60 protein-coding genes (2 of these 60 only partly in view) are annotated in these 54,427 nt (G+C 64.5%); 21 read left to right on the top strand and 39 right to left on the bottom strand.

Annotation, left to right across the window (positions count from 1 at the left end):
* From ABIB73_RS34115 to ABIB73_RS34070, 10 genes are all read right to left on the bottom strand, one after another.
* Positions 1-1,848 carry the 5' portion of an OmpA family protein gene (locus ABIB73_RS34115; protein ID WP_354231440.1) on the bottom strand. 273 nt of this gene lie to the left of the window's left edge, so the window shows 1,848 of its 2,121 coding nt (coding positions 1-1,848); its start codon is at positions 1,846-1,848; the stop codon falls past the left edge of the window.
* Positions 1,849-2,033: 185 nt separating this feature from the next.
* Positions 2,034-2,276: a hypothetical protein gene (locus tag ABIB73_RS34110; protein WP_354231473.1), complete on the bottom strand. Its 243-nt coding sequence runs from the start codon at positions 2,274-2,276 to the stop codon at positions 2,034-2,036.
* A 72-nt stretch (positions 2,277-2,348) separates the two neighbouring features.
* Positions 2,349-2,735, bottom strand: coding sequence for a VOC family protein (locus ABIB73_RS34105; RefSeq protein WP_354231438.1), 387 nt, complete (start codon positions 2,733-2,735; stop codon positions 2,349-2,351).
* Positions 2,736-2,759: 24 nt separating this feature from the next.
* Positions 2,760-3,584, bottom strand: a complete 825-nt coding sequence (locus ABIB73_RS34100) for an FkbM family methyltransferase (protein ID WP_354231436.1) — start codon at positions 3,582-3,584, stop codon at positions 2,760-2,762.
* A 118-nt stretch (positions 3,585-3,702) separates the two neighbouring features.
* Positions 3,703-5,856 (bottom strand): hybrid sensor histidine kinase/response regulator family protein, encoded by a 2,154-nt coding sequence (locus ABIB73_RS34095; RefSeq protein WP_354231434.1) that lies wholly within the window; start codon positions 5,854-5,856, stop codon positions 3,703-3,705.
* A 190-nt stretch (positions 5,857-6,046) separates the two neighbouring features.
* Complete coding sequence (locus ABIB73_RS34090; protein WP_354231432.1) at positions 6,047-6,829, bottom strand: succinate dehydrogenase iron-sulfur subunit; 783 nt, start codon at positions 6,827-6,829, stop codon at positions 6,047-6,049.
* A 25-nt stretch (positions 6,830-6,854) separates the two neighbouring features.
* Positions 6,855-8,690: a succinate dehydrogenase flavoprotein subunit gene (gene sdhA / locus ABIB73_RS34085; protein ID WP_354231430.1), complete on the bottom strand. Its 1,836-nt coding sequence runs from the start codon at positions 8,688-8,690 to the stop codon at positions 6,855-6,857.
* A 3-nt stretch (positions 8,691-8,693) separates the two neighbouring features.
* Positions 8,694-9,098 (bottom strand): succinate dehydrogenase, hydrophobic membrane anchor protein, encoded by a 405-nt coding sequence (gene sdhD / locus ABIB73_RS34080; protein WP_354231428.1) that lies wholly within the window; start codon positions 9,096-9,098, stop codon positions 8,694-8,696.
* A complete protein-coding gene (gene sdhC, locus ABIB73_RS34075) occupies positions 9,095-9,493 on the bottom strand; it encodes a succinate dehydrogenase, cytochrome b556 subunit (protein WP_354231426.1) in 399 nt (132 codons plus the stop codon). Before sdhC ends, sdhD begins: the two co-directional genes overlap by 4 nt.
* A gap of 415 nt (positions 9,494-9,908) precedes the next feature.
* Positions 9,909-10,814, bottom strand: a complete 906-nt coding sequence (locus ABIB73_RS34070; RefSeq protein WP_354231424.1) for a LysR family transcriptional regulator — start codon at positions 10,812-10,814, stop codon at positions 9,909-9,911.
* Positions 10,815-10,920: 106 nt separating this feature from the next.
* Here ABIB73_RS34070 and ABIB73_RS34065 point away from each other — a divergent pair, with 106 nt between their 5' ends.
* Entirely contained in the window at positions 10,921-11,781 is an 861-nt protein-coding gene (locus ABIB73_RS34065) for a sulfite exporter TauE/SafE family protein (protein ID WP_354231471.1), read from the top strand.
* Here ABIB73_RS34065 and ABIB73_RS34060 read toward each other — a convergent pair.
* Together ABIB73_RS34060 and ABIB73_RS34055 are read right to left on the bottom strand one after the other, a co-directional pair.
* Positions 11,778-12,287 (bottom strand): hypothetical protein, encoded by a 510-nt coding sequence (locus ABIB73_RS34060; RefSeq protein WP_354231422.1) that lies wholly within the window; start codon positions 12,285-12,287, stop codon positions 11,778-11,780. The genes ABIB73_RS34065 and ABIB73_RS34060 overlap by 4 nt on opposite strands.
* A gap of 32 nt (positions 12,288-12,319) precedes the next feature.
* On the bottom strand, positions 12,320-13,846 hold the full coding sequence (locus tag ABIB73_RS34055; protein ID WP_354231420.1) for a malonate--CoA ligase: 1,527 nt from the start codon (positions 13,844-13,846) through the stop codon (positions 12,320-12,322).
* A 100-nt stretch (positions 13,847-13,946) separates the two neighbouring features.
* Between ABIB73_RS34055 and ABIB73_RS34050 the strand changes: the two genes are divergently transcribed.
* The 4 genes from ABIB73_RS34050 (at position 13,947) to ABIB73_RS34035 (ending at position 17,156) form a co-directional block, all read left to right on the top strand.
* Positions 13,947-14,708 carry an SDR family oxidoreductase gene (locus ABIB73_RS34050; RefSeq protein WP_354231418.1) on the top strand — a complete coding sequence of 254 codons (762 nt, stop codon included), beginning with the start codon at positions 13,947-13,949 and terminating at the stop codon, positions 14,706-14,708.
* Positions 14,709-14,991: 283 nt separating this feature from the next.
* Entirely contained in the window at positions 14,992-15,546 is a 555-nt protein-coding gene (locus ABIB73_RS34045; protein ID WP_354231417.1) for a fasciclin domain-containing protein, read from the top strand.
* Between the two features lie 183 nt (positions 15,547-15,729).
* Positions 15,730-16,359: a cytochrome b/b6 domain-containing protein gene (locus ABIB73_RS34040; RefSeq protein ID WP_354231415.1), complete on the top strand. Its 630-nt coding sequence runs from the start codon at positions 15,730-15,732 to the stop codon at positions 16,357-16,359.
* A gap of 14 nt (positions 16,360-16,373) precedes the next feature.
* A complete protein-coding gene (locus tag ABIB73_RS34035; protein WP_354231413.1) occupies positions 16,374-17,156 on the top strand; it encodes a molybdopterin-binding protein in 783 nt (260 codons plus the stop codon).
* 135 nt (positions 17,157-17,291) lie between these two features.
* Here the strand turns inward: ABIB73_RS34035 and ABIB73_RS34030 are convergent, their stop codons facing one another.
* Positions 17,292-18,482 carry a YbfB/YjiJ family MFS transporter gene (locus ABIB73_RS34030; RefSeq protein WP_354231411.1) on the bottom strand — a complete coding sequence of 397 codons (1,191 nt, stop codon included), beginning with the start codon at positions 18,480-18,482 and terminating at the stop codon, positions 17,292-17,294.
* Between the two features lie 266 nt (positions 18,483-18,748).
* Between ABIB73_RS34030 and leuB the strand changes: the two genes are divergently transcribed.
* Together leuB and ABIB73_RS34020 are read left to right on the top strand one after the other, a co-directional pair.
* A complete protein-coding gene (gene leuB / locus ABIB73_RS34025; protein ID WP_354231409.1) occupies positions 18,749-19,861 on the top strand; it encodes a 3-isopropylmalate dehydrogenase in 1,113 nt (370 codons plus the stop codon).
* Positions 19,862-19,979: 118 nt separating this feature from the next.
* Positions 19,980-20,624 carry a DapH/DapD/GlmU-related protein gene (locus ABIB73_RS34020; protein ID WP_354231407.1) on the top strand — a complete coding sequence of 215 codons (645 nt, stop codon included), beginning with the start codon at positions 19,980-19,982 and terminating at the stop codon, positions 20,622-20,624.
* 72 nt (positions 20,625-20,696) lie between these two features.
* On the opposite strand, the gene ABIB73_RS34015 is transcribed toward ABIB73_RS34020, so the two are convergent.
* Positions 20,697-21,110, bottom strand: coding sequence for a hypothetical protein (locus tag ABIB73_RS34015; RefSeq protein ID WP_354231405.1), 414 nt, complete (start codon positions 21,108-21,110; stop codon positions 20,697-20,699).
* A 157-nt stretch (positions 21,111-21,267) separates the two neighbouring features.
* Positions 21,268-22,068: a hypothetical protein gene (locus ABIB73_RS34010; RefSeq protein ID WP_354231404.1), complete on the bottom strand. Its 801-nt coding sequence runs from the start codon at positions 22,066-22,068 to the stop codon at positions 21,268-21,270.
* A gap of 116 nt (positions 22,069-22,184) precedes the next feature.
* Here ABIB73_RS34010 and ABIB73_RS34005 point away from each other — a divergent pair, with 116 nt between their 5' ends.
* On the top strand, positions 22,185-23,219 hold the full coding sequence (locus ABIB73_RS34005; protein ID WP_354231402.1) for an aspartate-semialdehyde dehydrogenase: 1,035 nt from the start codon (positions 22,185-22,187) through the stop codon (positions 23,217-23,219).
* Between the two features lie 215 nt (positions 23,220-23,434).
* Here ABIB73_RS34005 and ABIB73_RS34000 read toward each other — a convergent pair whose 3' ends face one another.
* The gene (locus tag ABIB73_RS34000) at positions 23,435-24,079 is read right to left on the bottom strand and encodes a carbonic anhydrase (protein WP_354231400.1); all 645 of its coding nucleotides are present in this window, start codon (positions 24,077-24,079) and stop codon (positions 23,435-23,437) included.
* Positions 24,080-24,190: 111 nt separating this feature from the next.
* Between ABIB73_RS34000 and ABIB73_RS33995 the strand changes: the two genes are divergently transcribed.
* Positions 24,191-25,069, top strand: coding sequence for an HpcH/HpaI aldolase/citrate lyase family protein (locus ABIB73_RS33995; protein ID WP_354231398.1), 879 nt, complete (start codon positions 24,191-24,193; stop codon positions 25,067-25,069).
* 173 nt (positions 25,070-25,242) lie between these two features.
* On the opposite strand, the gene ABIB73_RS33990 is transcribed toward ABIB73_RS33995, so the two are convergent.
* The 3 genes from ABIB73_RS33990 to ABIB73_RS33980 form a co-directional block, all read right to left on the bottom strand.
* On the bottom strand, positions 25,243-26,028 hold the full coding sequence (locus ABIB73_RS33990; protein WP_354231396.1) for a glycosyltransferase family 32 protein: 786 nt from the start codon (positions 26,026-26,028) through the stop codon (positions 25,243-25,245).
* An 81-nt stretch (positions 26,029-26,109) separates the two neighbouring features.
* The gene (gene leuD, locus ABIB73_RS33985) at positions 26,110-26,715 is read right to left on the bottom strand and encodes a 3-isopropylmalate dehydratase small subunit (RefSeq protein WP_354231394.1); all 606 of its coding nucleotides are present in this window, start codon (positions 26,713-26,715) and stop codon (positions 26,110-26,112) included.
* Between the two features lie 89 nt (positions 26,716-26,804).
* Complete coding sequence (locus ABIB73_RS33980) at positions 26,805-27,206, bottom strand: metallopeptidase family protein (protein WP_354231392.1); 402 nt, start codon at positions 27,204-27,206, stop codon at positions 26,805-26,807.
* 157 nt (positions 27,207-27,363) lie between these two features.
* Between ABIB73_RS33980 and ABIB73_RS33975 the strand changes: the two genes are divergently transcribed.
* A complete protein-coding gene (locus ABIB73_RS33975; protein ID WP_354231390.1) occupies positions 27,364-27,654 on the top strand; it encodes a hypothetical protein in 291 nt (96 codons plus the stop codon).
* Positions 27,655-27,662: 8 nt separating this feature from the next.
* On the opposite strand, the gene ABIB73_RS33970 is transcribed toward ABIB73_RS33975, so the two are convergent.
* On the bottom strand, positions 27,663-27,884 hold the full coding sequence (locus tag ABIB73_RS33970; protein WP_354231388.1) for a hypothetical protein: 222 nt from the start codon (positions 27,882-27,884) through the stop codon (positions 27,663-27,665).
* Between the two features lie 231 nt (positions 27,885-28,115).
* On the opposite strand from ABIB73_RS33970, the gene ABIB73_RS33965 reads away from it, so the two are divergent.
* Both ABIB73_RS33965 and ABIB73_RS33960 read left to right on the top strand, forming a co-directional pair.
* Positions 28,116-28,355 carry a hypothetical protein gene (locus ABIB73_RS33965; RefSeq protein ID WP_354231386.1) on the top strand — a complete coding sequence of 80 codons (240 nt, stop codon included), beginning with the start codon at positions 28,116-28,118 and terminating at the stop codon, positions 28,353-28,355.
* A gap of 93 nt (positions 28,356-28,448) precedes the next feature.
* A complete protein-coding gene (locus tag ABIB73_RS33960; protein WP_354231384.1) occupies positions 28,449-28,709 on the top strand; it encodes a hypothetical protein in 261 nt (86 codons plus the stop codon).
* A gap of 10 nt (positions 28,710-28,719) precedes the next feature.
* On the opposite strand, the gene ABIB73_RS33955 is transcribed toward ABIB73_RS33960, so the two are convergent.
* Complete coding sequence (locus ABIB73_RS33955; protein ID WP_354231469.1) at positions 28,720-28,914, bottom strand: DUF1330 domain-containing protein; 195 nt, start codon at positions 28,912-28,914, stop codon at positions 28,720-28,722.
* Positions 28,915-29,094: 180 nt separating this feature from the next.
* Between ABIB73_RS33955 and ABIB73_RS33950 the strand changes: the two genes are divergently transcribed.
* On the top strand, positions 29,095-29,610 hold the full coding sequence (locus ABIB73_RS33950; RefSeq protein WP_354231382.1) for a hypothetical protein: 516 nt from the start codon (positions 29,095-29,097) through the stop codon (positions 29,608-29,610).
* A 115-nt stretch (positions 29,611-29,725) separates the two neighbouring features.
* Here ABIB73_RS33950 and ABIB73_RS33945 read toward each other — a convergent pair whose 3' ends face one another.
* From ABIB73_RS33945 to ffh, 7 genes are all read right to left on the bottom strand, one after another.
* The gene (locus ABIB73_RS33945) at positions 29,726-29,935 is read right to left on the bottom strand and encodes a hypothetical protein (RefSeq protein ID WP_354231380.1); all 210 of its coding nucleotides are present in this window, start codon (positions 29,933-29,935) and stop codon (positions 29,726-29,728) included.
* Between the two features lie 94 nt (positions 29,936-30,029).
* Positions 30,030-31,436 (bottom strand): 3-isopropylmalate dehydratase large subunit, encoded by a 1,407-nt coding sequence (leuC, locus tag ABIB73_RS33940; RefSeq protein ID WP_354231378.1) that lies wholly within the window; start codon positions 31,434-31,436, stop codon positions 30,030-30,032.
* Positions 31,437-31,763: 327 nt separating this feature from the next.
* On the bottom strand, positions 31,764-32,144 hold the full coding sequence (rplS, locus tag ABIB73_RS33935; protein WP_354231376.1) for a 50S ribosomal protein L19: 381 nt from the start codon (positions 32,142-32,144) through the stop codon (positions 31,764-31,766).
* A gap of 108 nt (positions 32,145-32,252) precedes the next feature.
* Positions 32,253-33,008, bottom strand: coding sequence for a tRNA (guanosine(37)-N1)-methyltransferase TrmD (gene trmD, locus ABIB73_RS33930; protein ID WP_354231374.1), 756 nt, complete (start codon positions 33,006-33,008; stop codon positions 32,253-32,255).
* 127 nt (positions 33,009-33,135) lie between these two features.
* Positions 33,136-33,693, bottom strand: a complete 558-nt coding sequence (gene rimM / locus ABIB73_RS33925; protein WP_354231372.1) for a ribosome maturation factor RimM — start codon at positions 33,691-33,693, stop codon at positions 33,136-33,138.
* A 9-nt stretch (positions 33,694-33,702) separates the two neighbouring features.
* Positions 33,703-34,035: a 30S ribosomal protein S16 gene (gene rpsP / locus ABIB73_RS33920; RefSeq protein ID WP_354231370.1), complete on the bottom strand. Its 333-nt coding sequence runs from the start codon at positions 34,033-34,035 to the stop codon at positions 33,703-33,705.
* An 85-nt stretch (positions 34,036-34,120) separates the two neighbouring features.
* Entirely contained in the window at positions 34,121-35,668 is a 1,548-nt protein-coding gene (gene ffh, locus ABIB73_RS33915) for a signal recognition particle protein (protein ID WP_354231368.1), read from the bottom strand.
* Between the two features lie 333 nt (positions 35,669-36,001).
* Between ffh and ABIB73_RS33910 the strand changes: the two genes are divergently transcribed.
* Positions 36,002-37,066: an MBL fold metallo-hydrolase gene (locus ABIB73_RS33910; protein ID WP_354231366.1), complete on the top strand. Its 1,065-nt coding sequence runs from the start codon at positions 36,002-36,004 to the stop codon at positions 37,064-37,066.
* A gap of 144 nt (positions 37,067-37,210) precedes the next feature.
* Here the strand turns inward: ABIB73_RS33910 and ABIB73_RS33905 are convergent, their stop codons facing one another.
* Positions 37,211-37,927 (bottom strand): SIMPL domain-containing protein, encoded by a 717-nt coding sequence (locus tag ABIB73_RS33905; protein ID WP_354231365.1) that lies wholly within the window; start codon positions 37,925-37,927, stop codon positions 37,211-37,213.
* A 5-nt stretch (positions 37,928-37,932) separates the two neighbouring features.
* The gene (locus tag ABIB73_RS33900) at positions 37,933-38,664 is read right to left on the bottom strand and encodes a GyrI-like domain-containing protein (RefSeq protein ID WP_354231363.1); all 732 of its coding nucleotides are present in this window, start codon (positions 38,662-38,664) and stop codon (positions 37,933-37,935) included.
* A 232-nt stretch (positions 38,665-38,896) separates the two neighbouring features.
* Between ABIB73_RS33900 and dapF the strand changes: the two genes are divergently transcribed.
* Positions 38,897-39,772, top strand: coding sequence for a diaminopimelate epimerase (gene dapF, locus ABIB73_RS33895; protein ID WP_354231361.1), 876 nt, complete (start codon positions 38,897-38,899; stop codon positions 39,770-39,772).
* Positions 39,772-41,025 (top strand): tRNA (N(6)-L-threonylcarbamoyladenosine(37)-C(2))-methylthiotransferase MtaB, encoded by a 1,254-nt coding sequence (gene mtaB / locus ABIB73_RS33890; RefSeq protein ID WP_354231359.1) that lies wholly within the window; start codon positions 39,772-39,774, stop codon positions 41,023-41,025. The genes dapF and mtaB overlap by 1 nt, the downstream gene beginning before the upstream one ends.
* A 204-nt stretch (positions 41,026-41,229) precedes the next feature.
* On the opposite strand, the gene ABIB73_RS33885 is transcribed toward mtaB, so the two are convergent.
* Positions 41,230-42,339, bottom strand: a complete 1,110-nt coding sequence (locus ABIB73_RS33885; protein ID WP_354231357.1) for a DUF2336 domain-containing protein — start codon at positions 42,337-42,339, stop codon at positions 41,230-41,232.
* 105 nt (positions 42,340-42,444) lie between these two features.
* On the bottom strand, positions 42,445-43,146 hold the full coding sequence (locus tag ABIB73_RS33880) for an RluA family pseudouridine synthase (protein ID WP_354231467.1): 702 nt from the start codon (positions 43,144-43,146) through the stop codon (positions 42,445-42,447).
* A 44-nt stretch (positions 43,147-43,190) separates the two neighbouring features.
* On the opposite strand from ABIB73_RS33880, the gene ftsY reads away from it, so the two are divergent.
* Together ftsY and ABIB73_RS33870 are read left to right on the top strand one after the other, a co-directional pair.
* Positions 43,191-44,138 (top strand): signal recognition particle-docking protein FtsY, encoded by a 948-nt coding sequence (gene ftsY, locus ABIB73_RS33875; protein ID WP_354231355.1) that lies wholly within the window; start codon positions 43,191-43,193, stop codon positions 44,136-44,138.
* A gap of 3 nt (positions 44,139-44,141) precedes the next feature.
* Positions 44,142-44,744 (top strand): septation protein A, encoded by a 603-nt coding sequence (locus ABIB73_RS33870; RefSeq protein ID WP_354231353.1) that lies wholly within the window; start codon positions 44,142-44,144, stop codon positions 44,742-44,744.
* A 131-nt stretch (positions 44,745-44,875) separates the two neighbouring features.
* On the opposite strand, the gene ABIB73_RS33865 is transcribed toward ABIB73_RS33870, so the two are convergent.
* The 5 genes from ABIB73_RS33865 to ccmA all read right to left on the bottom strand — a co-directional run bounded on the left by ABIB73_RS33865 (position 44,876) and on the right by ccmA (position 47,902).
* Positions 44,876-45,472 (bottom strand): DsbE family thiol:disulfide interchange protein, encoded by a 597-nt coding sequence (locus ABIB73_RS33865; RefSeq protein ID WP_354231351.1) that lies wholly within the window; start codon positions 45,470-45,472, stop codon positions 44,876-44,878.
* Positions 45,469-45,654, bottom strand: coding sequence for a heme exporter protein CcmD (ccmD, locus tag ABIB73_RS33860; protein WP_354231349.1), 186 nt, complete (start codon positions 45,652-45,654; stop codon positions 45,469-45,471). Before ccmD ends, ABIB73_RS33865 begins: the two co-directional genes overlap by 4 nt.
* Entirely contained in the window at positions 45,651-46,382 is a 732-nt protein-coding gene (locus ABIB73_RS33855; protein WP_354231347.1) for a heme ABC transporter permease, read from the bottom strand. Before ABIB73_RS33855 ends, ccmD begins: the two co-directional genes overlap by 4 nt.
* A 76-nt stretch (positions 46,383-46,458) precedes the next feature.
* Complete coding sequence (gene ccmB / locus ABIB73_RS33850; RefSeq protein WP_354231345.1) at positions 46,459-47,127, bottom strand: heme exporter protein CcmB; 669 nt, start codon at positions 47,125-47,127, stop codon at positions 46,459-46,461.
* 172 nt (positions 47,128-47,299) lie between these two features.
* Positions 47,300-47,902 (bottom strand): heme ABC exporter ATP-binding protein CcmA, encoded by a 603-nt coding sequence (gene ccmA, locus ABIB73_RS33845; RefSeq protein WP_354231465.1) that lies wholly within the window; start codon positions 47,900-47,902, stop codon positions 47,300-47,302.
* A gap of 267 nt (positions 47,903-48,169) precedes the next feature.
* Between ccmA and acnA the strand changes: the two genes are divergently transcribed.
* From acnA to ABIB73_RS33830, 3 genes are all read left to right on the top strand, one after another.
* Entirely contained in the window at positions 48,170-50,890 is a 2,721-nt protein-coding gene (gene acnA / locus ABIB73_RS33840) for an aconitate hydratase AcnA (RefSeq protein ID WP_354231344.1), read from the top strand.
* Positions 50,891-51,108: 218 nt separating this feature from the next.
* Positions 51,109-51,888, top strand: a complete 780-nt coding sequence (locus ABIB73_RS33835) for a DUF1223 domain-containing protein (RefSeq protein ID WP_354231342.1) — start codon at positions 51,109-51,111, stop codon at positions 51,886-51,888.
* A 590-nt stretch (positions 51,889-52,478) separates the two neighbouring features.
* Positions 52,479-52,850, top strand: coding sequence for a DUF2794 domain-containing protein (locus tag ABIB73_RS33830; protein ID WP_354231340.1), 372 nt, complete (start codon positions 52,479-52,481; stop codon positions 52,848-52,850).
* A 130-nt stretch (positions 52,851-52,980) separates the two neighbouring features.
* On the opposite strand, the gene ABIB73_RS33825 is transcribed toward ABIB73_RS33830, so the two are convergent.
* Together ABIB73_RS33825 and ABIB73_RS33820 are read right to left on the bottom strand one after the other, a co-directional pair.
* Positions 52,981-53,511 carry a GNAT family N-acetyltransferase gene (locus ABIB73_RS33825; protein WP_354231338.1) on the bottom strand — a complete coding sequence of 177 codons (531 nt, stop codon included), beginning with the start codon at positions 53,509-53,511 and terminating at the stop codon, positions 52,981-52,983.
* Positions 53,512-53,718: 207 nt separating this feature from the next.
* Positions 53,719-54,427, bottom strand: the 3' portion of a protein-coding gene (locus ABIB73_RS33820; protein ID WP_354231336.1) for a Bax inhibitor-1/YccA family protein. 83 nt of this gene lie beyond the right edge of the window; 709 of the gene's 792 nt are visible here — the last part of the coding sequence; the start codon falls outside the window, past its right edge; it ends in the stop codon at positions 53,719-53,721.

The following is a 54,427-nucleotide window of genomic DNA, read 5'->3' as shown; positions in this document are numbered from 1 at the left end:
GATCAGGAACACCTCGCGCGGGTTGCGCTGGATCGCCCGGTTGAGACCGTCAGCAATCCCTTGCAGCCGAGCCGCCTGGTCCGGTGGGATGGTCCACGATCCCGTCTCGAAATTGATCGTGTTGACGTCGATGCTCGGCATCTGCATCCGAACATTGGGGCTGTAGCGGATCTCGTCGAGCGAGTAGCGGCGTTCGATCCGTTGGACCGGCGGTGCCTCCATGGTCTCGTAGATCACGTCCGGCGTCGCATCCGCGGAGTCGACGATGTAGCGATCGTAGGGAATGTTGACGACCGGCGGCGGTACGTCGACATAGAAGCCGCCGACCGCCCGCGGATCGCGGTAGCTATTGTCGATGATGACGAGCTCGCGGCCGCCAGGGTCTCTGCGGACTCGCCGTAGCAACTGACCGTCCGCACCGACCACGGTGATCACCTCGCTGCCGTCGGGACGGATCACGACGGTGCGGGTTTCGCCGCCGACGGTCTCGGTGCGGATGTCGCGGGCGCCGTAGCGGAAGCGATAGAGATCGTTGCCGCGGACGTATTCCTGCCCACCCGGGTCGCGGATGATGATGCGGTCCGGCTCGGTGTAGACGGTGCGGCCGCCTTCGACGACCTCCTGCCGCTGGTTGCGGTAGTCGGCGATGGTCGCACCGATCACCGCACCGGCCACCACGCCGGCGCCGATCGCGAGCGGCGTCAGGTCACGCTGCGGCGGGCGCGGCGGTGGCGGCAGGGGCGTAGTGGTCGTAGGCGCGGCGCGGAAGGCCGGAGTGACCGTCGGCGGCGCGTATTGCGCCCTGTTGGGCGGTGGCGTGGCCGCAGCCGAACCAGGGACGACAGATGGCGCCACAGCGCCAACGGGAGGCGTCGGCCGGGCCGGGCCGCCGGCTTGCGGTGACGCTGGCGGCGTTCCGGCAGCAGGCGCGCCCGCAGGCGGCGTTCCACCCTGACGTCCGGGAGGCGGGGTTATCGCGCCGCCGGGAGCCGGCGTTGCCGTCGGAGCAGGGGCTGCACCTGGAGCCGGTTTTCCGGCAGCCGGGGGAGCGCCTGGACGTCCGGGTGGCGTGGTGCCCGGAGCCGGCGTTGCCGTCGGAGCAGGGGTTGCACCCGGAGCCGGTGTTCCTGCAGCCGGGGGAGCGCCGGGACGTCCGGGTGGCGTGCTGCCCGGAGCCGGCGTTGCGGACGGCGCGGGTGTGGTTGTCGGGGCCGGAGGCGTCGCCGGGCGAGCCGCCGGTGCGGCAGGTGTCGGAGCGGGCGTCGCCGTCGGCGCAGGCCGTGCCGCAGGGGCCGCTGACGGCGGCGTTGCTGCCGCAGGCGGAGGTGTCGGCGGGGCAGCCGGACGCGCCGGTGCTGCCGCGGGCGGCGTCGGCGGCGGTGTCGGTGCATGCTGCTGTGGGGCCGCAGCCGGAGGCGGTGGTGTCGGTGCGTGCTGCTGCGGAGCCGCAGCCGGCGGCGGCGTCGGAGCCTTGGGCGCAGCAGGTGCTGGTGGAGGCGGCGGAGGTGTCTGATGGGTTGCGGGTGGCGGCGGCGGTGGCGTCGGACGTGACGGCGCAGCAGCCGGCGGCGGCGCGGCGGGAGGATGCGGCGGTGCTGCCGCCGGCGGCGGTGCGGTCGGGCGTGCCGGCGCGGCAGGCGGAGGCGGCGCTGTCGGGTGCGCGGCGGGCGGCGGTCCCTTCGGCTGCTCCTTTGGAGGCTGCTTCGGTTTTCCGTCAGGGCCCGTCTCTTCTTTCTGGGCCTGCGCGACCACAAGGGGCGGCGCGCTTTGCGCATGCGATGCGGTGCTTGCGAATTGTATCGCGGTCATAGCCGTCGTGGCGAGCAGCACGAAACGAAGGTTGGTCATGGTGGTGAACTTCCCCGGAAGGTTCTTGACGAAGTTTTTGGATGAACAGCTACGCATTGGGCCGCATTGTGGCGGGCGAAGAGGTCGCAGCCCGATTTATTTCCAGATGCAAATCACGTCACGATAGCGACGTTCATTGCGCATTCAGATGCAGGTTGCAATCGCCTCACATGTGATCGTTCGCCTCATGTGTGATCCCGCAGCGGACTTGCATCCGTCGCAGGATTTGGCGCGAGCGACCCGTTCGGTCCGCGCGATGGAATCTCTTCAGGCATACGGCCCGGCAATTCGTCCGGCCGCGGTGGCGCGCCTGGCTCGCGTACCGGCGGCGTAATTTCAGGCTGCGGATTGCCCGGCGGAATTCCCGGCGGCGGTTCGGTCGGAGTCCCCGGTGTTGCCGGCGGAATCTCGGGCGGTTCGATCGGCATCGGCATCATCGAGATCAGTTGTCGAGAGAACGACAACGATGATGTCGCGCCGATGTTCCGCGTCACGTCGTCCTATTCGGGCGCGTGGCAGACGGCCTCGATGTTGTGGCCATCGGGATCGCGCACGAAGGCGCCATAATAGTTCGAGTGATAATGCGCGCGGATGCCGGGCGGCCCGTTGTCGCGGCCGCCTGCGGCCATCGCCGCTTTGTAGAAGGCATCGACCGTGGCGCGATCCTTCGCCAGGATTGCGACATGCACGGGCTTGTTCATCGCGCCTTCGCCGCCGATCCAGAAATCCGGCTTGCCATCGGCGCCGAAGCCTGCAGCGGGATCGTGGCCGGTCTGCTCGGCCGCGACCTCCATGATCAGGCTGTAGCCGAGCGGCGCCAGCGCCTTGCTGTAGAACGTTTTCGCGCGCTCATAGTCGGAGACGGAGAAGCCCATATGATCGATCATCATAACCTCCGTTGTTCGTACTTGTCAGCGTGACAGGAACGTATTGCTCCGTGTCTTGCGGGCGATCGCGAAGCCGCGCGCAACCATGTCAGCAATACAATCGTCCCGCCATTCGTTTTGTGACAGATGCTCGATGACGACTGCACGCGGCCACAGCGATTGCTGCGCATCGCGGAAGAAGCCGATCAGCACGCGGTCTTCAAAGCCCTCGACGTCAATCTTGAGCGCATCGACTTGCGTGACGCCGGCCTCGTCGAGAATGCGCGTCAGCAGCAACGACGGCACCTTGATCGCATCGGCGCTGGCCGTGCCGGTGACGACGTGAGTAGCACCGAGATTGCCGCCGCCGCTCTCGATCATCAGCTCGCCGTCGCTGTCGCCAGCCGCGGCCTGCACCAGGCGCACCTGCGTCGCTTTCGATGCGGCGTGATTGAAGGAGAGCCGTCCAAAGGTCGTCGGATGCGGCTCGATCGCGACCACCTTGCCCGCGGGCCCGACCTGTCGCGCCATCACCAGCGCAAAAGTGCCGACATTGGCGCCGACGTCAACGAACACGCCGCCCGCGGGCGTGTGCTGGCGCAGGAAGTCGAGCTCGTCGAGATTGTAGTCGGGGTTGAACAGCGCGCCGCGCTCGGTCGCGCTGCCCTGGTGATAAAAGCGGAACGAGGCGCCCTGATATTGCACGTCGACCGGACCGCCGCGCAGCAGATTGACCAGCCGCGACAGCCAGGGACGGAACGCGCCACGCTTCAGCCCCGAGCGTTGCGCGAGGCGAATGATCGTGGCCTGTGCCGCGTTCGGCGTAAACGCGCCGAACGGCACGGATGAAGGGGCGTTGTCGGGCGTCAAACCAAAAGTCCTCGTTGCAAGCGGCGCATGCATAGCCGGTTTTGGTGAGGACTCCAACGTCAGGGCGTTAGAATGTCGCCCGGGTTGCGTTGCGCCCCATCCGGGCTACACCACTGCGCTATTCCGCCGCGCCGTCGCGCACCCGGCGCAGCGGTGCGGCCCGATGGAGCACGCGCGAAATCTCTTCGATCGAATAGGGCTTTTGCACGAGATCGAAGCCGGCGACGCCGTCCTGCGACAGCGCCTCGCTATAGCCGGTCGTCAGCACAACCGGCACGCCGATGCTGCGATCGCGGATCGCGTGTGCGAGATCGAGCCCGGTCATCCCCGGCATCACCACGTCCGAGAACACGACGTCGAAGCGATCCGCGTCCACGACTAGCTCGGCGAGCGCGTCAGTGGCGTTGTCGACCAGCGTGATGCTGTAGCCGAGCTCGGTCAGCCCGTCGGCAGCGAAATTGCCAAGCTCGATATTGTCTTCGACCACCAGAACCGACATGCCGTTGCCGGCGACCGCCGGTGCCGTGTTCGGCGCCTCGCTCCGGGGCAAGAGGTCCGCCGGTACGCGCGGCAGATAGAGGGAGAAGGTGCTGCCCTGGCCGACCTCGCTCGTCACCGTCACCTCGCCGCCGGATTGCCGGGCGAAGCCGAACACCTGCGACAGGCCGAGACCGGTGCCCTGGCCGACCTGCTTGGTGGTGAAGAACGGCTCGAAGATGCGTCCGATCCGGCCTGCGGGGATGCCGATGCCGGTATCGCCGACGGCGATGCTGACGAAGCCATGGTTGCTCGAGAACTGGCTGCCCACAAGATGCGCCAGCGTGTTCGGAACGGTCGTTGCCGTCTGCACGGTGAAGGTGATCCGGCCCTTGCCCTGCATCGCATCGCGCGCATTGGTCGCCATGTTGATCAGCGCCGTCTCGAACTGGCCGGCATCGGCACTGACGAGACAGGGCTCCGCCGGCAGCCGCATGATGATCTCGATCGCCGGTCCGAGCAGCGTCGCCAGCATGTCTTGCAGCGACTGCATCCGCGCGCCGACGTCGAACACCTCCGGCTTCAAGGTTTGGCGCCGCGCAAAGGCCAACAGCTGCGAGGTCAGCTTGGCCGCCCGCGCAACCGCATCCGCGATCGCGGTGATATAGCGTTGCCGCCGCTCCTCGCTCAGTTGCGGCCGGTTCAAGAGATCGACGGAGGCGCGGATCACGGTGAGGAGGTTGTTGAAGTCGTGTGCGACGCCGCCGGTGAGCTGGCCCAGCGCTTCCAGGCGCTGGCTGTGCTTGAGTGCGTCCTCGGCCTCGCGCCGCTTTGCGGCTTCGGCCTGGAGATGCTGGGTGCGCCGGAAGGCGAATGCGAGCAGCAGAAACAGCAGCGCGGTCGCGGGAATGCCGAACACCAGATGCTGGCCCATGGTGGAGAGCCAGCGCGCGCGGATCGCGGAGGTCTCGAGGCCGGCGCTGATATAGATCGGATATTCGGCGACGCGCCGGTAGCCGATGCGGCGTTCGATGCCGTCCGATGGCCAGGCGATGGTGATGAGATCGTGCTCGGGGTGGGTCGCGATCTGCTGGCCGACCGGTCCGTTCGGATCGAGCCGTAGCTCACGGTCGAGCCGCGGAAAATGCGCCAGCAGCACGCCGTCGGTGCGTCCCATCGCGAAGAAGCTGCCGGGATCGGAGCCGATCCTGGCGTAGAAGCTCTCGAAATACTCCGGCAGGACAGAAGCCTGGATCACGCCGATGAAGCTGCCGTCGTCGGAGTCGCGGCGTCGGCTCATGCCGAAGAAGCGCGCACCCTGATAGGGTGCGCGCGGCGTCAGCGAGGCGCCGATGAAGGTGCCGATGGTCTGGTCGACATGGGCATAGAAGTAATCGCGGTCCGCAAAGCTCAGCTCCGGCGGCGGTGAGGCGAGGCTGTTGACCAACGCCCTTCCCTCCGCATCGAAAATCCAGGCCGATTTGAGCTGCGGCAGCGAATCGGTCAGCTGCTTCAGGCGCCGGTACAGCACAGGCTCGCGCGAGCGAATGGCGTCGTCGGGGAGCCCGCGCACGACCTCGTTGAGCTCGGCGAGGCTGCGGTCGATGGTTTCGAACACCTTGAGCGCGTGCTCATGCGCGACATCGAGCGTGCGTTCGATCTCGCGGTCGGCGATGTCATTTGTCGAGGCGTAGGAGATCGTCGAGGCAATCGCGAACAGCGCAATCGGCAGCCCCAGGGATGCAGCCATCATCCACTGCAACAGCCTCAGCGAATTGCGTTGCGCGCCCTGCACAGTCGCTCCGGTCCCTGACCGGCGAGCTTACTTGAATTTCGCGCTGGTAAGGAAGTGGCTTATGGCTGGAACCGGAGGTTGCAATGCGCCGATTCGCGCGTCGGGCGGGACGGGGGTAAATTCTACCCGAATTCCCGCAGGCCGTAGAATACCCCGGCCGCACGGGCCGGGGACCGCAGCATGAATACGCCTAGATCTGCCGTTCGACCAACTTGAGCTTGAGCTCGGCGATGGCTTCAGCCGGGTTGAGGCCCTTCGGGCAGGCCTTGGCGCAGTTCATGATGGTGTGGCAGCGGTAGAGGCGGAACGGATCCTCGAGATTGTCGAGCCGCTCGCCGGTGGCTTCGTCGCGCGAATCAGACACCCAGCGGTTGGCCTGGAGCAGGGCCGCGGGGCCGAGATAGCGCTCGCTGTTCCACCAATAGCTCGGGCAGGAGGTCGAGCAGCAGGCGCAGAGGATGCACTCGTAGAGGCCGTCGAGCTTCTCGCGGTCTTCGTGGCTCTGGCGCCATTCCTTCTGCGGCGTCGGCGAGGTCGTCTTCAGCCACGGCTCGATCGACGCATACTGCGCGTAGAAATTGGTCAGGTCGGGGACGAGGTCCTTCACCACCGGCTGGTGCGGCAGCGGATTGATCTTCACCGCGCCGTCCTTCACGTCGTGCATCGAGCGGGTGCAGGCGAGCGTGTTCTGACCGTCGATGTTCATGGCGCAGGAGCCGCAGACGCCTTCGCGGCAGGAACGGCGGAAGGTCAGCGACGGATCGATGTGGTTCTTGATCCAGATCAGGCCGTCCAGCACCATCGGACCGCAATCATGGGTGTCGACGTAATAGGTGTCGACGCTCGGATTCTTGCCGTCGTCCGGATTCCAGCGATAGACGCGGAATTCGCGAACTTCTGTCGCGCCCGCGGGCTTCGGCCAGGTCTTGCCGCCGGTGATCCTGGAGTTCTTCGGAAGTGCGAATTCAACCATTTTCGATCAGGCCTTCGCTGTTCGCTCAGTACACCCGCGCCTTCGGCGGGATGTACTGCACGTCGTTGGTCATGGTGTAGTCGTGCACCGGACGGTACTCGATCTTGACCTTGCCGGAATCGTCCAGCCAGGCCAGCGTATGCTTCATCCAGTTCTTGTCGTCGCGCGCGGAAAAGTCTTCGCGGGCATGCGCGCCGCGGCTCTCGGTGCGGTTGGCCGCGGAGTCCATCGTCACCACCGCCTGCGAGATCAGATTGTCGAATTCGAGCGTCTCGACGAGATCGGAATTCCACACCAGCGAGCGGTCGGAGACGGCGATGTCGGAGATGCCGCTGTGGACCTTCTCGATCAAGTTCTGGCCTTCGCTCAGGATATCGCCGGTGCGGAACACCGCGCAATTGTTCTGCATCACGTGCTGCATGCCTTCGCGCAGTTTTGCGGTCGGCGTGCCGCCAGCGGCGTAGCGGTAATGATCGAGGCGGCCGAGCGCGAGCTCGGACGAGTTCGCCGGCAGCTCCGGCTGCTTGGCGTTCGGCGTGAGCTTTTCGGCGAGCCGCAGCGCGGCGGCGCGGCCGAACACCACGAGGTCGATCAGCGAGTTGGAGCCGAGACGGTTGGCGCCGTGCACGGAGACGCAGGCGGCTTCGCCGATCGCCATCAGACCGGGGATGATGGCGTTGTCGTCGCCGTCCTTCTTGGTCAGGACTTCGCCGTGATAGTTCGTGGGGATGCCGCCCATATTGTAGTGCACGGTCGGCACGATCGGGATCGGCTCGCGCGTCACGTCGACATTGGCGAAGATCTTTGCGGATTCGGAGATGCCCGGCAGCCGCTCGGCCAGCACTGCCGGATCGAGATGGTCGAGATGAAGGAAGATGTGGTCCTTCTTCTTGCCGACGCCGCGGCCTTCGCGGATCTCGATGGTCATCGCGCGCGAGACGACGTCGCGCGAGGCGAGGTCCTTGGCCGACGGCGCATAGCGCTCCATGAAGCGCTCGCCCTCGGAGTTGACGAGATAGCCGCCCTCGCCGCGCGCGCCTTCGGTGACGAGACAACCCGAGCCGTAGATGCCGGTCGGATGGAACTGCACGAACTCCATGTCCTGCATCGGCAGGCCGGCGCGCAGCACCATGCCGCCGCCGTCGCCGGTGCAGGTGTGCGCCGAGGTGCAGGAGGCATAGGCGCGGCCATAGCCGCCGGTCGCCAAGATCGTGGTCTGGGCGCGGAAACGATGCAGCGTGCCGTCATCGAGCTTGAGCGCAATGACGCCGCGGCAGGTGCCCTGATCGTCCATGATCAGGTCGATGGCGAAGAACTCGATGAAGAACTCGGCCGCATGACGCAGCGACTGGCCGTACATCGTGTGCAGCATGGCGTGGCCGGTGCGGTCGGCGGCGGCGCAGGTGCGCTGCGCCTGGCCCTTGCCGTAGTCCAGGGTCATGCCGCCGAACGGGCGCTGGTAGATCTTGCCGTCCTCGGTGCGCGAGAACGGAACGCCCCAATGCTCGAGCTCGTAGACCGCCTCGGGCGCGTTGCGCACCATGTATTCGATCGCGTCCTGGTCGCCGAGCCAGTCCGACCCCTTCACGGTGTCGTACATGTGCCAGCGCCAGTCGTCCTTGTGCATGTTGCCGAGGGAAGCCGAGATGCCGCCCTGGGCCGCGACCGTGTGCGAGCGGGTTGGAAACACTTTTGTGATGCAGGCGGTGCGCAGGCCGGCTTCGCTGCAGCCGACCACGGCGCGCAGGCCCGCGCCGCCGGCGCCGACCACGACGACGTCATAGGTGTGGTCTTCGATCGGGTAGGCTTTTCCGTTGGTGGCGGGAGCGCCGTCGCCCTTGCCATTCGTTGTGGCAGCCATGGGTTACACTCCGGATGAAAGCTTCAGAATCGCATAGGTCGAGGCAAGTGCCACGGCGATCGCGAAGAAATTGTTGAGCATGATCGAGACGAGCTTCAGCTTCTCGTTATGGACGTAGTCCTCGATCACGACCTGCATGCCGATCTTCATGTGCCAGGCGCTGGCGACGATGAAGAGCAGCAGGAGCACCGCGATCGGCAGCGAACCGAGGATCTGCGCGGCACCGGCCTGGTTGCGGCCGAGCAGCATCATGATGATCACGATCACGGGGATCATCAGCAGCGTCATCGCCACGGCCGTGATGCGCTGGCGCAAGAAATCGGATGTGCCGGAATGCGCCGCGCCGAGATTGCGGACGCGGCCAAGCGGTGTGCGCATGCTGCGCTTCGGCGTGTCGGCTGTGCTCATCGTCCGCCTCCGATCGCGTAGGCGATGATCCAGATCAGCACCGTCAGCACGATGCCGCCGATCAGCGCCCCCCAGGTCAGCGCTTCGCGTTCATTGGCCTTGAAGCCGTAGCCGAGGTCCCACACGAAGTGCCGGATGCCGCTCAACATATGGTGCATCAGCGCCCAAGTGTAGCCGAACACGATCAGGCGCCCGATGATGCTGCCGGTGAAGGCCTGGACGTTGGCATAGGCGGCCGGGCCGGAGGCCGCCGCGACCAGCCACCAGACCAGCAGCAGGGTTCCGACATAAAGGGCGATACCGGTGGCGCGATGGACGATGGACAGAGCCATCGTCAGCGTCCAGCGGTAGACTTGCATGTGTGGTGAAAGCGGTCGTTCGATCCGTGCGGTCATGGGCTTTGATGTCTGATGGCGGCCCAGCAGGGGGCGCGCGGGGATCGCGAAAGGTCGGTTCTATTTACGGAGTCGATTCCGCCTGCGCAATCTCCAAATCGCCATAAATCGAACCGGCGTTCAGCGCTATGGCGTTGATGAACCAAGCCCAATTAGAGGCTTGGTATACCAGGGCGTTGGCGCATCGACCAAAGATTGAATATAAATTCTTTCTTTTGTGTACGCGCCCGGGACGTTGAAATTACTATTGGAACGCCTCTAAGCGATCGCGGATCGTTGGCAGTTCGAACTGGTCAGTTCATGCCGGCTCGGCGTGCTCGCTTCACCATCGAGACGTCTCGAATTGCCGTTCGCCGGTCCGGTTTTGCAGCGGGCGGCGGATATGCATCTCCTGCATCCCACCCCGCCACCAAGATCACCGGCTGAGCGGATCGCTCCCGCGCCATCGTTCGATCAGGAAGTCGATGAAAGCGCGAATCTTCGCGGACCCCAGACGCGACGGCTGATAGAGGGCGTGGAGCGGCGCCGGCGCCGGCTCGTGCTCGCGCAACAGACGCCGCAGGCGCCCCTCGGCTAGCTGTCTCTCCACCTGCCATGACGGCACGCGGACGACGCCGGCGCCCGCCTCTGCTGCCGTGACGAGCGCATCGAGGCTGTTGACCCAAAGCCGTCCCGAGAGGCGGATCCTCGATCCGTTCTTCGCGTCGCGGCCGAATCGCCAGGTCGCAACGCCGGGTGCGTCGGAGAAAACCAGGCAATCGTGCTGCGCCAGATCGGATGGGATTTTTGGCTCGCCACGGTGCGCGAGGTAGTCGGGCGAGGCGCAGTGAATCATCTGCACCTCGGCGAGTTTTCGCATCAAAAGCTGCGAGTCCGGAACGCGCCCGACCCGAAGCGCCAAATGAACGTCCTCTTCGATCAGGTCGACAGTGCGATCAACCAGCAGCAGGTCGACGGCGAGCGATGGATGGGCGCGCAGGAAATCGCCCAGCAGCGGCGCGATCAGCAAACGTCCCATCAATGTCGGCGCACTGACGCGCAGGCGCCCCGTCGGCTCCAGGCGGTTCCCCGCCAACGCCTCCTCGATCTCCCTGACCTCGTCGAGAATCGATTTTGCACGTTCGTAGAGAATGCGTCCGTCTTCCGTGAGCGCCAGCTGCCGCGTCGTACGCACGAGCAGCCGTGTGCCGAAGTGCTGCTCCAGCGCGGAAATCTGCCGGCTCACCGACGTCAGCGAACTCGGCAATGCCCGCGCCGCCGCGGAGAGGCTGCCGGCATCCACAGCCCGGACAAAGGTCGCCATCGCCGCGAGCTGGTCCATGCCACCCTTCCGTATTTCGCAAGATAGTCCGCCTAGCTTCGCCCATAGTCGCAGAATGTGAAAGGGTTTATGTAACGGCGCAAATGCGAACCGGGCGCTGGACGTACTGATGGCAGGTCTCGATATCTCCGAACTCGTGGAGCTCGCGCTGCTGCTGATCGCAGTCGGTGCACTGTCCGGATTCCTGGCCGGCGTGTTCGGCATCGGCGGCGGTGCGATCCTCGTGCCGGTGTTTTACGAATGCTTCCGCGTCGCCGGCGTGCCGCTCGAGGTGCGCATGCCGCTTTGCGTCGGCACTTCGCTTGCGGTGATCATCCCGACCTCGATCCGTTCGTTTCAGGCGCACTACAAGCGCGGCGCGGTCGACATGTCGATCTTGCGCGTCTGGTGGCTTCCGATCCTGATCGGCGTCGTCGCCGGCAGCGTGGCCGCGCGCTACGCGCCGGAGCGGCTGTTCAAGATCGTCTTCGTCTGCGTCGCCTATTCAGCGGCGGTGCGGCTGATCTTCGCGCGCGAAACCTGGAAGCTTGGCGACGATATGCCGAAGGGCCCGATGATGCGCGTCTACGGCTTCTGCGTCGGCATCTTGTCGACGCTGATGGGCATCGGCGGCGGATTGTTCTCGAACCTGCTGATGACGTTTTACGGGCGTCCAATCCATCAGGCGGTCGCGACCTCGTCGGCGCTCGCGGTGCTGATCTCGATCCCCGGCGCGCTCGGCTACATCTATGCCGGTTGGCCGGCCGCGGCGACCTTTCCCCGCGTCGCGGCGCTGCAAGTCCCGTTCGCGCTCGGTTACGTCTCGCTGATCGGCGCCGTGCTGGTGATGCCGATGAGTCTCGTCACCGCACCGCTCGGCGTGAGGGCCGCGCACGCGATGTCGAAGCGGACGCTGGAGACCGCGTTCGGCTGCTATCTCTTCATTGTCGGCAGCCGGTTTGTGATAAGCCTCGTGGGCGGACACTAGTTGATCGGCCCGTCCTTCAATCGCACTTCGCTGTGACGCCACATGCGAATATCGCCGATTCCCTCGATGCGGTCGGCGTCGGAGAGCATCTTCAATCGGGCCGCGATGATTTCGCTGGTTATAGGTAATCCAGCTTGTTTGAATTGCATCTCCGCGAGAACCGCTATCGCGGCGGTCTTTTTCCAGCGCGCCGTCAGGAGCGAGAAAATGACCTCGTCCAGCTGCTGCTCGGTCACTGACGACGGGAGCTGCACGTCGGCCCATGCGAGCTCACTATTAACTGTCGGTTCCTCCCAGCCGGCTTCGGGAGGCTCCAGATCCGGGTGCTGTTCGTAAATTGGTACGAGCAGGTTGTCATCCAGAGCGCCGACGATGGCGTCAAGCCAGTCTCCGAGCTCGATCCGCTTGGCCTTGCCAAGTGCTGCGATGGCCATTCGAGCCTGGTCGAGGGCCTCGCAAGCATCAAGAAGATGATCGTTGATCCGAATGGCCTGCTCGCGTTTCATGCGTCCCCCAGTCCGGCGCAATTGCGTCCCTACTACTTCGCGTAAATATCCTTGTACGTATCCCGCAGCACGTTCTTCTGCACCTTGCCCATGGTGTTGCGCGGCAGTTCGTTGACGACGAAGACGCGCTTGGGCATCTTGAATTTGGCCAGCCGCCCGTCGAGCGCGCTGAGCACCGAAGCCTCGCTGACATTGGCGCCCTTGTTGCAGACCAGCACCGCCGTGACGCCCTCGCCGAAATCGGCGTGCGGCACGCCGATCACGGCGGATTCGATCACGCCGGGCATGGCGTCGATCTCGCTCTCGATTTCCTTCGGATAGACGTTGAAGCCGCCGGAGATCACGAGATCCTTGCCGCGGCCGAGGATGTGGACGTAGCCCTTGCCGTCGATCTTGCCGAGATCGCCGGTGATGAAGAAACCGTCGGGCCGGAATTCGGCCTTGGTCTTCTCCGGCATGCGCCAGTAGCCCCTGAACACGTTCGGGCCCCTGACCTCGATCATGCCGATCTCCTCGCGCGGCAATTCCTTGGCCGTTTCGGGATCGGTGACGCGTACGGAGACACCAGGAAGGGGAAAGCCGACCGCGCCGGGCACACGCTCGCCGTCATAGGGGTTCGAGGTGTTCATGTTGGTCTCGGTCATCCCGTAGCGTTCGAGCACGGCGTGCCCGGTGCGCGCCGACCATTCGCGATGGGTTTCGGCGAGCAGTGGCGCCGAGCCCGAGATGAACAGCCGCATGTGTTTTGTGGTCTCGCGCGACAGCGCGGAATTTTGCAAGAGGCGCGTGTAGAACGTCGGCACGCCCATCAGCACGGTGGCGCGCGCCATCAGCTTGATGATCAGGTCCGGGTCGAGCTTCGGCAGGAAGATCATCGCGGCGCGCGCAAACAGCGTCACATTGGTCGCCACGAACAGGCCGTGGGTGTGGTAGATCGGCAGCGCGTGGATCAGCACGTCCTTGTCGGTGAAGCGCCAGTAGCCGACGAGGCTCAGCGAGTTCGACGCCAGATTGTCGTGCGTCAGCATCGCGCCCTTGGAGCGGCCGGTGGTGCCGGACGTGTAGAGGATCGCGGCAAGATCGTCGTTCGCCCGCGGAACGGTCGCGAAGTCGCTGCTCGCCTTGTCGGCGGCTTCCGTTAGCGAGCCCTTGCCATCAGGCCCGAGCGTCTCGACCCTGGCCTTCACCTTGGCGGCGATCGGGGCGAGGCCTTCCGCCTTGGACGGATCGCAGACCACCAGCGAAGGCTCTGCATCGCCGATGAAGTAATCGAGCTCGTTCAGCGTATAGGCTGTGTTGAGCGGCAGATACACTGCGCCGGCCCGTACGGTGCCGAGGTACAGCACGATATTGGCGACGGATTTTTCCACCTGCACTGCAACGCGGTCGCCCGGCTTCACGCCGCGCGCGACCAGCACGTTCGCCATCTGGCCCGCGCGCGCGATCAGGTCGCCATAGCTGATATGGGCCCCATCATGCGTCTCGATCGCGAGGCGTTTGGGATCGTCCAGGCCGTCGAACAGGCGGGAAAACAGGTTGGCGTTGGCAGCTTGGTTCATGCAAGATTTCCTCGACCGCAAGGCTTGTAAGACAAGGCCGGTCAAAACCGAGGGCTGGATTAGCAAAAACCGCCCCGAAGAAGCAACGGAGACAGTTTGCATGACCAAAAACGGGAAACGCGTGGCCTGGGTCACGGGCGGCGGCAGCGGGATCGGGGAAGCCGGCGCCGAGGCGCTTGCGGCCGACGGCTGGACGGTGGTGGTCTCCGGACGCCGCAAGGACGCCTTGGAGACCGTGGTGGCGAAGATCACAAAGGCCGGCGGAGCCGCCGAGGCCATTGCCTTCGACGTAGCCGTCGCGGCTGACGCCCAGAAGGCGGCCGATCAAATCGTTGCGAAGCACGGCCGGATCGATCTGCTCGTGAACAATGCCGGCATCAATGTCCCGAAGCGGAGCTGGAAGGACATGGAACTGGAGGGCTGGGACAAGCTGGTCCAGGTCAATCTCAACGGCGTGCTCTATTGCATGCGCGCGGTGTTGCCGACGATGCGCAAACAAAAAGACGGCTCGATCATCAACGTCTCGTCCTGGGCCGGCCGTCACGTCTCCAAGATGCCGGGGCCGGCCTACACCACCACCAAACATGCGGTGCTGGCGCTGACCCATTCCTTCAACATGGATGAATGCGTCAATGGCCTGCGCGCCTGCTGCCTGATGCCGGGCGAGGTGGCCACGCCCATCCTCAAGCTGCGTCCGGTGGTGCCGAGCGAGGAGGAGCAGGCCAAGATGCTGCAATCCGAAGATCTCGGCCACACCATCGCGTTCATCGCAAGCATGCCGCCGCGCGTCTGCATCAATGAGCTCCTGATCAGCCCGACGCATAATCGCGGGTTCATTCAGACGCCGTTGAGCAGGGATTGAGGCACGCAACGCGCCACACTCTCCGCTCGTCGTCCCGGGGCGCGACGAAGTCGCGAGCCCGGGACGACAATGGAGAGTGTGGCGCGCTCGCGCTGCCACACGAACATCCCCGCGCTTAGTTTCACGCATCACGATAAATTATTTCCCGAAACCGTTTCGCAGATCGTCCCGTAGTTCGAGCCAACGACGCGTGACTGCTTCACGTCAAACTGTCGCAGCCGCCGTTGTTGCCCCAACGCAAACGCCGGCAACCGCCGGTCACAATTCAATCGGGAGTTTCTCCATGTCGAAGCGCATTGCCTATCTCACCGCTGCGGCCTTCAGCGCGCTGGCCGTCACCGCGACCGTGGTCGCGCCCGCCCGCGCCGAGGAAAAGACCGTCATGGTCGGCGGCGCCGCGATGTTCCCCTCGAAGAACATCGTCCAGAATGCCGTCAACTCGAAGGACCACACCACGCTGGTGGCGGCGGTGAAGGCGGCCGGTCTCGTCCCGACGCTGGAAGGCAAGGGCCCGTTCACGGTGTTCGCGCCGACCAACGCCGCCTTCGGCAGGCTGCCGGCCGGCACCGTCGATACCCTGGTCAAGCCTGAGAACAAGGCGACCCTGACCAAGATCCTGACCTACCATGTCGTGGCCGGCAGGCTCGAAGCCTCCGACCTCACCGACGGCAAGAAGCTCAAGACCGTCGAGGGCGAGGAACTCACGATCAGGAAGCAGGACGGCAAGACCTGGATCGTCGACGCCAAGGGCGGCACCGCGATGGTGACGATCGCCAACGTCAACCAGTCGAACGGCGTCATCCATGTGGTCGACACGGTGCTGATGCCGGCGACGTAACACCGCGCAAGCCCTTTTCATCCCCCTGACAGGGCAGGCGAAACGGCGAGCCGGTGACACCCGGCTCGCTTTATTGTGAATAGGATGCTCCGCAGGCATCGATTCGATGGCGGGCGGGGCGTAACGAAAACGGATGTGTTGGCGTATATTTCCTGTCATGCGATCCCACAGGACGGAACCATCATGTCGAGCCTCACCGCGACCGACGAGCAGGTCAGCACCACGCCAGTCAAAGTGATCCAGCCTGCCTGGGTCAGGGCGATGCACTGGACCAATGCCGTCGCCATGATCCTGATGATGATGTCGGGCTGGCAGATCTACAACGCCTCGCCGTTGTTCGACTTCCGTTTCTCGCACGATATCACGCTGGGCGGCTGGCTCGGCGGCGCGCTGCTCTGGCATTTTGCGGCGATGTGGCTGCTGATGGTTAACGGCCTTGCCTATCTCATTACAGGCTTTGCCACCGGCCGCTTCCGCAAGAAACTGCTGCCGATCACGCCGTCGGGCGTGATCCACGACGTCAGAGCGGCGCTGACCTTCAAGCTCGGCCACGACGACCTCAGCGTCTACAATTACGTGCAGCGCGCGCTCTATGCCGGCATCATCGTGGTCGGCGTGCTTATCGTGCTGTCGGGCCTGTCGATGTGGAAGCCGGTGCAATTGCACTGGCTGGTGACGCTGTTCGGCGACTATCCGACCGCGCGCTACGTCCATTTCTTCTGCATGGCAGCGATCTGCGCGTTCCTCGTCGTCCACGTCGCGCTCGCGCTGCTGGTGCCGAAGAGCCTGCGCGCGATGATCATCGGCCGCTGAGAGGGAGGAAGATCATGGCGAAGCGTTCATTCCTGATCCCCGGCGTCGACAAGCGGCTGCTGATCAAGGACTCGCTCAAGACGATGCCTGACTTCACCCGCCGCCGCTTCATCGCGGGCGGTGCCAGCCTCGGCGCGCTGACGCTGCTCACCGGCTGCGACGTGGTCGACTCGTCGTCGGCCGACACCTTGCTGGCCAAGATTTCGAAATTCAACGATGCCGTGCAGGATTTCATTTTCAATCCCGACGCGCTGGCGCCGACCTTCCCGGAAAGCGCGATCACGAAACCGTTCCCGTTCAACGCCTATTACGATCTCGACGACGCACCCGAGGTCGATGGCGAAGCCTGGAAGCTCGAGGTCCGCGGCCTCGTCGACAACAAGAAATCGTGGACGCTTCCGGAGCTCTACAAGCTGCCGCAGGTCACCCAGATTACTCGCCACATCTGCGTCGAAGGCTGGAGCGCGATCGGAAGCTGGACCGGCACACCCTTGCGCGACTTCCTCAAGTTGATCGGCGCCGACACCCGCGCAAAATATGTCTGGTTCCAGTGTGCCGACAAGGACGGCTACAATTCGCCGCTCGACATGCGCACCGCGCTGCATCCGCAAACGCAGATGACGTTCAAATATGCGAACGAGATTCTGCCGCGTGCCTACGGCTTCCCGATGAAGATCCGCGTGCCGACCAAGCTCGGCTTCAAGAACCCGAAATACGTGGTGTCGATGGAAGTCACCAACGACTACAAGGGCGGCTATTGGGAAGACCAGGGGTATAATTCGTTCAGCGGGAGTTAGTTTTCGTCCCGGCGAAGGCCGGGACCCATACCGCGAGGTCTATCGACGCTTGTGGGGTGCCAGTCCCGAACGACCGGTCTTCGCCAAACTGTTCCCTGTGGTTATGGGTCCCGGCCTTCGCCGGGACGACACCGATTATGCCGCCGGCCCCACCTTCCGCTGGCACAGCGCCGCCACCGCCCCGAGCGCCAGCAGCGCCGCCGATACATTCAACGCATACGACAAACTCCCGAGCGCATCCGTGATCGCGCCGACCACGATCGGGCCGAGCGTCTGGCCGACGCCGAATGAGATTGTCATGGCCGCGATCGCGCGCGGCCACACTTCGGGCGGATAGTTGAAACGTACGAACGCCGTGGTCGAACCGACGACGGCGAAGAAGGCGACGCCGAACACGACCGCCGAGACGGCGAGCCACGCGGTCGAATGTCCCAGCATGGGCAGACCGGCGCCGATGGCGTTGGTGCCGAGGATGATGGCGGTGGCAAGCCCGCCGCGGTCCAGCGCCAATACGCGGCGCCAGAACCAGGGCGTGACGAACGCGCTGACGCCGATCAGGCCCCAGAACGCGGCCTGCGCCGCGGCGCCGCCGCCGCTGTCGCGCACATAGGCGATCATGAAGGTCATGTAGGCGATGTAGCCCGCGCCGAACAGGAAGTAGCTGGCGAGATAGATCAGCACGGGCGGAATCGCGAACGAGGCGTGACCCGCCTCCGTAAAGCGCGCGTTGCTCTCAATGCGAGTCAGGAACAGCGGCACGGTCATCGCGGCCGAGAGCAGCGTCAACGCCCACCATACGATCCACCACGAGCCCGGCCCAAAATGCTGGAGCGTGAATGGAGCGATCAACCCGGAGCAGAGAATGCCGACACCGGGGCCGGCATAGAACAGGCTGAGCAGGAAATTGCCGCGCTCGGGGTGCGACTGCGCGATGGTCGCGGCCAGCGCGCCGCCGGCGACGAATCCGGCCGCGGCGCCGACGCCCAGCACCAGCCGCGCCAGGCTCAGCGCGACGAAATTCCCGGTCAAAGCGCAGACCGCAAGTGCAACGAGGCAGGCCAGGGTTCCGCCGCGGATTGCCGCCGCCCAGCCGACGCGCTGGATCAGCCGGGATGCCATCAGCGCGCCCACGAGGTAGCCGACGGCGTTGATGGTGTTCATGAACCCGGCCGCCGAGTAGGACCAGCCGAGGTCCTCCCGCATGTCCGGCAGCACCAGCGCATAGGCAAAGCGGCCGATGCCGAGCCCGACCGTCGCAGCGAGGGACAGGGTCAGGATCAGCCGCGCGGGATGGGCTTCGGGCAGGGGGCGGTCAGGGGCGTGCAAGGGGTACTCCGGCGTCCCACAGTGTGGCAGGCCCCGCCCGCCTTGCACAGCCGTGCCCCGGCAATGGTGTCTTGCCAAGCGCGCAACGCCGCTCTAGCAATCCCGCCGGCCGTCATTCCGCGGCGCGCCTTTTGGCGCGAGCCCGGAATCCATTTCCCCGCTTGCGCCGTGGCCCGATGGATTCTCTGATGCGCAATTGCGCATCATAGCTCGCTCGCTCTGCTCGCGCCCCGGAATGACGACGCAGGATTGAGAAGGATCTGACCATGGCGACCCACAAACTGCTGCTGCTCCCCGGCGACGGAATCGGCCCCGAGGTGATGGGCGAGGTGAAGCGGCTGATCGACTGGCTCAATGCGGCCGGGATTGCCAAGTTCGAGACCGATACCGGGCTCGTCGGCGGTTCCGCCTATGACGCCCACAAGGTGTCGATCTCGGAAGGCGACATGACCAAGGCCAAGGACGCCGACGCGATCATTTTCGGCGCGGTCGGCGGCCCGAAATGGGATGCGGTGCCTTACGAGGTGCGCCCCGAAGCTGGCCTCCTGCGTCTGCGCAAGGATCTTGGCCTGTTCGCCAACCTGCGTCCCGCCGTGTGCTATCCGGCGCTGGCTGATGCCTCCAGCCTGAAGCGCGAGGCGGTCGAGGGTCTCGACATCGTCATCGTGCGCGAGCTCACCGGTGGCGTCTATTTCGGCGAGCCCAAGACCATCACCGATCTCGGCAACGGCCAGAAGCGCGCCATCGATACCCAGGTCTACGACACCTATGAGATCGAGCGCATCGCCCGCGTCGCCTTCGAGCTTGCCAGGAAGCGCAAGAACAAGGTGACGTCGATGGAAAAGCGCAACGTCATGAAGTCGGGCGTGCTCTGGAACGAGGTGGTGACGCAGGTTCACAAGCGCGAATATGCCGACGTGACGCTCGAGCACCAGCTCGCCGATTCCGGCGGCATGATGCTGGTGAAGGCGCCGAAGCAGTTCGACGTCATCGTCACCGACAATCTGTTCGGCGACATGCTGTCCGACATCGCGGCGATGCTGACGGGATCGCTCGGCATGCTGCCCTCGGCCTCGCTCGGCGAGGTCGACGTCAAGAGCAAGAAGCGCAAGGCGCTGTACGAGCCCGTGCACGGCTCGGCGCCTGATATCGCCGGCCAGGGCCTCGCCAATCCGATCGCGATGATCTCGTCCTTCGGTATGGCGCTGCGCTACTCCTTCGACATGGGCGCGCTCGCCGACAAGGTCGATGCCGCGATCGCCGCCGTGCTCGCCAGCGGCCTGCGCACCGCCGACATCAAGTCGGAGGGCACCACGGCCGCCTCGACCACGCAGATGGGCGAAGCGATTTTGAAGGAATTGCAGAAGCTGCACGCGTAAGGCCGCGAATACCTAGCCCGGATGGAGCGCAGCGAAATCCGGGTCCTTCTCGCTAGCGGCTGGATTTCCCGGATTGCGCTGCGCTCCATCCGGGCTGCGACTTCATCGGAGCCCCTTCATGGATGCCTCGCATCGCCCCAAGATCGCGGAAACGATCATCCATGAGACGGTTCGCCTGCGCGAGGCGCAGATCGGGCGGCGCTGCGAGATCCTCTCCAACACGCGCATCGAATATTCTTCGCTCGGCGACTACTCCTATCTCGGAGAGAATTGCGACGTCGCCGACGCCGTGATCGGCAAGTTCACGGCCATTGCCAATTCGGTACGGATCGGTGCGCCGAACCATCCGATGGGCCGCCCGTCGCAGCATCGGTTCACCTATTGCCCCGAATATTACGATGCGACGGCGACACGTGACCGCGACTTCTTTGCGGACCGGCGTAGCGACCGGGTGATCGTCGGCAATGATTGCTGGATCGGGCATGCCGCTATCCTGCTGCCGGGCGTGAGCGTCGGCGACGGCGCGGTGATCGCCGCGGGCGCAGTCGTCAGCCGCGACGTGCCGCCCTATACGATCGTTGGCGGCGTTCCCGCGCGCGCCATCCGTAAGCGCTTTGTCGATTCGGTCGCCGAAAGCCTGCGCCGCATCGCCTGGTGGGACTGGCCGGATGAGGTCATCTTTGAGCGCTTGAGCGATTTCCGCTCCGAAGCGATCGAACAATTCTGCGAGCGCTACGATCCGACGCTTGCGCCGGGCCGGTAGAGCGAGAGGCCACCATAAAACAAAAAGGCCGGGCGTCAGCCCGGCCTTTTCGATTCAGTTGGTGCGTCCGCTTCAGTACAGCGGGAAATTCTGCGGATAGCCGCCGAGATCGGCCGGCGTGGGGAGCGGCTGGCGATCGATCGGGCGGTTGAGATTTTCGCGCGCAAACGACGGATACCCCACGGCCGGCGGGAACGCGTAGTCGCTGAACTTGCGGTCGCCCGGATTGACCTCGGTGCCACCGTCGAGCCAGGAGCGCTTGCTCACATAGATGCGGGTGCGTCCCTGCTGATAGACCGCGTTGGGACCGCTCGGCCCGTAATAGGTCCGGCCGCGATCGTCATAGCGCTGCTTCTTGGTATCGGCCGAAGCCGGCGTCGCGAGGCTGATGGCAATGACGGCGCCCGCAGCAAGCCAGGTCGCCAGATTGTTCGCGGCCAATTTATTAGCGCCCAATTTGTTCGCGGCAGTGAATTTCGAGCTCATCACGTCCCCTTCAGGCGGCAAGCCGCCAGTCGATTTCACGCCCATACTAGTCCGGCCGGGGCGGCCGCAACTAGGTCTATTGGGTCACACCGGGACGGAATAATGAGGGGCGCAGGCAAAAGTTGCATGCAAACCAGCCACTTGAGCTGGATGCCGGTCAAAGCGCCCCGCGCAATTGCGCGTTCGCGGCGCCAAGCAGCCAGTCCGATGACCCCGTGGGATCGCATGCGCGGCGCTTGAGCTCGGCGTGGGCGAAAAATTCCGCGAGCTTCGGCTCGTTGCCGGAGGTCAGCAACGTGAGCCGGTTCAGCGTGCAGGCGATCGCCGCACGCTGGGCGGGCACGGTATCGCCCTGGCAGGAGAAGCCGGAGATCTGGAGCGCCGGCTCCTCGTTGCGCTTGAGATAGCCCAGGCAAGCCTGCACCCCCTTCGCCTTGTCTGCCGGCCGGAACAGGGCGACGGGGCCGAATTTCGTGTCGATCAGGCCGGCCTGCTCAAGCGTGACGGCAGCACCGAGGCCCATCTGGACCGCCAAATTGACGGCCAGGTCCGCGGTCGCCGGGCGAGCCACATCGAATTCGCCGCCTTCCCGGTAAATCTCGAGCTCGGCCACAGGCTGGTCCGCCTCGCCGGTCCAGCGCATCACGTCTTTGCGGCCACCCTCGGGGTGCCTGAGGATGGTGTAAGAGGCTGGTTTTTCTGATGAAACGAGCCGGCTTAAGGCGAAGGCCGGACGCGAGCGGGAGGCCTCGCTCCAGCCCGGTTTCTGCGCGGGCTCATCGTCGCGGAAATCCGGCAGCTGGCCGAGCGCGGCAAGGCCGAGGATGGCAAACAGCGCCAGCGCCCCCACATAGGCAAGCAGGAGCGCCAGCGTGCCGACGACTTCGTCGGCGAAATTGGTGAGCGCCAGATGGATCTGGGTGGGGGTTGCGGCCGTGCCGGCCTCTGGCGACTGCATCCACGGCCTTCGGGCATGGTCCAACGTTGTCTTGAGGCCGGTTCTCGCATAGAAGCGCTGCTCTTCCTGTTTAAGCGCGAATGCGCGGGAAGGGCTTTTTCCTCGGAGAGTGAACGATGGGTTACAAAGTCGCAGTCGTCGGCGCGACCGGCAATGTCGGACGGGAAATGCTCAACATCCTCGATGAGCGCAAATTCCCCGCGGACGAGGTCGTAGCCCTGGCGTCACGCCGCAGCATGGGCGTCGAGGTCTCCTATGGCGATCGTACCCTGAAGGTCAAAGCGCTTGAGCACTACGATTTCTCCGATGTCGACATCTGCCTGATGTCGGCGGGCGGCGAGGTGTCGAAGGAATGGTCGCCGAAGATCGGCGCCGCCGGCACGGTCGTGATCGACAATTCCTCGGCCTGGCGCATGGACCCGGACGTGCCGCTGATCGTGCCGGAAGTGAACGCCGACGCAACAGCGGGCTTCAAGAAGAAGAACATCATCGCCAACCCGAACTGCTCGACCGCCCAGCTCGTGGTCGCGCTGAAGCCCTTGCACGACAAGGCGACGATCAAGCGCGTCGTGGTCTCGACCTATCAATCGGTCTCGGGCGCGGGCAAGGACGGGATGGACGAGTTGTTCTCGCAGACCAAGGCCGTCTACACCAATGACGAGCTGGTCGCGAAGAAATTCCCCAAGCGCATCGCCTTCAACGTCATCCCCCACATCGACGTCTTCATGGAGGACGGCTACACCAAAGAAGAGTGGAAGATGATGATGGAGACCAAGAAGATTCTTGATCCCAAGATCAAGCTTTCCGCGACCTGCGTGCGCGTGCCGGTGTTCGTCGGCCACTCCGAGGCCGTCAACATCGAGTTCGAGAATCCGATCAGTGCCGATGAAGCGCGCGACATCCTGCGCACGGCGCCAGGCTGCCTCGTCATCGACAAGCAGGAGCCCGGCGGCTACGCCACGCCGTATGAGGCGGCCGGCGAGGACGCCACCTATATCAGCCGCATCCGCGAGGATGCGACGGTGGAGAACGGTCTCGTGCTGTGGTGCGTGTCGGACAATCTGCGCAAGGGCGCCGCGCTCAACGCGATCCAGATCGCGGAAGTCTTGATCAACCGCAAGCTGATCAGCGCGAAGAAGAAGGCGGCGTAGGACTTCGTTCGACTATCACAACCTTCCCGTCGTCCCGGACAAGCGCGCCAAAAGCGCGCGTAGATCCGGGACCCATAACCACAGGAAGTGGTTTGGCGAAGATTCGTGGTTGTCAGCTCGCGCGACAACACAAGCCTGGGATTATGGGTCCCGGATCTGCGCTTGCGCTTGTCCGGGACGACGATCTCGCTTGATACGACAGTTTATGAAATCGCCTACGCCGCGTCCCTGATGCTGCGAAATTCCTTCGCGGCCTTGTCCAGCACGAACAACGATCCCTCCGCGACGCCGAAATAGGCGCCGTGGGTCTGCATCTGGCCGGCATCCACCGCCTTCTGCACGAACGGGAAGGTCATCAGGTTTTCCAGGCTGCGGAACACTGCCGCCTTCTCGATGCGCTCGACGAACTGCGCCATCGTCTCGCGCTCGCGCTGCTCGACCACTTCGCCCGGCTTGATGAACATCTGCATCCATTTGCCGATGAAATCGCCGGGCGTGAGCGGCTCGATCTTGTCGACGAAGGCGCGGATGCCGCCGCATTGCGCGTGCCCGAGCACCACGATGTGCTTCACCTTCAGCACCGTCACGGCATATTCAAGCGCCGCCGAGACGCCATGCGCGTTGCCGTCGGGCTGATACACCGGCACCAGATTGGCGATGTTGCGGACGACGAACAGCTCGCCCGGGCCGACGTCGAAGATCACCTCGGGTGAGACGCGCGAATCGCAGCAGCCGATCACCATCACTTCCGGGAACTGCCCTTTCACCGATAGCTCGCGATAGCGGCTCTGTTCGGTCGGCAGCCGCTGGGTGGCGAAGGCCTTGTAGCCTTCCAGCAAGTGCTCAGGGAATGTGATCATGGCCTATGCCTAATCATATACCGCTAGCGCGAACAAGCCTTTCGAATAGGCAGGCCAGGTGCTATCGGCTCAGTTCAGAATAGACACGAGGAAACCGGAAGGAACGCTTGCATGACCCGCCCGCGCCGCAGCCATCTGTTCATGCCCGGCTCCAACCCCCGCGCGCTGGAAAAGGCCCAGAACCTGCCGGCCGACGGCCTGATCCTGGATCTGGAAGACTCCGTCGCGCCCGACGCCAAGGCGGTGGCGCGCGACCAGATCGCCGCCGCGATCGCGGCCAAGGGATTTGGCAAGCGGGAGATCTTGATCCGGACCAACGGCCTCGACACGCCTTGGTGGGCCGATGACGTCGCGATGGCCGCCAAGGCGTCGCCGGACGGCATCCTGGTTCCAAAGGTCTCCAGTATCGAGGATCTCGAGACGATCGGCGCCCGCCTCGCGGAGCTCGGCGCCGGACCGACTGTAAAAGTCTGGGCCATGATCGAAACCGCGCGCGCGGTGCTGCATGCCGAGGAGCTGGCCGCCGCCGGTCGCGATCCGAAGACGCGTCTGTCAGGTTTCGTGTTCGGTCCGAACGACATCTCGCGCGAGACGCGGATCAAGATGCTGCCGGGCCGCGCCGCGATGATTCCGATGATTACTCACTGCATCCTGGCGACGCGCGCGCACGGCCTCGAAATCCTCGACGGCCCCTACAGCGACATCAACAATCCGGACGGTTTTGCCACCGAATGCGCGCAGGGCCGCGACCTCGGCTTCGACGGAAAGACGCTGATCCATCCCTCGCAAATCGAGGCCTGCAACGCGATCTTCACGCCGCCCGAGGAGGAAGTCGCCCGCGCCCGAAAAATCATCGCGGCGTTCGAATTGCCGGAGAACGTGTCGCGCGGCGCGATCCGGCTCGACGGCGCGATGGTCGAGCGCCTGCATGCCGACATGGCGCGCCGCACGATCGAGATCGCGGACGCGATCGCGGCGATGGGGAAGTAACCGAGAGCTGTCCCTCAGCGCGGCGAGATGTCGGCGCTTTCGTGTCCCGGACGCGCAGCAGTGCGAAACGCTGCTGCGCAGAGCCGGGATCCATATCGCCGCATCACCGGGCCCCCGCCCGGCAGTGCACCGCTCAAGAAGCGCTGTGCTGCGTCCGGGGCACGAGAGTTAGGTTAGCCAAACCGCTCCGCCGCCCACGCATACAGGCTGCCTGGAATCGGCTTCTCGCCGCCGCGGCCCTTGGGCGAGATGTGCAGGCCGATGATCTCGGGGTCAGTGACGAGGCCGAGATAGCTCGAGGGATCGAAGAACAATTTTGGTTCGGCATGCACGGCGTAGAACGACTGCTTCGGCAGCGCGCAGCTCAACTCGCCGGTGCGGCGGGCGAGCGCGGTCAGCGCCGCCGGCCCAAAAATCGCGACGCGAATGTCCGAGAGACGATTCGAACCGCCGCGCAGGCGGCGCATCGCAAAGGTGATGCGATGGCGCAGCGACAGCCAGTCCGGCGTCAGCTCCTCCTGCTCTATCAGCTCCTCGAAGGCACCAACGATGCCGTGCTCGGGCGGCAGATAGATTACGGAGTTGCCGAGCTGGCGCGGACGCTCCCAGGCGAAGTAGGGCTTTGCCTGATCGATCTCGACCGGCTTCAGCAGCAGCACGTCGGCGTCGAGCCAGAGGCCGAGGCTTCTGGCCATCAGCTTCATGCGGAAGAAGTCGCTGAATTGAAGCGTGGTCCAGTCGCGCCAGCTTCCATCGGGCTGCGGTGGTCGCAGTCGTTCGGCGAAAGCGTGCGGCAGAATCGCCTCGGCGTCCGCGTTCTCGACGCCCGCGGGCAGGCCGGGAATGGTGTCGAAACTGTAGACCGTGACCTTATGGCCGGCCGCAAGCTGCGAGCGCAGACAGGTCTGGCGCAGTGCGTCCATTGGGCCATGCCAGAAGGTGACAACGTCAGGCAACATGCGCGGAAGCTATAAGGGATATCGAGGGCAAAGAAAAAGCCCCGGCGCCGATGGCACCGGGGCTTATATGAAAAGTCGAGATCAAGCCCAGGCGCGTTCGGTCTTGAGCTTCTCCTCATAGGTGTCGATCGAGGCCTTCTTCTCCATCGTCAGACCAATGTCGTCGAGGCCGTTGATCAGGCAATGCTTGCGAAACGGATCGATCTCGAACTTGACCTTGCCGCCGTCGGGGCCGCGGATCTCCTGGTTCGGCAGGTCGATCGTCAGCGTCGCATTGGCGCCGCGCTCGGCGTCGTCGAACAGCTTGTCGAGGTCTTCCTGGGACACGCGGATCGGCAGAATGCCGTTCTTGAAGCAATTGTTGTAGAAGATGTCGCCGAACGAGGTCGAGATCACGCAGCGGATGCCGAAATCGAGCAGCGCCCAGGGCGCGTGCTCGCGGCTCGAGCCGCAGCCGAAATTGTCGCCGGCGACCAGCACCTTCGTCTTGCGATAGGCCGGCTGGTTCAGCACGAAATCCGGGTTCTCGCTGCCGTCGTCCTTGTAGCGCTGCTCGGAGAAGAGCCCCTTGCCAAGGCCGGTGCGCTTGATGGTCTTGAGGTACTGCTTCGGAATGATCATGTCGGTATCGACATTGATGATCTTCAGCGGCGCCGCGACGCCTTCCAGCGTGGTGAACTTGTCCATGGTTGCGCTTTCCCGGGTGGTTCAGGGGAAGGGGTATTTATCGCGATCGGGGCCCGAATCCTAGGCCGAATTCGGCAGATCTCGTCTGCTTAGCTCGGTTCTTGGGCCTCAATCGCCGCCATATCGTCGTCCGAGAGGCCGAAATGGTGGCCGATCTCGTGGATCAGGACGTGGCGGACGATATGGCCGAGGCTTTCCTCGTGCTCGGCCCAATAGTCCAGGATCGGCCGGCGGTAGAGCCAGACCATGTTGGGCAGCCGCGCCACGTCGCCAAAGCTCTGCTGGGGCAGTCCGACCCCCTGGAACAGGCCGAGCAGGTCGAACTCGCTCTCGCATTCCATCTCGTCCAGGACCTCCTCAGTGGGGAAGTCGTCGACGCGGATGATTACGCCCTCGCAGAGCTTACGAAATTCCGCCGGCAGGCGCTCGAAGATGTCGTGTGCCATCGCTTCCATCTCGGCCAGCGAGGGCGCCTTCAGGTCGGTCCACATGGGCTTCTCTTAGCGCGGGTTCCCCGCTGATGCATCTGGCTTTATAAGCGTGGGCCGAGGTTGACGGGCGCCGCCAAAACGGGGAGCGTACGGCACCTCGATGGGGACGTTTCAGGTGGGTGCTACGATGCGGGCCGGAACAGCGGTTCTACTTTGCATGGGGTTGTTTTCGACTTTTTTTGTCGGCGCCCAAGCTCAGGCTCAGGCCCAGACGGCTGCTCCCGGAATTCGGCTGGCCCAGGCTGCCTCGCCCGACGCCCCGCCGCCGCGCAAGCGACCCCAGACCCGGCTGCGCGTCACGCCCTATTACAGCCCGGACGGTGTCTATCCGCGCTACAACCCGGGCCCCGATGCGGTCCGTGAATGCAACGCGACCTATGTGCAGGAGTATCGGCCGAGCGGCACGGTGATCGTGCCGCATATGAGCTGCTACTGGCGCCGGGGCTGACGCCTTCTTCAATGCCTGCGCAGCGCGCCGATCAATCCGGCGCCGACGATGAGCGCGGACGCGCCATAGACCAGGATCGCCATCACCAGCTGCGTCAGAGGGCTTGCAGAGCCGGCTTCGACGCCCGGCCCTTGCGCGGCAAGCGCCGAGTTCGCGCCGAGGGCAATGCTCGCCGCGATCGCGAGGCTGGATATTCGCAGTCTGTGAAACTGTGCCAGGAATTTTGCCATGACCATCTCCCGTAGTCGCTCGACCAGAAGATACGTGCGTCCTTGACGGCTGGTTTTGACGGCGCGTGAAATGTTGCGCGGGCGTTCCGGAACTTGCCGCGTGTCTTCGCATTCATGCTGCGGCGCGTTCTTTCTTACGCGATCCAGGCCCGGGACTCTAGCGTCGTCCTCGTGCCGCAACGTCTGATCAGTGCGTGCACCGCAAGAACGATGTCAGGAGATCCAACGAAAATGCAGTCTTTGAAAATCATGGGCCCTAAGAGCTTGGGCCTTAAGAGCTTGGGCCTCGCGGCCGCCGGAGCGTTGTTCGTCCTTGCCGCGCCGGTCGAGCGCGCACAGGCCGTATCGCTGATCAATCCGGGTGCCGCGCAGTCGGTGCAGGATGAGGCCAAGCCGATCACGGAGGTACGTTGGAATCGCTGGCACCGTCATCATTGGCACCGCCGCCATTGGCATCGCCGCCACTGGTGAGGCGATCGTCGCAGACAGGACAGGCCCGGTAACGGGCCTGTTTTAACTTGCAGACAGTCTCATCAAGCCCGCATGCTGCGGCCGGAGGTCGTCATGGCGAAATGGATTGAGTTGGCCGTTGTCGTCGCGCTTGCCGCCGGCTTGCCTTGCGCTTCCGCTGCGCAGAGGCTGGCGAAGCCGGATGCCTCGGCGGGGGTCGCGGTTTTCGATGCGCGACGACACGTGCGACACGATGACCTGGCGCGGCCCGATACGTCCCATGATCCGCACTATTACGCGCGGCCCGTCTACTACCGGCCTTATCCCTATGCCGTGCCTGCATCCTTCGTGCTTGGCTATGGGCCGTGGTGGTAAGGTCGCTACGCTAATCGGCGGGCACAAATCCCTTGACCAGCAGCACGATCGCTTGCGCGCCTGCTTTTCGATCTCGCGAGATCTCGACATAGTCGGGTGAGTTCGAGAAGGCGAGAAACGCGGTCTCGTCGGGAAACGATATCATGACAAGCTTGTCATGCGGCCACACGCAGCACACACGACGTTCGTCGGCATAGACAGTCATCGCGAAGATTCCTCCTGTCGCGGCACTGCGTCGCAGCGCGATGCCGGGAACGTCATTCATTCATTGGGCGTTCACGTCGCTGTCCCTAATTCAATCTTGGGAGCGACCGCAACTGAACAGGGATGACGCGTGCCGGGAACGAGCGTCGCAACTCCGCTGTCCAGATTCAGGGAGGATTCGATGCTGAGGATTTTGAGTCTCGGGACAGGCCCGATGCGCTTGCTCGGGCTTGCGGCCGCTGCCACGCTGATGCTGTCGGCTGGAACTGCGCAGCGCGCCGAAGCCATGACTCCAATCAATCCGACGGCGTTGCCGGCGGCAAAGTCGGCGGCCGATGACATGATTACACAGGTTCGCCACGGCGGCGGTGGCGGCGGAGGACATGGTGGAGGCTTCCATGGCGGTGGCGGCTTTCACGGTGGTGGCGGACATTTCGGCGGCTTTCATGGCGGAGGCTTCCGCGCCGCGCCGGCCTTCCATGGCGGCGGCTATCGCTATGGCGGATTTCATCGCTATGGCGGCTATCACCGTTACGGAGGTTATCGCCCCTACTATTACGGGCATCGCCACTTCCATCGGCGCTTCTACGGCGGCTACTATCCCTATTACCACTATCCGCGCCGCTGCCGGATCATCTGGACCTATTACGGGCCGCACCGCGTCTGCCGCTGGCACTATCCGTACCGCTATTGGTGATGTGAGCCGTTGTTAGATCTATCTGCACGCGTCATGGCCGGGCTTGTCCCGGCCATCCACGTTCTTGGTACCGGATAGAAGATCGTGGATGCCCGGGCACGACGGAGAATCTAGCTCAGAGCCAATCCTTCAGCTTCCACGACGCGGATTTCCATCGCATCAGGTTATCGAGCTTCCACTGCTTGAACATCGCCGGTGGCCAGCGGCTCAGCTTTGACGTCTCCTCGACCTCGGGCTTGGCGGCGATGCGCAGCGGCGTTGCGCGCCGCCGGTGCTGGCGGGTCGCAGCGCTGATCAGATCGACATATTCAGGCTTGTTGGCCATGGCGCGCGTCCTCGCGAAACCGTCGCGAGGACGCAATGTGGGCGAGGCCGCTTAACGGCTGTTTGCCGCTTTAGTTCAAATTGCAGGAAGCGGCTTAGCGCCACTCCCTGACGTCGACAAAGTGGCCCGCGATCGCAGCCGCCGCCGCCATCGCTGGCGATACCAGATGCGTGCGACCCTTGAAGCCCTGGCGGCCCTCGAAATTGCGGTTCGAGGTCGAGGCGCAGCGCTCTTCCGGGGCCAGCTTGTCCGGGTTCATGGCGAGGCACATCGAACAGCCCGGCTCGCGCCATTCGAAGCCGGCCTTGATGAAGATCTTGTCCAGGCCTTCAGCTTCCGCCTGCTCCTTCACGATGCCGGAGCCCGGCACGACCATGGCGTTGACGTGGCCAGAGACCTGCTTGCCTTCAGCGATCTTGGCGGCGGCGCGCAGATCTTCGATGCGGCCGTTGGTGCAGGAGCCGATGAAGATGCGGTCGAGCTTGATGTCGGTGATCTTCGTGCCGGCGGTCAGGCCCATATACTTCAACGCGCGATGCTTCGAGAGACGCTTGGCCTCGTCCGCGATCTTGTCGGGGTCGGGCACGAAGCCGGTCACCGAGATGACGTCCTCGGGGCTTGTGCCCCAGGTCACGATCGGCGGCAGCTTTGCCGCATCCAGCCGCAGCTCGTGGTCGAAATGCGCGCCGTCGTCGGAGCTCAGTTTCTCCCAATAGCGCATCGCCGCGTCCCAGGCCGCGCCCTTCGGCGATTTCGGCCGATCGCGCAGGAAGTCGTAGGCCTTCTGGTCCGGTGCGACCAGGCCGGCGCGGGCACCGCCTTCGATCGACATGTTGCAGACCGTCATGCGGCCTTCCATCGACAGCGCGCGGATCGCGTCGCCGGCGTATTCCAGCACATAGCCGGTGCCGCCCGCGGTGCCGATCTCGCCGATGATGGCCAGGATGATGTCCTTGCCCGTCACGCCCTCCGGCAATTTGCCGTCGACGCTGACGCGCATGTTCTTCGCCTTCTTCTGGATCAGCGTCTGTGTCGCCAGCACGTGCTCGACCTCGGAGGTGCCGATGCCGTGCGCGAGCGCGCCGAACGCGCCATGCGTCGAGGTGTGGCTGTCACCGCAGACGATGGTGGTGCCGGGCAGGGTAAAGCCCTGCTCGGGGCCGATCACATGGACGATGCCCTGGCGCTTGTCGAACTCGTTGTAATATTCGATGCCGAATTCCTTGGCGTTCTCCGCCATCACCCGCATCTGCTCGATGCTCTCCGGATCCGGGTTCGGCTTCGAACGGTCCGTGGTCGGGATGTTGTGGTCGACGACGGCCAGCGTCTTCTCCGGCGCATGCACCTTGCGGCCCGTGGCGCGCAGGCCTTCGAACGCCTGTGGCGAGGTCACCTCGTGCACCAGATGGCGATCGATATAGAGCAGGCAGGTGCCGTCCTCGGCTTCGTGCACCAGATGGTCGTTCCAGATCTTGTCGTACAATGTGTTGGGCTTGGACATGAGCTTAAGCTCCGGGAATGTGTGTCAGCGAAGAGCGCGGGTGGCGCGCGGGGCAACAAAATCGTCTTCAGCGCAGCCTTTAAGCTGCGGGACTAAGCTCTGACGTTGCCGAGGTCGCGAAGCGTCCGAAGAACCGGCCAGGCAGCCGCGAGCGATCGTCGATGACGATGCGCTTGGTGAGTGCGAAGCTGGTCAGATCTGGAAACATTCCAGGAATATATAGCAGGGAGATTTGGAAGCGCGAGGGCTTTGACGCGCACGGCTGACGCAACAAAAAAGCGCGGGGTTTGAGCCCCGCGCTCTACGAAACTCGTCTGTAAGCGGAGCTTACTCGTTGACGGCCTTGGCGTGCTCAGTCTTCTCGACGATGCGGGCCGACTTGCCGCGCAGTTGGCGCAGGTAATAAAGCTTGGCGCGACGCACCTTGCCGCGACGCACAACCTTGATCGAGTCGATCATCGGCGACATCACCGGGAACACGCGCTCCACGCCCTCGCCGTAGGAGATCTTGCGCACGGTGAAGCTCTCGTTGAGGCCACCGCCGGAACGGCCGATGCAGACGCCTTCATAGGCCTGCACGCGGGTGCGGTCGCCTTCGACGACTTTCACGTTGACGATCACGGTGTCACCGGGACCGAACTCCGGAATGTCCTTGCTGGCGGAGAGCTTGTCGAATTGCTCTTGTTCGAGCTGTTGGATCAGGTTCATGGGTAAATCTCCATCGGCGCGCCCAGCCTTGGAAACGGGGGCTGCGCGAAATTCGTTTATCCAGCTCTTGCGGATTTGGCGCTGCTATAAGGCAAGCCGGAGCGTTTGTCACCCGTCTGTCTTGTTTTTTGGCGTTTTTTGGCGTCCGGGCCGATTCGGGGCCTTAGCTGGGATTTGAGCCCATAAATCGGGCCGCCGGGCCGCCGTCAGGGCCTCGGATTCCGCCCGCCGCCAAGCCGCGACCTTGGCATGGTCGCCGGAGGTCAGGGTCTCCGGGATCGGAACCCCCTCGAACAGCTGCGGGCGGGTGTATTGGGGGTATTCGAGCAGGCCGTCGGAGAAGCTTTCCTCGGTTCCCGAGACCTCCTTGCCCATCACCCCCGGCAGCAGGCGGACGCAGGCGTCAATCAGCGCCAGCGCCGCGATTTCGCCCCCGGACAGCACGTAATCGCCGATCGAAACCTCCTCCAGCCCGCGGGCGTCGATCACCCGCTGGTCGATCCCCTCAAACCGCCCGCAGACGATCAGGGGGCCTGGGCCCTGGGCGAGTTGTACGACCTGGGCCTGGGTCAATGGCCGACCGCGGGGGCTCATCAGGAGTTTCGGCCGGTCCGAGCTGATCTCTGCGGCGTCGATGGCGGCCGCCAAAACATCGGCCCGAAGCACCATGCCCGGTCCGCCGCCGGCCGGAGTGTCGTCGACGCTGCGGTGACGGTCGGTGGCGGAGGCCCGGATGTCCCGTGCCTCGAACTGCCAGAGCCCGGAGGCCAGCGCCCGCCCGGCCAGGCTCACGCCGAGCGGCCCCGGAAACATCTCCGGAAACAGCGTCAGCACCGTCGCGCGCCAGGGTGAGGGGTCGGTCATTAGATCTCAGTTCTCGTCGTCCCGGACAAGCGCAGCGAAGCGGAGCGTAGATCCGGGACCCATAGCCACCGCAATCCGTTTTGCGATGATCGGGGCCACCAGCTTAGCCAAAAACCCGGGCCTGTGGTTATGGGTCCCGGCCTTCGCCGGGACGACTCGCGGAGGGAGCCTCGTCTTCGTCTTCACCCTCGACTTCCTGCGGCAGCGCGATCACGACACGACCGCCGGCAAGATCGACCTCCGGCACCACCGCGTTGGTGAACGGCAGCAGCAGCGTCGTGCCCTTTGGCGGGGCGATTTCGATGATGTCGCCGGCGCCGAAATTATGGATCGCGAGCACGCGGCCGAGCGCGTCGCCGGTCGTGGTCATGGCGGCGAGCCCGATCAAATCGGTGTGGTAATATTCGTCCTCGTCGGTCGCGGGCAGTTTTTCGCGCGCGACGTAGAGTTCGATGCCGTTGAGGCGCTCGGCCTCATCACGGGTCGTGACGCCCTTGAAGGTCGCGACCAGATGGTCCCTGGCTTCGCGGGCCTGCGCCAGCTCGAACTGGCGCTTGCCGTCTTTGGTCGAAAGCGGACCGTAGCGCCGCACGGCAAAGGGATCTTCGGTGAAGGTCCACAATTTGACCGCGCCGCGCACACCATGCGCGGCGCCGATCCGCGCGACGCAGATCAGCGCCGGCATGTTCTAGCCTTAACCCTTCGCGGCGGCTTCGGCCTGAGCCTTGCGCTCCTTGCGCGGCACGGCCTTCTCCGGGTTGTTGCGCGCTTCGCGCTTCTTGACACCGGCGGCGTCGAGGAAACGCGACACGCGGTCCGAGGGCTGCGCGCCCTTGTCGAGCCAGGACTTTACCTTGTCCATGTCGAGCTTGAGCCGGGTCTCGTTGTCCTTCGGCAGCAGAGGGTTGAAATAGCCGAGGCGCTCGATGAAGCGGCCATCGCGCGGAAAACGCGAATCGGCGACGACGACGTGATAGACCGGGCGCTTCTTGGTGCCTGCGCGAGCAAGGCGGATAACGACTGACATCTGGTTCTCCTTCAAAGTACGTTTTGTTCGGTTGATTGGTATTCCGCGTTGCGCGAGATGCTTACGATCCCCCGCAACGAATCCCTCATTTCTTCTTGCCCGGAAATCCGCCGAGGCCCGGCAGCATCGGCTTGCCGCTCAGCCCGGTCAGTCCGGGAACGTTCGGCAGGCCGGTGCGAAGACCAGCCGGCAGATCCTTCGGCAGGCTGGGCAGACCCTGTCCGCCGCCGCTCTGCATCTTCTCTTGCAGCGCCTTCATCTCTTCCGGCGACGGCGGCTTCATGCCGCCGCCAAAACCCATCGCCTGCGCGATGCCGGCGAGCGGGCCGCGCTTGCCCGAGCCCATGGCCTTCATCACATCGGCCATGTTCCGGTGCATCTTGAGCAGCTTGTTGACCTGCTCGACGCTCTGGCCGCTTCCGGCCGCGATGCGTTTCTTGCGGCTGGCCTTGAGCAGGTCGGGATGACGCCGCTCGTCGCGCGTCATCGAATCGATCACCGCGACCTGGCGCTTCAAAATCTTGTCGTCGATGCCGGCGGCCGCGATCTGGTTCTTCATCTTGGCGATGCCGGGCATCATGCCCATCAGGCCGCTGATGCCGCCCATGTTCGCCATCTGTGAGAGCTGCTCGCGCATGTCGTTGAGGTCGAACTGACCCTTGCGCATCCGCTCGGCAGTGCGTGCGGCTTTTTCAGCGTCGATGTTCGCGGCAGCACGTTCGACCAGCGAAACCACGTCGCCCATGCCGAGGATGCGGCCGGCGATACGGTCGGGATGGAAATCTTCCAGCGCGTCGGTCTTTTCACCGGTGCCGAGCAGCTTGATCGGCTTGCCGGTGACCGCGCGCATCGACAGCGCGGCGCCGCCGCGGCCGTCGCCGTCCACACGCGTCAGCACGATGCCGGTGAGGCCGACGCGCTCGTCGAAGGCGCGGGCGAGGTTGACGGCGTCCTGGCCGGTCAAAGAGTCCGCGACCAGCAGCACTTCATGTGGATTGGCCGCGGCTTTGATCGCAGCCGCTTCCGCCATCATCTCTTCGTCGAGCGTGGTGCGGCCGGCGGTGTCGAGCAGCACGACGTCGTAGCCACCGAGCTTGCCGGCCTCTAACGCGCGCTTGGCGATCTGAGCCGGCTGCTGCCCCGCGACGATCGGCAGCGTCGGAATGTCGAGATCGCGGCCGAGCACGGCCAGCTGCTCCATCGCCGCCGGACGGTAGATGTCGAGCGAGGCCATCAGCACCTTGCGCTTGTCGCGCTGGACCATGCGGCGGGCGAGCTTTGCGGTGGTGGTGGTCTTGCCGGAACCTTGCAGGCCGACCATCATGATCGGCACCGGCGGCACGGAATTGACGTCTATGGTCTGGCTTTCGGCACCGAGCGTGTTGATCAGTTCGTCATGGACGATCTTGACCACCATCTGGCCAGGCGTCACCGACTTGACGACGGTGGCGCCGATCGCCTGCTCGCGGACCCGCTCGGTGAAGCTGCGCACCACTTCGAGCGCGACGTCGGCCTCCAGCAGCGCGCGGCGCACCTCGCGCATCGCGGCGTCGACGTCCTTTTCGGTCAGCGCCCCGCGCCCCGTCAGACGATCGAGAATGCCGCCAAGCCGTTCCGACAGATTGTCGAACAATGCCGTTGTCCTTTTTAACCTCTCCCCGCAAGAGCGGGGCGAGGGAGAAGAAAGTCCAAATACCTTTACGCCCGAGGGCGCACAGCGCTGTCGGGCGTTGGCCTCTGGCCTCTGGGACCAGTGGGCGGGTCGAAAAGAAAGCCTTTCCGAGAAAGTGCCGGGGTTAAACGCCGCTGGCGCCCGAAAGTCAAGGAAAGTTAGGGTGGCCGGGGCCGCTTTGGAACGCAAGGCCTTGAAAACATGACCTTTCCGGCGACGGGTTCCTTTTCCGGCGACCCCGCCCATATAGGCGATGATGTCTTACCGCTCCGACCATCCCTAAAAGCCAGCCCCGTGCCGATCACCCGCCGCCGCATCTTCGGATTGCTTGCCGGTGGTGCCGCGCTGGTCGGTGTCCCGTCCTTTTGGATCTTCCGCATGAAAACCTACGACGGACCTGCCTCCGACCATTTTGACGGCCTGCACTTCTTTGATCCCGACGGCGCGCCGCCGAAATCGCTCGGCGAGGTGTTCCGCTGGCAGTTCGGCGGCGGACGAAAGCGCGCGGCCTGGCCGGACTGGGCGCCGAGTCCTCACGCCGATACCCCGCCGGCCCGGGTTGATGGCGACAAGGTGCGGCTGTCCTTCGTCGGTCACGCCAGCTGGCTGATCCAGGCCGGCGGCCTCAACATCCTGGTCGATCCCGTCTGGTCGATGCGGGTCTCGCCGGTGGGGTGGGCCGGACCAAAGCGGCACAACGATCCGGGCATCGCCTTCGACAAGCTGCCGAAGATCGACGTCGTGCTGGTCTCGCACGGGCATTATGATCATCTGGATATCGCGACGCTGTCGCGGCTCGCGAAGAACTTTGCCCCGCGCGTGGTCACCCCGCTCGGCAACGATGTGACGATGCGTGGTGCCGATCCGGCGATCAAGGTGGAAGCTTTCGACTGGCACGACCGCGTCGAGCTCGGCGGCGGCATCGCCGTGACATTGGTGCCGACCCGACACTGGTCGGCACGTGGCATGTTCGACCGCAACAAGGCGCTGTGGGCGAGTTTTGTGCTGGAGACGCCGGCGGGGAAAATCTACGTCGTCTGCGATTCCGGCTATGGTGATGGCAGGCATTTCCGCGGTGTCGCCGAGGCACACGGGCTGCTTCGCCTGGCGATCCTCCCCATCGGCGCCTACGAGCCGCGCTGGTTCATGCGCGACCAGCACATGAATCCGGAAGATGCAGTGAAGGCGCTCGCCGATTGCGGCGCGCAACAAGCGCTGGGGCATCACCACGGGACGTTTCAGTTGACCGATGAAGCGATCGACGCGCCGGCGAAGGCGCTGGTGGAAGCGCTCGATGCCGCGAAGATTCCGCAGGAGCGGTTTGTGGCGATGAAGCCGGGGCAGGTGGTGGAGATTTAATTCCATCCGCGCGCACGACTGTGCCCCGGACGCGGCGCAGCACGTCAGTGATGCGCTGCTGAGCCGGGGCCTACGCTTGCGGCATGCTGGGTCCCGGCTCTGCGCAGCAGCGTTTCACGCTGCAGCGCGTCCGGGACAAGAGAGTCATTGCTCTCTAGCCTTGATCGCCCAGCTCACATTCACCGTCACCGACAGCGTTTCCTCGCCCGGGGCAACGGCGGCGGGCGCTGCGGCCATTGGAGCGGCCATTCTCGCCTTGAACAGCGGCATCGGGCCGCCGCCTTCGGAGACGCTGAGCGGCGCGCCGAGCGTGACGCCGGTGGCCTTGGCGTAGATCTCGGCCTTGCGGCGGGCATCGGCCACGGCCTGCTCGCGGGCGTCGTCGAGCAGTTTTGAGGCCTGCGTCACCTCGAAGGAGATGTTGCCGATATCGTTGGCGCCGGCACCGACCAGCGTATCGATGATGCCGGCCACCTTGGTCACGTCGCGAATTTTGACCGTGACGCGGTTAGAAGCGCGGAAGCTGACCACGGGCGAGGCACCGGTCGATTTGTTCTGACCGTATTGCGGCTGAAGCGACAGCCGCGAGGTCTGGTAGTCCTTCTCGGCGATCCCGGCGCCCTTCAATGCCAGCAGCACCTTGCCCATCGCGGCGTTGTTGGCGTCCGAGGCTTCCTTTGCCGTCTTGGCGTCATTGGCGACGCCCGCATCGATTTGCGCGAGATCAGGGGCGGCGGAAACCGTGGCTTCACCGCTCACCGAAATGGCGGACGGAAAATCATCGGCGAGCGCGGGCGTCGTCAGCAGCGCGGCGGCGAAAACGGAGGCAAGGGAAGCAAAAAGGGCGGCGAGCTTTTTCATCGGTCTCACTTCAGCGGCACGAAAACGTTGATCACGAGCTTGTCCTCGGCTGTGGTCAGGGGATCGGTGAGGTACTCTTCGATGAAGGTGTCCTTGGCTTCGAGCTTCTTGTCGTCGAGGTGATTGGTGATCGCCTCATAGGTGTTGTCCATGTTGTCGTAGGAACCGCGATGGACGAATTTGAGCGCCTTGCCCTCCGGCGATTTGCCGATGCTCATGTCCTTGCCGAGATTTTTCGGATCCTGCTCGACCGGGATCTCGGCGAGGAAGGTGAAGCCGGTGTCGTCGGTCGAGGTGTAGACGATCATCGAATTGCCGGCGTGCTTGATGCCCTGCTTGTCCAACAGTGTGTTCAGCGCCTTGAAGGCATCGATCAGCGTGTCGAAGGCCGAATCCCAATTGGCGGTGCCCTTGACCATCACGACCTTCTTGGCCTCGAGCGTGGTCTCCAGGCCGAAGGGATCAGCGGTTTGCACCGGGGCAGGCGTTACGGCCGCGGCGGGCGGCGGGGCGGTCGGGCTGGGTGAGGGCGAAGCGCTGGCGGCCGGCGTGGGCGTTGCCGCAGGCGCGGGCGAAGCGCTCGCGGCCGGGGAGGGCGAAGCCGACGGCACCTGCGAGGGACTGACTGAGGCGGCGGGCGCCGGACTCGGGGTTTGTGCCAGGCTGACGGACAGGCCAAACGACAAGGCCGCTGCCGGGATCAGCGCGACCAAAGCGAAACGGCAAAAGCTAGTCATTCCATTCTCCCCAAAACCTTACGTACCAAGGCCTTAACCCACCAAGGCCCCTAACCCGGCCGCGCGTCCCGGTTTGCGCGAACTGCGCCGTTCTAACACGCGACCGCCGAATTCGTCCCATGACAGATGCGTCATGGCAGACTGCATGACAGACGTCCTGGCTGACGGCGCCAAATCACTGGCCAAGCCGCTAAGGATCGCCATATAAGGCAGGCGAAATTCGGGAATTTTCATGAGCGCGCTGGCCAACCACGCATTTGCCAAGATGAATGGCATCGGCAACGAGATCGTCGTTGTCGACATGCGCGATTCTGCCTCGTCGGTCACGCCGGACGACGCCCGCGCGGTGGCGTCTGGCGAGGGCGGCGTGTCCTATGACCAGCTCATGGTGCTGCACAAGCCGCGGCTCGACGGCACCGAAGCCTTCATCCGGATCTACAACAATGACGGCTCGGAAGCCGGTGCCTGCGGCAACGGCATGCGCTGCGTGGTGCGGCAAATCTTCGAGAAGACCGGGCAGGCCACGGCGACGTTCGAAACCGCGGCTGGCCTGCTCAATTGCTGGCAGGGCCCGGCACCGGATCTCTACACCGTCGACATGGGCGCGCCGAAGTTCGGCTGGCAGGACATTCCGCTGGCGGAAGAATTTCGCGACACCCGCTACATCGAATTGCAGATCGGGCCGATCGACAATCCGATCCTGCATTCGCCATCCGTGGTGAGCATGGGCAACCCGCACGCGATCTTCTGGGTCGACGATGTCGACGCCTATGATCTCGGCCGCTTTGGTCCGCTCTTGGAAAATCACCCGATCTTCCCCGAGCGCGCCAACATCACGCTCGCCCACATTGTTGATCGCGACCACATCACGATCCGCACCTGGGAGCGCGGCGCTGGCCTCACCAGGGCCTGCGGCTCGGCGGCCTGTGCCACCGCGGTCGCGGCAGCACGGCTGAAGCGCACTGAGCGCGATGTCGAGATCACGCTGCCCGGCGGCAAGCTCGGCATCGAATGGCGCGAGCGTGACGACCACGTGCTGATGACGGGCACGGCGACCTTCGAATATGAGGGCACCTTCGATCCGGCGCTATTCGCGCCGGTCGGCTGATGAGCGTCGACATCGTCACCTTCGGTTGCCGCCTCAATGCCTTCGAGGCCGAGGTGATCCGCCGCGAGGCGGAGGGCGCCGGGCTTTCCGACACTATCGTCATCAACAGCTGCGCCGTCACCAACGAGGCGGTGGCGCAGGCGCGGCAGTCGATCCGTAAATTGAAGCGCGAGCGGCCGAGTGCGCGCATCGTCGTCACCGGTTGCGCGGCGCAGACGCAAAGCCAGATGTTCGCCGATATGGCCGAGGTCGATCGTGTCGTTGGCAATGACGACAAGATGCGGACTTCTGCCTGGCGCAATATGCGCGATGCCTTCAACATCGGCGTCAGTGAGAAGATCGCCGTCAGCGACATCATGGCCGTGAAGGAGATGGCGCCGCATCTCATCGACGGCTTTGCGAGCGGCCTGCCGCGCGTGTTCGTGCAGGTGCAGAATGGCTGCGACCATCGCTGCACCTTCTGCATCATCCCCTATGGTCGCGGCAATTCTCGCTCGGTGCCGATGGGTGCCGTGGTCGATCAGGTGCGGGCACTGGTTGAACGCGGCCATGCCGAGATCGTGCTGACCGGCGTCGATCTCACCAGCTATGGCGCCGATCTGCCGGGCGCGCCAAAGCTCGGCATGCTGACCAGGCAGATCTTGCGGCATGTGCCGGAGCTGAAGCGCCTGCGCATCTCCTCGATCGACTCGATCGAGGCGGACAGCGATCTGCTCGACGCTATTGCCGACGATTCGCGGCTGATGCCGCATCTGCATCTGTCGCTGCAATCCGGCGACGACATGATCCTGAAGCGCATGAAGCGGCGGCATTCGCGAAATGACGCGATCGCGTTCTGCGACCAGGTGCGCCGCCTGCGTCCGGACATCGTCTTCGGCGCCGACATCATCGCGGGCTTCCCGACCGAGACGGAGGAGATGTTTTCGCGTTCGCTGGATCTGGTCGAAGCATGCGGCCTGACTTTCCTGCATGTGTTCCCTTATTCGCCGCGCCCCGGCACGCCCGCCGCGCGGATGCCGCAGGTGGCGGGTAGCTCGATCAAGGAGCGTGCGAGGCGGCTACGTGCGGCTGGCGAAGCGGCATTGCGTCAGCGGCTGCAAGCCGAGATCGGCGCGACGCGCGATGTGCTGATCGAGAGCGACAGCCAAGGGCGTACGGAGCATTATTTGCCGGTGGCGATTGCTGGCGAGCGCGTGGGCAGTGTGGTGCCGCTCAGAATCGGCGGCTGTGATGATGAGCGGCTGACCACATAATCCGGCTGCAGGAAATTGCGACGCGCTGCATCCCCAATGTCGTCCCGGCGAAGGCCGGGACCCATACCGCGTGATCTATCGATTGCGGGTGGTCGGAGTACCGAACGACTAATCTTCGCCAAACTTCTCCCTGTGGTTATGGGTCCCGGCCTTCGCCGGGACGACACCGAGGATGTGGATACGCCGTACCCTAGAAAGCGCGCCCTACGACGCTCTTACCTGCCAGAACCTGAGTGTGCGCCGCGCGTTCTCCGGCGTCATGCGGGCGAAATGGCCTTGCGCCCTGGCGAGATCCGCCGGCTTCATCGCGCCGGTGGCGAAGCGGCTTTCCAGCACGGCGGCGGTCGTTTCCCAGCTGAGCTGCGCGGCCTTGCAGGGCACGAGCAGGCCGTCCTCGCGCAGGCTCTGCATCAGCGGACGAATGACCTCGATGGTCGATCCGGACAGCGCAGCCAGGGCAGCCACGGCCTCTTCATAGCGCCGCTGCCTGGCGAAGCCGAACAGCGTGGCCTCATTGAGCTGGCCTGTCGCCTTCAGATTCGCGATGGCGCGCTTCGCGCCTTCGAAGTCGCGAACGCCCGACATCTCGCGCGCGACGCCGACGGTGACGGCTGCGATGGCGCTCTGGATTTCCTCGAACAGATGCGTCGGCGCGCGCGACAACAGCCGCGTGCGCACGGCGTCGGTCGCCGAGCGCAACAACCGATGGCGCAGCTCGGACGGCAGATCGACGCGGACGCCGACACTGATGGCGAGCTCGGGATCGCTCTCGGCCTGCCCGACGATGACGGCAAATCCGCCGCCGGAGACGCGCGCGCCGGGATTGGCGGCAAGACGCCGGCTGACACTGGGATAGCGGCGTGCCAGCAGCGCGTCGGTGACGATCTCCTTCAGCCACCAGCGGCCGGCGACGGCCAGCAGATGCGACTCACCCTTGCTTGAGGCGATCTTCACCAGCTCGCCGTCGTCGAGCCGCGCGGATTCCTGGAGCACGGGACCGGCGATGCGGATCTCGTCATTGTTGGCGAGGCGGCGGATGACAGAGGGCGGCGCCTGGGCGATCGGCGCGAGCTGCGCGCTGATCTCGGCCAGCGCAATCCGTGCACCCATGTCGGCGATGGCACGCAACTCGATGGTGCCGATCAGTCGCTCGAGCACGTCGTCGAATAGCGCGATCTGCTCGTCGTCAAAACTACCGGCGGAGGACAGGAACAGGTCGGCGACGCGCCGGGCTGTTTCGAGGCCCTTTTCAGCCGAGCCGAGTCGAATCGCGGATTCGACTTCTTGGATGATCGATAGCTCGGCCTTGGACATGACGCGCGGCTCGTCCTGAGCGGATTGACGGAAGCTTGTTCTAAGCAACCGCTATCATTAGAGACGAGCACTGAACGTTTGGTAAACCAAGCGCCCGGGCGGACGCTATTCTCCGTTCCAGCCGCAGGCGCGAAGCCGCTCATGCATGTGGGGCGGGGCGGGGGCCACCACGCGAACCGGCTCCTTATTCCGGGAAATCGGCACCACGATCTCGCGGGAATGCAGATGCAGCCGCGGCTCGCCGAAGCGCGGGCCATTGCCGTAAATGTTATCGCCGAAGATCGGCCATCCGGTCGCGGCCGAATGCACCCGCAATTGATGGGTCCGGCCGGTGACCGGTTCCATGGCCAGCCAGCTCAGGCCGTCGCCCCGGCCCATCACCTTCCAATTGGTGATCGCCTTCTGGCCCTCAGGGTCGGGCTTCTGCCACCAGCCGCGTTCCGCGTTGAGCCGGCCGAGCGGCATATCGATGGTGCCTTCATTCTCGGCAGGCCCGCCCTCGACCACGGTCCAATAGGTCTTGCCGATCTTGCCGTGCTTGAAGAGGAGGCCGAGCGAGGCGGTGGCCTTGCGATGACGGCCGAGCACGAGGCAGCCTGAGGTGTCCTTGTCCAGCCGGTGGGCCAGCACCGGTGGCCGCGGCAGGCCGAAACGCAGCGCGTCGAACGAGGTTTCGAGATTGGCGCCGCCCTTGGGGCCGCGATGCACCGGCAGCCCGGCCGGCTTGTCGATCACCAGCATCAGCCCGTCGCGATGAAGCACGCGCGCCAGGATTTCATCCGCTGTCAATTCGGGAACATCGAGCAATTGCAAGACTTTCGTTTATGGGCCGGAACGGCTAACACGCGACCATGAATGATACCACCTCCGACACCCCCAAGCTGAGCTGGTGGCGCCGCCTGTCCAACGGGCTGAAGCGTACCTCGTCCTCGCTCGGGACCGCGGTCGCCGACCTCGTCACCAAGCGCAAGCTCGACCGCGCCATGCTCGACGACATCGAGGACGTGCTGCTGCGCGCGGACCTCGGCACGCAAGTCGCGGTGCGGATCGCGGAGGCCGTCGGCACGGGACGCTACGACAAGGCGATCTCGGCGGACGAGGTCAAGGATGTCGTCGCAACCGAGGTCGAGAAGGTGCTGGTGCCGGTGGCGATGCCGCTCGTGATCGACGCAGGTAAGAAGCCGTTCGTCATCCTGGTGGTCGGCGTCAACGGTTCCGGCAAGACCACCACCATCGGCAAGCTCTCGCAAAAATTCGCATCCGAAGGCCGCAAGGTGATGCTGGCCGCCGGCGACACGTTTCGCGCGGCAGCGATCGAGCAGCTCAAGGTCTGGGGTGAGCGCACCAGGACGCCGGTCATCGCCGGCGCGCAGGGCTCGGATTCGGCAAGCCTCGCCTTCAACGCACTGACGGCGGCGAAGGAGCAGAACATCGACGTGCTGCTGATCGACACCGCCGGTCGCTTGCAGAACAAGGCCGAGCTGATGAACGAACTCGAAAAGGTCGTGCGCGTCATCCGCAAGGTGGACGCGACCGCGCCGCATGCGGTGCTGCTCGTGCTGGACGCCACCGTCGGCCAGAACGCGCTGTCGCAGGTCGAGGCCTTCCATCGCACCGCAGGCGTCACCGGTCTGGTGATGACCAAGCTCGACGGCACCGCGCGCGGCGGCATTCTGGTGGCGCTCGCGGAAAAATTCAAACTGCCGGTGCACTTCATCGGCGTCGGCGAAGGCGTCGACGACCTCGCGCCATTCACCGCGCGCGATTTCGCTCGTGCCATCGCCGGAATCGAAAGCTAAAGAATGGACAAGACCCAGCCGCATCCGTTGTTCAAGCTTGCGACCGAGCTCGGTCCGCTGCTCGTCTTCTTCTTCGTGAATGCGAAGTTCAATTTGTTCGCTGCGACCGGCGCCTTCATGGTCGCGATCGTGGCGGCGATGATTGCCTCCTATGTGGTGACGCGCCACATCCCGATCATGGCGATCGTGACCGGCGTCATCGTGCTGGTGTTCGGCACGCTGACGCTGGTGCTGCACGACGAGACCTTCATCAAGGTCAAGCCGACCATCATCTACGGGCTGTTTGCCGCGATTCTCGGCGGCGGGCTCTTGTTCGGCCGCTCCTTCATCGCCGTCATGTTCGACCAGATGTTCAACCTGACGCCGCAGGGCTGGCGCATCCTCACGCTGCGCTGGGCGCTGTTCTTCGCCGGCATGGCGGTGTTGAACGAGATCGTCTGGCGCACCCAGAGCACGGACTTCTGGGTGAACTTCAAGGTGTTCGGCGTCACCCCGCTGACCATGATCTTCGCCATCGCCCAGATGCCGCTGACCAAGCGCTACCAGATCGATCCGGTGTCGCTGGAAGCCAGTGAGGCGGAAGCGGGGGATGTGCGGAAGGGCTGACGTCCGGTGTCCCGGACGCGCGAAGCGCGAGCCGGGACCCAGAAGGCCGCGACCGACCTGTCGGCATGGGCCCCGGCTCTGCAGCGCATCGCTGAAGAAGCGCTGCGCTGCGTCCGGGGCATGAGATCGTACTACGATCCCGCCTTCAACGCCTTCTCCATCTCTGGCAGCAGCACGGTCCGCAAATTGTCCGGCGTGATCGGCCCGACCAGCTTGTAGACGATGGTGCCTTCGCGGCCGACGACGAACGTCTCCGGCACGCCATAGACGCCCCATTCGATCGAGGCGCGGCCGTTGGTATCCAGGCCGACGCGGCCGAACGGGTTGCCGTAGCGCCCGAGGAAGCGCCGCGCGTTATCGGGCGCGTCCTTGTAGTTGATGCCGACAAGCTGGAAGCGCTTGTCCTTCGCAAGCTCGGTCAACAGCGGCGCTTCGTCATGACAGGGCACGCACCAGGAGGCCCAGACATTGACCAGGCTGACCTTGCCCTTGAACGCGGCCGGGTCGAGGCCTGGGATTTGCGCACTGTCAGCCTGCAATCCTTCAAGCGGCGGCAGCGTGGTCTGCGGCGCCGGCCGTCCGATCAGCGCGGAGGGAAGCCGCGAGGGATCACCGCTGCCGAGCCGAAACCAGAACAGCAGCGCAAGGGCGATGAAGGCGACCAGCGGCAGCACCATCAGGAAGGTGCGGCGTGGCGGTGTCGCGCCGGAGGTCGATTGATCGCTCATGGTGTGTCCGTCGCGCTGCGGCCCGAGCGGCGGGTGATGCCGCTGCGGTCTAGTTCGCGCAGGCGCTGTGTCTGGTTGCGATAGTCGAGCACGACCCAGCCGATCAGCAGCGCGACCACAATGGCTACGGCGGCATAGGATGTCACGATGAAGGACGCGTAGGGACCGAGTGACATGGTCATGCGGCTTTCTGGCTGGCCTGCATCATCCGTAAGGAGCGGACGCGGCGGCGCAAAATCTCGTTGCGCATCGCCGCCAGATGCAGCGTGACGAACAGCAGCGTGAACGCAATCGCCATCACCAGCAGCGGGATCAGGAACGAATTGTCGAGCGTCGAGCCGCCCATGCGCATCACCGACGCCGGCTGGTGCAGCGTGTTCCACCAGTCGACCGAGAATTTGATGATGGGCAGGTTGATCGCACCGACCAGCGTCAGCACCGCCGCGGCACGCGCCGCGCGCGAGGGATCCTCGACCGCGCGCCACAACGCCATCAGGCCGAGATACATCAGGAACAGGATCAGCACCGAGGTCAGCCGCGCATCCCATTCCCAATAGGTGCCCCACATCGGCCGGCCCCAGAGCGAGCCGGTGAGGAGCGCGAGGAAGGTGAAGGCGGCGCCGATCGGCGCTGCGGATTTGGCGGCGACGTCGGCGAGCGGATGCCGCCACACCAGCGTGCCCAGTGAGGCCACGCTCATCACGCCCCACACGAACATCGACAGCCATGCATTCGGCACGTGGATGAACATGATCTTGACGGTCGCGCCCTGCTGATAGTCGTCGGGCGCAGTGGCGGATTGATAAAGTCCGATCGTGAGCAGGATGACGGTCGCGGCCGCGAGCCACGGCAACACCCGTGCTGACAGCGCGAGGAACCGCGAGGGGTTGGCGAGGTCGATCAGCGTCATGGTATCCTGATAATCACCGGTGACTGCTCACGCAATCAGCATGCAAGCGCGCAGCGAAAGTTGATCGGGGTCAAGGTCAGTCCAGTCCATGCTTCAGGCTCGCCGCCGCCGCGAAAGGGCCGATTACGAGGCTGACCAGCGACAGCGCGCAGAGGATCGAGAACGGCGCGCCGAATGACAATGGCCCGGTGATCGCGGCTTGCGAGGCCGCAACCCCGAAGATCAGCACCGGGATCGACAGCGGCAGCACCAGCACCGCCATCAGCAGCCCGCCGCGATGCAGGGTCACGGCGAGCGCGGCGCCGATCATGCCGGTAAACGTCAGCGCCGGAGTGCCGGCCAGCAGCGTCAGCGCCACCGCGCCGGTCGCGACCATGTCGAGGTTGAGCAGCAGGCCCAACACGGGGGTTGCGACAATCAGCGGCAGGCCGGCCGCCAGCCAATGCGCCAGCGCCTTGGCGGCGCAGGCGAGTTCCAGCGGTGTCCGGCTCATCGTGATGAGGTCGAGCGAGCCGTCCTCATGGTCGGCCATGAACATCCGGTCGAGCGTCAGCAGGCTGGCGAGCAGCGCGCCCAGCCACAGGATCGCCGGCCCCAGCCGCGACAGCAGCGCCAGGTCCGGTCCGACCGCGAACGGCATCAGCACCACCACGGTCAGGAAGAACAGCACGCCAATGAGCGCCCCGCCGCCGACGCGGAGCGCGATCCGGATGTCCCGGCGGATGAGAGCGAAAAGGGCGGTCATGGGGCGGCCCCGATGCAGGCGGGGACCATGTTCGCCAGCCCCAGGCACACTGCGCTCCCTCCTCCCTTGCCCTCCCCCGCATCCGCCTTCGCTAAGGCTTCGGCGGACAAGAGGGGGGAGGGAACGGAGAGGGCGGAATCTAGCCGCTTGGAAAACTGAGGGTCGGGCCGCCTCATGTCGCGCCCCCGATCCGCAGCTCCCGCGCCTCGACCCCCAGCGGGGCGTGGGTGGCGGCGATGATCAGGCCGCCGCGGCCGAGATGGTCGCGCATCAGGCCGCCGAACATGTCCTGGCCGGACGCGTCCAGTGCCGTGGTCGGCTCGTCCAGCAGCCAGACCGGGCGGCGGACGGTGAGCAGCCGAGCCAGCGAGAGCCGGCGGCGCTGGCCGGCGGACAGGAACGCGGCAGGCAGATCGCTGGCGTGGTCGAGGCCGACGGCAGTGAGGCTTTCGGCCGCGTCAATATGCTCGCCACCCAGGAAATCAGCCCAGAATGACAGATTTTCGGTCACGCTCAGCGCTGGTTTGAGGGCATCGCGGTGGCCGAGATAGTGGCACTGCTCCGGCAACGTTAGCTCGGAATCGCCCCCGTCCAGGGCGATCATGCCGCCAGCCGGAATGAGCAGGCCCGCGATCAGCCGCAACAGCGAGGTCTTGCCCGACCCGTTGGGACCCACGACCGCCAACGCCTCGCCGGAGGCTGCTTCGAAATCGAGGCCGGCAAACACCTCGCGGCCGCCCCGCACGCAGACGAGCCCGCTGCCGGAGAGCCGCATCTCGCCGCCTGTCGAAGCCCTCAACGGAGCCCCCAGAGAGGCCCAAGAGAAAACCCTAAGAAAATCTTGGGGTAGCGCATCAGAATTTTTGGCTCGCGAATTGCTGCGGTACGTTTGTGGCTGTGGCGGCGCGGTTAGAAAGCTTCTATAAGCCCGGAACTACTTGATGCAGCAACTCAACCTGCCCCTGCAAGCGACCCAGCCGGATTCGCTGACGGTGTTAAAATACCCCTTGCCGGGTATAACTAACAATTGGGATTTCCTAGCATGACCTCGCTCGACAGCTTCAAATGCAAAAAGACCCTCAAGGTCGGCGCCAAGACCTATGTCTATTACAGCCTGCCCACGGCCGAGAAGAATGGTCTGAAGGGAATTTCGAAACTTCCCTATTCGATGAAGGTCCTGCTCGAGAATCTTCTCCGCAACGAGGACGGCCGCTCGGTCAAGAAGGAAGACATCGTCGCGGTGTCGAAATGGCTGCGCAAGAAGTCGCTGGAGCATGAGATCGCGTTCCGCCCCGCCCGCGTGCTGATGCAGGATTTCACCGGCGTGCCGGCGGTGGTCGACCTCGCCGCAATGCGTAACGCCATGCAGAAGCTCGGCGGCGATGCCGAGAAGATCAACCCGCTGGTTCCGGTCGATCTCGTCATCGACCACTCCGTGATCGTGAACTTCTTCGGCGACAACAAGGCCTTCGCCAAGAACGTCACCGAGGAATACAAGCAGAACCAGGAGCGCTACGAGTTCCTGAAGTGGGGCCAGGCGGCGTTCTCGAACTTCTCCGTGGTGCCGCCCGGCACCGGCATCTGCCACCAGGTCAATCTCGAATATCTCTCGCAGACGGTCTGGACCAAGAAGGAGAAGATGACGGTCGGCAAGAAGACCGGCACCTTCGAGGTCGCCTATCCGGACTCGCTGGTCGGCACCGACTCCCACACCACCATGGTCAACGGTCTCGCCGTGCTCGGCTGGGGCGTCGGCGGCATCGAGGCGGAAGCCTGCATGCTCGGCCAGCCGCTGTCGATGCTGCTGCCCAACGTCGTCGGCTTCAAGCTGAAGGGCGCGATGAAGGAAGGCGTCACCGCGACCGACCTCGTGCTGACCGTGACGCAGATGCTGCGCAAGCTCGGCGTGGTCGGCAAGTTCGTCGAGTTCTTCGGCCCCGGCCTCGACCACCTCTCGGTCGCCGACAAGGCGACCATCGCCAACATGGCGCCCGAATATGGCGCGACCTGCGGTTTCTTCCCGGTCGACGCTGCCGCGATCGATTATCTGAAGACGTCGGGCCGTGCGGCGCCGCGCGTCGCGCTGGTGCAGGCCTATGCCAAGGCGCAGGGCCTGTTCCGCACCGCCAAGTCGGCGGATCCGGTGTTCACTGAGACCCTCACGCTCGACCTCGGCGACGTCGTGCCCTCGATGGCCGGCCCGAAGCGTCCCGAAGGCCGCATCGCGCTGCCCTCGGTCGCTGAAGGCTTTTCGCTTGCGCTCAGCACCGAGTACAAGAAGGCCGAAGAGCCGGCGAAGCGCTTTGCCGTCGACGGCAAGAATTATGACCTCGGCCATGGCGACGTCGTCATCGCCGCCATCACCTCCTGCACCAACACCTCGAACCCGAGCGTGCTGATCGGCGCCGGCCTCCTTGCGCGCAACGCCGCCGCAAAGGGCCTCAAGGCAAAACCGTGGGTGAAGACCTCGCTCGCTCCGGGCAGCCAGGTGGTCGCGGCCTATCTCGCCGATTCCGGTCTCCAAACCGATCTCGACAAGGTCGGCTTCAACCTGGTGGGCTTCGGCTGCACCACCTGCATCGGCAATTCCGGTCCGCTGCCGGAGGAGATCTCGAAGTCGATCAACGACAACGGTATCGTCGCGGCCGCCGTGCTCTCCGGCAACCGCAACTTCGAAGGTCGTGTCTCGCCGGACGTGCAGGCGAATTATCTGGCTTCGCCGCCGCTGGTCGTCGCCCACGCGCTCGCCGGCAGCGTGACCAAAAATCTCGCCGTCGAGCCGCTCGGCGAAGGCAAGGACGGCAAGCCGGTGTACCTCAAGGACATCTGGCCGACCACGAAGGAGATCAACGCCTTCATGAAGAAGTTCGTGACCGCGTCGATCTTCAAGAAGAAGTATGCCGACGTGTTCAAGGGCGACACCAACTGGCGCAAGATCAAGACCGTCGAGAGCGAGACCTATCGCTGGAACATGAGTTCGACCTACGTGCAGAACCCGCCCTATTTCGACGGCATGAAGAAGGAGCCGGAGCCGGTCACCGACATCGTCGAGGCGCGCATCCTCGCGATGTTCGGCGACAAGATCACCACCGACCACATCTCGCCGGCCGGCTCGATCAAGCTTACCTCGCCTGCGGGCAAGTATCTGAGCGAGCACCAGGTGCGTCCCGCCGACTTCAACCAGTACGGCACGCGCCGCGGCAACCATGAAGTGATGATGCGGGGCACCTTCGCCAACATCCGCATCAAGAACTTCATGCTGAAGGGTGCGGACGGCAACATTCCCGAAGGCGGTCTTACCAAGCACTGGCCCGACGGCGAGCAGATGTCGATCTACGATGCCGCGATGAAGTACCAGCACGAGGAAGTGCCGCTGGTCGTGTTCGCCGGTGCCGAATACGGCAACGGCTCCTCGCGCGACTGGGCTGCGAAGGGCACGCGTCTGCTCGGCGTGCGCGCCGTGATCTGCCAGAGCTTCGAGCGCATCCACCGCTCCAACCTGGTCGGCATGGGCGTGCTGCCGCTGACTTTCGAGGACGGCACCTCCTGGTCGTCGCTCGGCCTGAAGGGCGACGAGAAGGTCACGCTGCGCGGCCTCGTCGGCGATCTGAAGCCGCGTCAGAAGCTGACCGCGGAGATCGTCTCCGGCGACGGTTCGTTGCAGCGCGTTTCGCTGCTTTGCCGCATCGATACGCTGGACGAGCTCGATTACTACCGCAACGGCGGCATCCTGCACTATGTGCTGCGCAAACTCGCTGCCTAAGCGCGGATTTGTGAACGGTGGCTCACCGCTAAGTGAGTAGAAGGTTAAATGAAGGCGGCCTATCACAAGGCCGCTTTCACGCGTTACGGCACGCTTCAGATGGGCCCGCCCGGCGGAAAACTTCGCATCGGACGGTTGGACGTGCCGTGCCCGTAAGACTACGGTGACCATCAGGCGATAGGATCTTCCCCCACGAGTACCAGGGTGTGACGTTCGAGATGACTGGAATGATGGCTTCTCATTTGGTTTCGCGGTGGTCCGGGGCACTCTGGTCGGGAGCACTCGGCATCTGCGCAATCGTCGCGGTCATCCGTCCCGCCGAGGCCGATCCCCGCGCCGTGGTCGAGCTCTTCACCTCGCAGGGCTGCTCGTCCTGCCCGCCCGCCGACAAGGTCATCGGCGATCTCGCCAACGATCCCTCGATCATCGCACTGAGCATGCCGATCGACTATTGGGACTATCTCGGCTGGAAGGACACGCTGGCGGATTCGCGCTTCTCGGCTCGGCAGCGCGCCTATTCGCGCATGCGCGGTGACCGCGAGGTCTATACGCCGCAGGTCGTGGTCAATGGCGCCGCGCATGTCATCGGCAGCGACCGCGCCGGCATCGAAAGCGCGATCGGCAAGACCGACAAGGGCGCCGGCGTGATGAGCGTGCCGGTGACGATGTCACTCGCGGGCAAGCAGATCAACGTGTCGGTCGCCGCGAGCAAGGAGCCGGCGATCTCGCATGGCGAGGTCTGGATCTGCTCGATCGCAAAATCGGTGCCGATCGAGATCAGCCGCGGCGAAAATCGCGGACAGCAGATCACCTATCACAACGTCGTTCGCAACCTGCTCAAGGTCGGTGACTGGAGCGGACATCAGGAAAGCTGGACGGTGCCGATCGAGAACCTCACATCGCGCGATGGCGTCGACGGCGCGGTGGTCTATGTCCAGGATGGCAGCCGCGAGAAACCGGGCCCGATGCTGGGCGCGGCGTACACGTCGCTGCACTGAAGCGCGCTTAGATTCTCTGATCTCCGGGGACCACTCTCAATCCTCATGGCGAGGAGCGCGCTCTTGCGCGTCTCGAACCACGCAGGCCCGGCTGAAGCAGCTCGGCCTCGATCCTTCGAGACGCCGCTTACGCGGCTCCTCAGGATGAGGGGAGAGAGTGCGCGGTGACGGAAGAGCGCGGCGGCAGGCACATCCCCACACAAACAAAAAAGGACCAACTCGCGTTGGCCCTCCTTGTCGTGCGCACAGACCCGATCCCGACGACCCCGGGGGGCTGGGGGCTGAGGAATCCGGAACCGAAAGGACCGGGTCAACGCACACAGCTCTTTTCGCAGTGCAGGGCGGCAGTCGCTAGGCGGAAAAGCGGCGATACTATGATTCCTGCTAACGATCCCGTGACGGTTTGCCGCTGAGAAGTTCCACCGTTGCGTGTGTCATGATTCGCGACCGATTTGGCGCGTTGAGCCGGAGCCCCTTCAAGAGCCTCTTGCAGTGGCGAACGGTTGGCGCAATCATGCAATTGTCATGATCCGCGGTTCCGGGAACGGTCCTCGCGGGCGCGACCATGCTGATGCGACAGGAGGCGTTCCATGAGTCTGACGTCGGAGGATGCCGATCCGAGCGAGCAGCGCGCAGTGGCGCGCCCCGCCGCTGCGAATGTCCAACCGAACCGGGTGGTGTTCAATCGGCTCGAACTGAACCGCATCCTCAACCTCTACGGCCGCATGGTCGCCGACGGCGAGTGGCGCGACTATGCCATCGACTTCCTGAAAGACCGCGCGGTGTTCTCGGTCTTTCGCCGTGCCTCCGAAGTGCCGATCTATCGCATCGAGAAAGATCCGCGGCTCGCGCGCAAGCAGGGCATGTACAGCGTGATCTCGGCGACCGGCCTGATCCTGCGTCGCGGCCACGAGCTCGAGCGCGTGCTCCTGGTGATCGACCGCAAGCTGGCGGTGGTGTAGCCATCTCTTCTCGTCATTCCGGGGCGCGACGAAGTCGCGAGCCCGGAATCCATAACCACCAGTCGGGGGTATGAATTCCGGGCCTGCGCCTTGCGGCGCATCCCGTAATGACGGTGGGTATGAGACAGGACTAAGGCGCCGGCACGCTCGTGCTGCCCTCGCCGAGGTCGCGCTGCATCATCACCGTGTCGAGCCAGCGGCCGAATTTCAGTCCGACATTCGGATGCGTGCCGATCATCGTGAAGCCGCCCTTGGTGTGCACGCCGATCGAGCCGGCATTGGCGGAATCGCCGATGACGGCAATCATCTGGCGAAAGCCGCGCGCCTCGCATTCGGTGATCAGCCGCGCCAGCAGCAACAGCCCGATGCCGCGGCGGTGGAAGGATGGATCGAGATAGATCGAGTTCTCCACCGTGAAGCGATAGGCCGGCCGCGGCCGGTAGGCGCCGGCATAGGCATAGCCTGCGACACGCCGATCGAGGATGGCGACGAAATAGGGGTAGCCGCCGTCGACCAGCGCGCGATAGCGCCGCGTCATCTCGGCGAGATCGGGCGGCTCCAGCTCGAACGTCGCGGTGCCCTCGCGGACGGCCTGCTGGTAGATGGCGGTAATGGCGGGGAGGTCGGCCTCGGTGGCGGGCCTGATTTCTGGTGCAGACATGCGGAGAAGATAGCAAAGGCGCCGCCACGAGCAACGCTGTTTCCGCATACGTCATGGCCGGGCTTGTCCCGGCCATCCACGTTCTTTCGTGATTGCGGTTGCCAAGTTCGTGGGTGCCCGGGACAAGCCCGGGCATGGCGGAGAGTTACGCAAACAAAAACCCCGGCCTTTCGGCCGGGGTTCGCATCCGTTCTCTCGTCGTAACGCTTAGTCGCGCTGGCCGAGGAGCTGCAACAGCAGCGTGAACAGGTTGATGAAGTTCAAATAAAGCGACAGCGCACCGGTGATCGCCGCACGCTCTGCGATGTCACCGCCGGCCGAGGCGTAGCCGTAGATGTAGTCGTTCTTCAGCCGCTGGGTGTCCCAGGCGGTGAGGCCCGCGAACACCAGCACGCCGACCACCGACACGATGAACTGCAACGCCGTGCTGGCCAGGAACAGGTTGACCAGGCTTGCGATGATGATGCCGATCAGGCCCATGAACAGGAACGATCCCATCCCGCTCATGTCACGCTTGGTGGTGTAGCCGTAGAGGCTTAGCGCGCCGAAGGTCGCCGCGGTGATGAAGAACACCCGCACGATCGAGGTGTGCGTGAACACCAGGAAGATCGAGGACAGCGAGACGCCCATCAGCGCCGCGAACACCCAGAACAGGATCTGGGCGGTCGAGGGGGCGAGACGGTTGATGCCTGCCGAGATCACGAACACCATGGCGAGCGGGGCCAGCATGAACAGCCATTTCAGCGGGCTCACGAACATCGCGTAGCCGAACGGCGTCAGGAACAGCTTGCCGACGCGGACGGCTTCCGGCGTCGGAATATCCGTCACGGCAGCCATGTAGACGCCGAGCGCGGCCAGGCCGGTGATGGCGAGGCCGATGCTCATGTAATTGTAGATGCGCAGCATGTAAGCGCGC

The organism is Bradyrhizobium sp. F1.4.3 (assembly GCF_040548375.1).
In the GTDB taxonomy this organism is placed as follows: Bacteria; Pseudomonadota; Alphaproteobacteria; order Rhizobiales; family Xanthobacteraceae; genus Bradyrhizobium.
The sequence above is the reverse complement of the archived record's forward strand: the minus strand, read 5'-3'. Positions and strand labels throughout refer to the sequence as shown.

Bases quoted from the DNA above. Each gene is read 5' to 3' on its own strand.
- ABIB73_RS34110 (WP_354231473.1), bottom strand. From the start codon at position 2,276: ATGCCGATCGAACCGCCCGAGATTCCGCCGGCAACACCGGGGACTCCG.
- leuB (WP_354231409.1), top strand. From the start codon at position 18,749: ATGGCGACCCACAAACTGCTGCTGCTCCCCGGCGACGGAATCGGCCCC.
- ABIB73_RS34020 (WP_354231407.1), top strand. From the start codon at position 19,980: ATGGATGCCTCGCATCGCCCCAAGATCGCGGAAACGATCATCCATGAG.
- rplS (WP_354231376.1), bottom strand. From the start codon at position 32,144: ATGAACCTGATCCAACAGCTCGAACAAGAGCAATTCGACAAGCTCTCC.
- ABIB73_RS33980 (WP_354231392.1), bottom strand. From the start codon at position 27,206: ATGTGGACCGACCTGAAGGCGCCCTCGCTGGCCGAGATGGAAGCGATG.
- ABIB73_RS33965 (WP_354231386.1), top strand. From the start codon at position 28,116: ATGCAGTCTTTGAAAATCATGGGCCCTAAGAGCTTGGGCCTTAAGAGC.
- ABIB73_RS34050 (WP_354231418.1), top strand. From the start codon at position 13,947: ATGACCAAAAACGGGAAACGCGTGGCCTGGGTCACGGGCGGCGGCAGC.
- ABIB73_RS33870 (WP_354231353.1), top strand. From the start codon at position 44,142: ATGGACAAGACCCAGCCGCATCCGTTGTTCAAGCTTGCGACCGAGCTC.
- rpsP (WP_354231370.1), bottom strand. From the start codon at position 34,035: ATGTCAGTCGTTATCCGCCTTGCTCGCGCAGGCACCAAGAAGCGCCCG.
- ABIB73_RS33865 (WP_354231351.1), bottom strand. From the start codon at position 45,472: ATGAGCGATCAATCGACCTCCGGCGCGACACCGCCACGCCGCACCTTC.
- acnA (WP_354231344.1), top strand. From the start codon at position 48,170: ATGACCTCGCTCGACAGCTTCAAATGCAAAAAGACCCTCAAGGTCGGC.
- ccmB (WP_354231345.1), bottom strand. From the start codon at position 47,127: ATGACCGCCCTTTTCGCTCTCATCCGCCGGGACATCCGGATCGCGCTC.
- ftsY (WP_354231355.1), top strand. From the start codon at position 43,191: ATGAATGATACCACCTCCGACACCCCCAAGCTGAGCTGGTGGCGCCGC.
- sdhD (WP_354231428.1), bottom strand. From the start codon at position 9,098: ATGAGCACAGCCGACACGCCGAAGCGCAGCATGCGCACACCGCTTGGC.
- ABIB73_RS34055 (WP_354231420.1), bottom strand. From the start codon at position 13,846: ATGAACCAAGCTGCCAACGCCAACCTGTTTTCCCGCCTGTTCGACGGC.
- rimM (WP_354231372.1), bottom strand. From the start codon at position 33,693: ATGCCGGCGCTGATCTGCGTCGCGCGGATCGGCGCCGCGCATGGTGTG.
- ABIB73_RS33945 (WP_354231380.1), bottom strand. From the start codon at position 29,935: ATGGCCAACAAGCCTGAATATGTCGATCTGATCAGCGCTGCGACCCGC.
- ABIB73_RS34005 (WP_354231402.1), top strand. From the start codon at position 22,185: ATGGGTTACAAAGTCGCAGTCGTCGGCGCGACCGGCAATGTCGGACGG.
- ABIB73_RS34015 (WP_354231405.1), bottom strand. From the start codon at position 21,110: ATGAGCTCGAAATTCACTGCCGCGAACAAATTGGGCGCTAATAAATTG.
- ABIB73_RS33905 (WP_354231365.1), bottom strand. From the start codon at position 37,927: ATGAAAAAGCTCGCCGCCCTTTTTGCTTCCCTTGCCTCCGTTTTCGCC.
- ABIB73_RS33955 (WP_354231469.1), bottom strand. From the start codon at position 28,914: ATGACTGTCTATGCCGACGAACGTCGTGTGTGCTGCGTGTGGCCGCAT.
- ABIB73_RS34045 (WP_354231417.1), top strand. From the start codon at position 14,992: ATGTCGAAGCGCATTGCCTATCTCACCGCTGCGGCCTTCAGCGCGCTG.
- ABIB73_RS33835 (WP_354231342.1), top strand. From the start codon at position 51,109: ATGACTGGAATGATGGCTTCTCATTTGGTTTCGCGGTGGTCCGGGGCA.
- ABIB73_RS34035 (WP_354231413.1), top strand. From the start codon at position 16,374: ATGGCGAAGCGTTCATTCCTGATCCCCGGCGTCGACAAGCGGCTGCTG.
- ABIB73_RS33885 (WP_354231357.1), bottom strand. From the start codon at position 42,339: ATGTCCAAGGCCGAGCTATCGATCATCCAAGAAGTCGAATCCGCGATT.
- ABIB73_RS33830 (WP_354231340.1), top strand. From the start codon at position 52,479: ATGAGTCTGACGTCGGAGGATGCCGATCCGAGCGAGCAGCGCGCAGTG.
- leuC (WP_354231378.1), bottom strand. From the start codon at position 31,436: ATGTCCAAGCCCAACACATTGTACGACAAGATCTGGAACGACCATCTG.
- ccmA (WP_354231465.1), bottom strand. From the start codon at position 47,902: ATGCGGCTCTCCGGCAGCGGGCTCGTCTGCGTGCGGGGCGGCCGCGAG.
- ABIB73_RS34010 (WP_354231404.1), bottom strand. From the start codon at position 22,068: ATGCAGTCGCCAGAGGCCGGCACGGCCGCAACCCCCACCCAGATCCAT.
- sdhC (WP_354231426.1), bottom strand. From the start codon at position 9,493: ATGACCGCACGGATCGAACGACCGCTTTCACCACACATGCAAGTCTAC.
- dapF (WP_354231361.1), top strand. From the start codon at position 38,897: ATGAGCGCGCTGGCCAACCACGCATTTGCCAAGATGAATGGCATCGGC.
- ABIB73_RS34105 (WP_354231438.1), bottom strand. From the start codon at position 2,735: ATGATCGATCATATGGGCTTCTCCGTCTCCGACTATGAGCGCGCGAAA.
- ABIB73_RS33995 (WP_354231398.1), top strand. From the start codon at position 24,191: ATGACCCGCCCGCGCCGCAGCCATCTGTTCATGCCCGGCTCCAACCCC.
- ABIB73_RS34070 (WP_354231424.1), bottom strand. From the start codon at position 10,814: ATGGACCAGCTCGCGGCGATGGCGACCTTTGTCCGGGCTGTGGATGCC.
- ABIB73_RS33990 (WP_354231396.1), bottom strand. From the start codon at position 26,028: ATGTTGCCTGACGTTGTCACCTTCTGGCATGGCCCAATGGACGCACTG.
- ABIB73_RS34090 (WP_354231432.1), bottom strand. From the start codon at position 6,829: ATGGTTGAATTCGCACTTCCGAAGAACTCCAGGATCACCGGCGGCAAG.
- mtaB (WP_354231359.1), top strand. From the start codon at position 39,772: ATGAGCGTCGACATCGTCACCTTCGGTTGCCGCCTCAATGCCTTCGAG.
- ABIB73_RS33950 (WP_354231382.1), top strand. From the start codon at position 29,095: ATGCTGAGGATTTTGAGTCTCGGGACAGGCCCGATGCGCTTGCTCGGG.
- leuD (WP_354231394.1), bottom strand. From the start codon at position 26,715: ATGGACAAGTTCACCACGCTGGAAGGCGTCGCGGCGCCGCTGAAGATC.
- ABIB73_RS33825 (WP_354231338.1), bottom strand. From the start codon at position 53,511: ATGTCTGCACCAGAAATCAGGCCCGCCACCGAGGCCGACCTCCCCGCC.
- ABIB73_RS33960 (WP_354231384.1), top strand. From the start codon at position 28,449: ATGGCGAAATGGATTGAGTTGGCCGTTGTCGTCGCGCTTGCCGCCGGC.
- ABIB73_RS33970 (WP_354231388.1), bottom strand. From the start codon at position 27,884: ATGGCAAAATTCCTGGCACAGTTTCACAGACTGCGAATATCCAGCCTC.
- trmD (WP_354231374.1), bottom strand. From the start codon at position 33,008: ATGACCGACCCCTCACCCTGGCGCGCGACGGTGCTGACGCTGTTTCCG.
- ABIB73_RS33975 (WP_354231390.1), top strand. From the start codon at position 27,364: ATGGGGTTGTTTTCGACTTTTTTTGTCGGCGCCCAAGCTCAGGCTCAG.
- sdhA (WP_354231430.1), bottom strand. From the start codon at position 8,690: ATGGCTGCCACAACGAATGGCAAGGGCGACGGCGCTCCCGCCACCAAC.
- ccmD (WP_354231349.1), bottom strand. From the start codon at position 45,654: ATGACCATGTCACTCGGTCCCTACGCGTCCTTCATCGTGACATCCTAT.
- ABIB73_RS34000 (WP_354231400.1), bottom strand. From the start codon at position 24,079: ATGATCACATTCCCTGAGCACTTGCTGGAAGGCTACAAGGCCTTCGCC.
- ABIB73_RS34040 (WP_354231415.1), top strand. From the start codon at position 15,730: ATGTCGAGCCTCACCGCGACCGACGAGCAGGTCAGCACCACGCCAGTC.
- ABIB73_RS33855 (WP_354231347.1), bottom strand. From the start codon at position 46,382: ATGACGCTGATCGACCTCGCCAACCCCTCGCGGTTCCTCGCGCTGTCA.
- ABIB73_RS34060 (WP_354231422.1), bottom strand. From the start codon at position 12,287: ATGAAACGCGAGCAGGCCATTCGGATCAACGATCATCTTCTTGATGCT.
- ABIB73_RS33900 (WP_354231363.1), bottom strand. From the start codon at position 38,664: ATGACTAGCTTTTGCCGTTTCGCTTTGGTCGCGCTGATCCCGGCAGCG.